Annotated in this window: 52 protein-coding genes (1 of these 52 running past the window's edge); 30 read left to right on the top strand and 22 right to left on the bottom strand. The window is 41.6% G+C overall.

Going from position 1 to position 57,671, the window contains the following annotated elements; translation table 11 throughout:
* From ACFSQ3_RS13475 to ACFSQ3_RS13440, 8 genes are all read right to left on the bottom strand, one after another.
* Window positions 1–214 carry the 5' end (the start) of a DUF6427 family protein gene (locus ACFSQ3_RS13475; RefSeq protein ID WP_380870089.1) on the bottom strand. It extends 770 nt beyond the left edge of the window, so only the first 214 of its 984 coding nucleotides appear in the window; it begins with the start codon at window positions 212–214; the stop codon falls past the left edge of the window.
* A 12-nt stretch (window positions 215–226) separates the two neighbouring features.
* On the bottom strand, window positions 227–418 hold the full coding sequence (locus tag ACFSQ3_RS13470; RefSeq protein WP_380870088.1) for a CcmD family protein: 192 nt from the start codon (window positions 416–418) through the stop codon (window positions 227–229).
* Between the two features lie 30 nt (window positions 419–448).
* Window positions 449–1,114 (bottom strand): cytochrome c biogenesis protein CcsA, encoded by a 666-nt coding sequence (gene ccsA / locus ACFSQ3_RS13465; protein ID WP_380870087.1) that lies wholly within the window; start codon window positions 1,112–1,114, stop codon window positions 449–451.
* Between the two features lie 23 nt (window positions 1,115–1,137).
* Window positions 1,138–1,797 (bottom strand): heme exporter protein CcmB, encoded by a 660-nt coding sequence (locus ACFSQ3_RS13460; protein WP_380870086.1) that lies wholly within the window; start codon window positions 1,795–1,797, stop codon window positions 1,138–1,140.
* 61 nt (window positions 1,798–1,858) lie between these two features.
* Window positions 1,859–2,233, bottom strand: coding sequence for a YtxH domain-containing protein (locus ACFSQ3_RS13455; RefSeq protein ID WP_380870085.1), 375 nt, complete (start codon window positions 2,231–2,233; stop codon window positions 1,859–1,861).
* A 98-nt stretch (window positions 2,234–2,331) separates the two neighbouring features.
* A complete protein-coding gene (locus ACFSQ3_RS13450; RefSeq protein ID WP_380870084.1) occupies window positions 2,332–4,167 on the bottom strand; it encodes an ABC transporter ATP-binding protein in 1,836 nt (611 codons plus the stop codon).
* A 75-nt stretch (window positions 4,168–4,242) separates the two neighbouring features.
* A complete protein-coding gene (locus ACFSQ3_RS13445; protein WP_380870083.1) occupies window positions 4,243–4,803 on the bottom strand; it encodes a hypothetical protein in 561 nt (186 codons plus the stop codon).
* Between the two features lie 31 nt (window positions 4,804–4,834).
* Window positions 4,835–5,623, bottom strand: a complete 789-nt coding sequence (locus ACFSQ3_RS13440; RefSeq protein WP_380870179.1) for an SAM hydrolase/SAM-dependent halogenase family protein — start codon at window positions 5,621–5,623, stop codon at window positions 4,835–4,837.
* A gap of 254 nt (window positions 5,624–5,877) precedes the next feature.
* Between ACFSQ3_RS13440 and ACFSQ3_RS13435 the strand changes: the two genes are divergently transcribed.
* From ACFSQ3_RS13435 to ACFSQ3_RS13385, 11 genes are all read left to right on the top strand, one after another.
* Window positions 5,878–6,861, top strand: a complete 984-nt coding sequence (locus tag ACFSQ3_RS13435; protein WP_380870082.1) for a PhoH family protein — start codon at window positions 5,878–5,880, stop codon at window positions 6,859–6,861.
* Window positions 6,862–6,948: 87 nt separating this feature from the next.
* Entirely contained in the window at window positions 6,949–7,899 is a 951-nt protein-coding gene (locus tag ACFSQ3_RS13430) for a phosphoribosylaminoimidazolesuccinocarboxamide synthase (RefSeq protein WP_380870178.1), read from the top strand.
* Window positions 7,900–7,912: 13 nt separating this feature from the next.
* Window positions 7,913–8,290, top strand: coding sequence for an STAS domain-containing protein (locus ACFSQ3_RS13425; RefSeq protein ID WP_380870081.1), 378 nt, complete (start codon window positions 7,913–7,915; stop codon window positions 8,288–8,290).
* Window positions 8,290–9,210 (top strand): ribonuclease Z, encoded by a 921-nt coding sequence (locus ACFSQ3_RS13420; RefSeq protein ID WP_380870080.1) that lies wholly within the window; start codon window positions 8,290–8,292, stop codon window positions 9,208–9,210. The genes ACFSQ3_RS13425 and ACFSQ3_RS13420 overlap by 1 nt, the downstream gene beginning before the upstream one ends.
* An 85-nt stretch (window positions 9,211–9,295) precedes the next feature.
* A complete protein-coding gene (hisC, locus tag ACFSQ3_RS13415; RefSeq protein WP_380870079.1) occupies window positions 9,296–10,348 on the top strand; it encodes a histidinol-phosphate transaminase in 1,053 nt (350 codons plus the stop codon).
* A 6-nt stretch (window positions 10,349–10,354) separates the two neighbouring features.
* Window positions 10,355–11,494: a bifunctional histidinol-phosphatase/imidazoleglycerol-phosphate dehydratase HisB gene (hisB, locus tag ACFSQ3_RS13410; RefSeq protein WP_380870078.1), complete on the top strand. Its 1,140-nt coding sequence runs from the start codon at window positions 10,355–10,357 to the stop codon at window positions 11,492–11,494.
* Between the two features lie 24 nt (window positions 11,495–11,518).
* Entirely contained in the window at window positions 11,519–12,109 is a 591-nt protein-coding gene (hisH, locus tag ACFSQ3_RS13405; protein ID WP_380870077.1) for an imidazole glycerol phosphate synthase subunit HisH, read from the top strand.
* 78 nt (window positions 12,110–12,187) lie between these two features.
* On the top strand, window positions 12,188–12,940 hold the full coding sequence (locus ACFSQ3_RS13400) for a 1-(5-phosphoribosyl)-5-[(5-phosphoribosylamino)methylideneamino]imidazole-4-carboxamide isomerase (protein ID WP_380870076.1): 753 nt from the start codon (window positions 12,188–12,190) through the stop codon (window positions 12,938–12,940).
* Window positions 12,941–12,948: 8 nt separating this feature from the next.
* A complete protein-coding gene (hisF, locus tag ACFSQ3_RS13395; protein WP_380870075.1) occupies window positions 12,949–13,704 on the top strand; it encodes an imidazole glycerol phosphate synthase subunit HisF in 756 nt (251 codons plus the stop codon).
* 20 nt (window positions 13,705–13,724) lie between these two features.
* On the top strand, window positions 13,725–14,315 hold the full coding sequence (gene hisIE, locus ACFSQ3_RS13390; protein WP_380870074.1) for a bifunctional phosphoribosyl-AMP cyclohydrolase/phosphoribosyl-ATP diphosphatase HisIE: 591 nt from the start codon (window positions 13,725–13,727) through the stop codon (window positions 14,313–14,315).
* A 66-nt stretch (window positions 14,316–14,381) separates the two neighbouring features.
* Window positions 14,382–15,275, top strand: coding sequence for a WD40 repeat domain-containing protein (locus ACFSQ3_RS13385; protein ID WP_380870073.1), 894 nt, complete (start codon window positions 14,382–14,384; stop codon window positions 15,273–15,275).
* On the opposite strand, the gene ACFSQ3_RS13380 is transcribed toward ACFSQ3_RS13385, so the two are convergent.
* The 4 genes from ACFSQ3_RS13380 to dacB all read right to left on the bottom strand — a co-directional run bounded on the left by ACFSQ3_RS13380 (window position 15,272) and on the right by dacB (window position 20,137).
* Window positions 15,272–15,757 (bottom strand): GAF domain-containing protein, encoded by a 486-nt coding sequence (locus ACFSQ3_RS13380; protein WP_380870072.1) that lies wholly within the window; start codon window positions 15,755–15,757, stop codon window positions 15,272–15,274. The genes ACFSQ3_RS13385 and ACFSQ3_RS13380 overlap by 4 nt on opposite strands.
* A 12-nt stretch (window positions 15,758–15,769) precedes the next feature.
* Window positions 15,770–16,354 (bottom strand): Holliday junction branch migration protein RuvA, encoded by a 585-nt coding sequence (gene ruvA / locus ACFSQ3_RS13375; RefSeq protein ID WP_380870071.1) that lies wholly within the window; start codon window positions 16,352–16,354, stop codon window positions 15,770–15,772.
* A 17-nt stretch (window positions 16,355–16,371) separates the two neighbouring features.
* Complete coding sequence (locus tag ACFSQ3_RS13370) at window positions 16,372–18,654, bottom strand: NADP-dependent malic enzyme (RefSeq protein ID WP_380870070.1); 2,283 nt, start codon at window positions 18,652–18,654, stop codon at window positions 16,372–16,374.
* 70 nt (window positions 18,655–18,724) lie between these two features.
* The gene (gene dacB / locus ACFSQ3_RS13365; RefSeq protein ID WP_380870069.1) at window positions 18,725–20,137 is read right to left on the bottom strand and encodes a D-alanyl-D-alanine carboxypeptidase/D-alanyl-D-alanine endopeptidase; all 1,413 of its coding nucleotides are present in this window, start codon (window positions 20,135–20,137) and stop codon (window positions 18,725–18,727) included.
* 153 nt (window positions 20,138–20,290) lie between these two features.
* Between dacB and ACFSQ3_RS13360 the strand changes: the two genes are divergently transcribed.
* Window positions 20,291–21,409 carry a hypothetical protein gene (locus ACFSQ3_RS13360; RefSeq protein ID WP_380870068.1) on the top strand — a complete coding sequence of 373 codons (1,119 nt, stop codon included), beginning with the start codon at window positions 20,291–20,293 and terminating at the stop codon, window positions 21,407–21,409.
* Between the two features lie 68 nt (window positions 21,410–21,477).
* On the opposite strand, the gene ACFSQ3_RS13355 is transcribed toward ACFSQ3_RS13360, so the two are convergent.
* Window positions 21,478–23,253 carry an aminopeptidase P family protein gene (locus ACFSQ3_RS13355; RefSeq protein WP_380870067.1) on the bottom strand — a complete coding sequence of 592 codons (1,776 nt, stop codon included), beginning with the start codon at window positions 23,251–23,253 and terminating at the stop codon, window positions 21,478–21,480.
* Between the two features lie 32 nt (window positions 23,254–23,285).
* Window positions 23,286–24,344, bottom strand: a complete 1,059-nt coding sequence (locus ACFSQ3_RS13350; RefSeq protein ID WP_380870066.1) for an Mrp/NBP35 family ATP-binding protein — start codon at window positions 24,342–24,344, stop codon at window positions 23,286–23,288.
* A 120-nt stretch (window positions 24,345–24,464) separates the two neighbouring features.
* Here ACFSQ3_RS13350 and ACFSQ3_RS13345 point away from each other — a divergent pair, with 120 nt between their 5' ends.
* Entirely contained in the window at window positions 24,465–26,528 is a 2,064-nt protein-coding gene (locus ACFSQ3_RS13345) for a transglycosylase domain-containing protein (RefSeq protein ID WP_380870065.1), read from the top strand.
* Window positions 26,529–26,537: 9 nt separating this feature from the next.
* A complete protein-coding gene (gene hpt, locus ACFSQ3_RS13340) occupies window positions 26,538–27,083 on the top strand; it encodes a hypoxanthine phosphoribosyltransferase (protein ID WP_380870064.1) in 546 nt (181 codons plus the stop codon).
* A gap of 39 nt (window positions 27,084–27,122) precedes the next feature.
* Here hpt and ACFSQ3_RS13335 read toward each other — a convergent pair whose 3' ends face one another.
* Window positions 27,123–27,689: a DNA-3-methyladenine glycosylase I gene (locus tag ACFSQ3_RS13335; RefSeq protein ID WP_380870063.1), complete on the bottom strand. Its 567-nt coding sequence runs from the start codon at window positions 27,687–27,689 to the stop codon at window positions 27,123–27,125.
* A gap of 71 nt (window positions 27,690–27,760) precedes the next feature.
* Between ACFSQ3_RS13335 and ACFSQ3_RS13330 the strand changes: the two genes are divergently transcribed.
* The 4 genes from ACFSQ3_RS13330 to ACFSQ3_RS13315 all read left to right on the top strand — a co-directional run bounded on the left by ACFSQ3_RS13330 (window position 27,761) and on the right by ACFSQ3_RS13315 (window position 30,865).
* The gene (locus ACFSQ3_RS13330) at window positions 27,761–28,738 is read left to right on the top strand and encodes a DUF4271 domain-containing protein (protein ID WP_380870062.1); all 978 of its coding nucleotides are present in this window, start codon (window positions 27,761–27,763) and stop codon (window positions 28,736–28,738) included.
* A 14-nt stretch (window positions 28,739–28,752) separates the two neighbouring features.
* On the top strand, window positions 28,753–29,520 hold the full coding sequence (locus tag ACFSQ3_RS13325) for a uroporphyrinogen-III synthase (RefSeq protein WP_380870061.1): 768 nt from the start codon (window positions 28,753–28,755) through the stop codon (window positions 29,518–29,520).
* A 207-nt stretch (window positions 29,521–29,727) separates the two neighbouring features.
* Window positions 29,728–30,600, top strand: coding sequence for a cupin-like domain-containing protein (locus ACFSQ3_RS13320; protein WP_380870060.1), 873 nt, complete (start codon window positions 29,728–29,730; stop codon window positions 30,598–30,600).
* A gap of 67 nt (window positions 30,601–30,667) precedes the next feature.
* The gene (locus ACFSQ3_RS13315) at window positions 30,668–30,865 is read left to right on the top strand and encodes a hypothetical protein (protein ID WP_380870059.1); all 198 of its coding nucleotides are present in this window, start codon (window positions 30,668–30,670) and stop codon (window positions 30,863–30,865) included.
* A 3-nt stretch (window positions 30,866–30,868) separates the two neighbouring features.
* On the opposite strand, the gene ACFSQ3_RS13310 is transcribed toward ACFSQ3_RS13315, so the two are convergent.
* Both ACFSQ3_RS13310 and ACFSQ3_RS13305 read right to left on the bottom strand, forming a co-directional pair.
* Window positions 30,869–33,796: a PD-(D/E)XK nuclease family protein gene (locus ACFSQ3_RS13310; protein ID WP_380870058.1), complete on the bottom strand. Its 2,928-nt coding sequence runs from the start codon at window positions 33,794–33,796 to the stop codon at window positions 30,869–30,871.
* Between the two features lie 30 nt (window positions 33,797–33,826).
* A complete protein-coding gene (locus ACFSQ3_RS13305; RefSeq protein ID WP_380870057.1) occupies window positions 33,827–37,192 on the bottom strand; it encodes a UvrD-helicase domain-containing protein in 3,366 nt (1,121 codons plus the stop codon).
* Window positions 37,193–37,302: 110 nt separating this feature from the next.
* On the opposite strand from ACFSQ3_RS13305, the gene ACFSQ3_RS13300 reads away from it, so the two are divergent.
* Both ACFSQ3_RS13300 and ACFSQ3_RS13295 read left to right on the top strand, forming a co-directional pair.
* Entirely contained in the window at window positions 37,303–37,836 is a 534-nt protein-coding gene (locus ACFSQ3_RS13300) for a 30S ribosomal protein S16 (protein WP_380870056.1), read from the top strand.
* Window positions 37,837–37,958: 122 nt separating this feature from the next.
* Window positions 37,959–38,762, top strand: coding sequence for a DUF3575 domain-containing protein (locus ACFSQ3_RS13295; RefSeq protein WP_380870055.1), 804 nt, complete (start codon window positions 37,959–37,961; stop codon window positions 38,760–38,762).
* A 27-nt stretch (window positions 38,763–38,789) separates the two neighbouring features.
* On the opposite strand, the gene ACFSQ3_RS13290 is transcribed toward ACFSQ3_RS13295, so the two are convergent.
* A complete protein-coding gene (locus tag ACFSQ3_RS13290) occupies window positions 38,790–39,707 on the bottom strand; it encodes a hypothetical protein (RefSeq protein ID WP_380870054.1) in 918 nt (305 codons plus the stop codon).
* A 234-nt stretch (window positions 39,708–39,941) separates the two neighbouring features.
* On the opposite strand from ACFSQ3_RS13290, the gene ACFSQ3_RS13285 reads away from it, so the two are divergent.
* From ACFSQ3_RS13285 to pnp, 8 genes are all read left to right on the top strand, one after another.
* Window positions 39,942–40,469, top strand: a complete 528-nt coding sequence (locus tag ACFSQ3_RS13285; RefSeq protein ID WP_380870053.1) for a hypothetical protein — start codon at window positions 39,942–39,944, stop codon at window positions 40,467–40,469.
* A gap of 124 nt (window positions 40,470–40,593) precedes the next feature.
* The gene (gene rimM / locus ACFSQ3_RS13280) at window positions 40,594–41,121 is read left to right on the top strand and encodes a ribosome maturation factor RimM (RefSeq protein WP_380870052.1); all 528 of its coding nucleotides are present in this window, start codon (window positions 40,594–40,596) and stop codon (window positions 41,119–41,121) included.
* A 264-nt stretch (window positions 41,122–41,385) separates the two neighbouring features.
* Window positions 41,386–42,525 carry an ROK family protein gene (locus ACFSQ3_RS13275; protein WP_380870051.1) on the top strand — a complete coding sequence of 380 codons (1,140 nt, stop codon included), beginning with the start codon at window positions 41,386–41,388 and terminating at the stop codon, window positions 42,523–42,525.
* Between the two features lie 41 nt (window positions 42,526–42,566).
* Entirely contained in the window at window positions 42,567–45,686 is a 3,120-nt protein-coding gene (locus ACFSQ3_RS13270) for a SusC/RagA family TonB-linked outer membrane protein (protein ID WP_380870050.1), read from the top strand.
* Window positions 45,687–45,705: 19 nt separating this feature from the next.
* A complete protein-coding gene (locus ACFSQ3_RS13265; protein ID WP_380870049.1) occupies window positions 45,706–47,625 on the top strand; it encodes a SusD/RagB family nutrient-binding outer membrane lipoprotein in 1,920 nt (639 codons plus the stop codon).
* 79 nt (window positions 47,626–47,704) lie between these two features.
* On the top strand, window positions 47,705–48,916 hold the full coding sequence (locus tag ACFSQ3_RS13260) for an acyltransferase family protein (protein ID WP_380870048.1): 1,212 nt from the start codon (window positions 47,705–47,707) through the stop codon (window positions 48,914–48,916).
* A 109-nt stretch (window positions 48,917–49,025) separates the two neighbouring features.
* Window positions 49,026–49,304, top strand: a complete 279-nt coding sequence (gene rpsO / locus ACFSQ3_RS13255; RefSeq protein ID WP_380870047.1) for a 30S ribosomal protein S15 — start codon at window positions 49,026–49,028, stop codon at window positions 49,302–49,304.
* Window positions 49,305–49,475: 171 nt separating this feature from the next.
* On the top strand, window positions 49,476–51,641 hold the full coding sequence (gene pnp / locus ACFSQ3_RS13250; protein ID WP_380870046.1) for a polyribonucleotide nucleotidyltransferase: 2,166 nt from the start codon (window positions 49,476–49,478) through the stop codon (window positions 51,639–51,641).
* 83 nt (window positions 51,642–51,724) lie between these two features.
* Here pnp and ACFSQ3_RS13245 read toward each other — a convergent pair whose 3' ends face one another.
* From ACFSQ3_RS13245 to ACFSQ3_RS13235, 3 genes are all read right to left on the bottom strand, one after another.
* Window positions 51,725–52,192, bottom strand: coding sequence for a hypothetical protein (locus ACFSQ3_RS13245; protein WP_380870045.1), 468 nt, complete (start codon window positions 52,190–52,192; stop codon window positions 51,725–51,727).
* A 147-nt stretch (window positions 52,193–52,339) separates the two neighbouring features.
* Window positions 52,340–52,660: a DUF493 family protein gene (locus ACFSQ3_RS13240; protein WP_380870044.1), complete on the bottom strand. Its 321-nt coding sequence runs from the start codon at window positions 52,658–52,660 to the stop codon at window positions 52,340–52,342.
* 49 nt (window positions 52,661–52,709) lie between these two features.
* Window positions 52,710–54,959, bottom strand: a complete 2,250-nt coding sequence (locus ACFSQ3_RS13235) for a GH92 family glycosyl hydrolase (protein ID WP_380870043.1) — start codon at window positions 54,957–54,959, stop codon at window positions 52,710–52,712.
* Between the two features lie 148 nt (window positions 54,960–55,107).
* Here ACFSQ3_RS13235 and ACFSQ3_RS13230 point away from each other — a divergent pair, with 148 nt between their 5' ends.
* The gene (locus ACFSQ3_RS13230; RefSeq protein ID WP_380870042.1) at window positions 55,108–56,109 is read left to right on the top strand and encodes a LacI family DNA-binding transcriptional regulator; all 1,002 of its coding nucleotides are present in this window, start codon (window positions 55,108–55,110) and stop codon (window positions 56,107–56,109) included.
* A gap of 25 nt (window positions 56,110–56,134) precedes the next feature.
* Here ACFSQ3_RS13230 and ACFSQ3_RS13225 read toward each other — a convergent pair whose 3' ends face one another.
* On the bottom strand, window positions 56,135–57,295 hold the full coding sequence (locus ACFSQ3_RS13225; protein WP_380870041.1) for a methionine aminotransferase: 1,161 nt from the start codon (window positions 57,293–57,295) through the stop codon (window positions 56,135–56,137).
* 81 nt (window positions 57,296–57,376) lie between these two features.
* On the opposite strand from ACFSQ3_RS13225, the gene ACFSQ3_RS13220 reads away from it, so the two are divergent.
* A complete protein-coding gene (locus ACFSQ3_RS13220) occupies window positions 57,377–57,553 on the top strand; it encodes a hypothetical protein (RefSeq protein ID WP_380870040.1) in 177 nt (58 codons plus the stop codon).
* The last annotated feature ends 118 nt before the right edge of the window (window positions 57,554–57,671 follow it).

Below are 57,671 nucleotides of genomic sequence, written 5' to 3'. Positions count from 1 at the left end.
ATAAGGTAAGTGCCAATGTGATGAGTACATTAGCGTAGGGTGGCAGGCGATCGCCAATTTTGAAGTCGATCAAATTGTTTAACGCGGGCTCAAAAAGTACGGGCGCCAACGCGTCAGGTAAGTGAATAAAAACGCCTAAGCAAAGTAAAAGTCCGACAATCGATACTAGAAGGATATTAAGCGCAGAGAGGTTTCTATGCTGTCGGATGATCATTCGCTGGTAGGTTTACTTTTTTCTTTCTAGTTTTTTTACTCGACTATCTATGCTGAATAAATAGGCTGCAACACCCAAAAAGATTACGAGCATTACTGCGATTACCACATAGATTTTACCTTCGGAGCGTAGTCCGGTAGCCATTTCTACTGATTGAGCCGACGCTTGAAAAACAACCGCCAACAAACTTATTATCGTTATCAAATGTTTTTTCATCTTAATCTTCTTTGCGCATTATAACGTCACGTCATTTTCATCGGCCACCAAACGGATACGATATCGTAAAGTTCCGATCCAGGTAGCTATTAATATCCATCCGATAACAGCGGTGTAAAACACAGGACGCATATTATTGTCCATGTCTAAACTGCCAATCGTAGAATTCCCGCCACTCCCAGGATGTAAGGAGTCCGTCATTTTAGGTAAAATGTAGATCAACACAATCATGACAGGAAATGCGAAAATATTATAAATAGCGGAAATTTTTGCGCGTTTTTGCTCTTCTTCTAACGCATTTCGCAATACTAGATAAGCCAAGTACATTAAAGTTGCGATAGCTGATCCGTTTAATTTTGGATCGTTAGGCCATGGATCTCCCCAGGTTATATTCGCCCAAAGCATTCCTGTAAGCAGGCCTAATCCGCAAAAAAGAATCCCTGTATTTACGGCTTCCACGGCAATCAAATCGTGTTTTCTGTCCGATGATCCTAGATATTTCACGCTATAGACAACGGAAATGAGGTACATCATGATCATTGCGAACCACATTGGTACGTGAAAGTAAACGTTGCGAATGGTTTCATTCAAAATCGGTAATTCGGGAACAGGACCTAATAACCCGGCAACGATGGAACTCGCTACCATCACTACTCCCAAAATTTTCCACCAATTGTTTCTCATATCGTTTTAAAGATACCCTTGTTTTAATCCCGCCAAAGGTACGGAAATAACAATAAAGATATGGCAATCGTAATCACATTAATTGCAATCAGCACAAGCAGTTCGTTGGTGCTCATTGCGCGTTCCAAACCTAACATGGATTGTCTGGACAGCTTGATCAACACGATCAATAGCGGAATGATTACCGGAAAACTTAAGATCGACATGATCGTGCTGTTGTTTCCGGTTTTAGCACTTATTGCGGAAACCATGGTGAAAACGGAGGAGAAACTTAGCGCACCAAGTAACACTGCCGTGAAGTAAAGTATTAAATCTTCGATGGGATTTTTGAAAATGGTACTATATGCCACGAAAGCAACCAAAGATATCGCAATCATCAGTAATGCGTGGTAGAGTATTTTGGACAAAACCAACGCTTTAGGATTGACCAAGTGGTAATAGTATAGGAAGCGATGTTGTGTTTCTTGCGCGAAACCGCGTGTAATTGCCGTAATTGATGCAAACAACAAAATAATCCAAAACAAGGCATTCCAAACGACGGAATCCACCGAGTTGAATGCTTGATAGCAAACAAATACGGTGGATACCACATATAGTAAGATGCTGTTGAGTGCAGATTTGGATCTCCACTCTAATTTCATCTCCTTAGCAACTAAAATGCGTACTTGTTTCCACAAATCCATACCATGCAAAGATAATAAGGAATGCGTAGCTGCACGCTACTTATTGCTCAAAATGTTCTGCTTACGCTTTATTAATTTCAGATTTTGCTTTAGAAGCATATTCTGCAGAAATATCTTTTGCGGATCCCGCTGCTTCCGAAGCTTTTTCAGCCCATTCGTTTGCTTTGATCGCTGCTTTATCGATTACGCTTTTACTCGCGTCTTTTGCCTTACTTCTTAATTCATCTAAATCTTGTTTAGCCGATTTAGCAAACTCTTTTGCGCGCTTAGCTTCTTTTTTCGATAAACTTTTAACGGAGTTGGTCAGATCTTTTAAACTTTTGTTTGCACAATCCAATTGTTTCTTTCCGTCCTCAGTAGCGAATAAATAATAAGCCGCTGTTCCTGCTGCTAATCCCAATAATGCGAAGGCTACTATTCCGTTTTTACTTTTCATGCTTTCTATCTTTTAATAGTCAAAAATTCTGTTGTTCGATGTAAATTTCTAACAACAATCGGTTCAAAAGGTTTGAAGAAAAGTAAAATTAACGAATTTTAACCTACTAGCGTGTCTAAAGACTGTAGCGAGTATAAGTGATGATACAATCCAGTCCCTTTTGCCATCAACTCCTGATGATTGCCCGAATCGGTAACGTATCCATTTTCAACAACTAGAATGGTGTCTGCGTCGCGTACAGTCGATAAACGATGGGCGATGATGATCGAAGTCCGATCGCGCATTAATTCTTCAAGCGCAAGTTGTACTAATCGTTCAGATTCAGAATCTAAAGAAGAGGTCGCTTCATCAAGTATCAAAATTGAAGGATCTTTCAATAAAGCGCGTGCTATAGCAATCCGCTGGCGCTGTCCACCCGACAATTTCACGCCGCGTTCGCCAACAAGCGTTTGGTAGCCTTCCGGAAAGCTCATGATAAAATCATGTGCGTTTGCACGTTTCGCAGCCGACATGATGTGGTCGAGATCCGAGCCAAGTTTACCATAACCAATATTTTCAGCGATCGTTCCCCCAAAAAGCAACACATCTTGTGGAACGATTGCTACTTGATTGCGGATATCCGTCAGATCGTAGTTTTTCGCTGGCAAACCATCGTAAGAGATTTTTCCCGCGCTTGGTTCATAAAACTGAAGGATTAAAGAAGCAATGGTGGATTTCCCAGTGCCGCTCGGCCCGACAATTGCCAATTTTTGTCCGGCGCTAATCTGAAATGAAATGTCTTTTAATGTCTGAATATCAGGGCGCGTTGGATAAGAAAACATAACATGATCAAAACTTACATCGCCACGAATACGTTTCGTAATCGTTTTATTATGTTCAGAAATTTCTAATTTTTCTTGCTTTTCGCGCAAGATTTCCAAAACCCGTTCGCTGGAACCAATAGCGCGTTGCACGTTGGCATACAGCTCAGGGAAACTGCCCATGGATCCGGCAACAAACATGGAGTAAAGGATGTACGTGGTTAATCCGCCAACTGTGATTTCGCCACTGGCAACCAAAGTCGCTCCATACCAAATTACCACAATTACTGCCCCGAACACGCAGAAGATAATAAACGATGCGAAGATGCCACGAAATGTGGCGCCTCGAACTGCCAAGCGTACTACATCACGTAATTTGCATGCATAGCGCGTGGTTTCGTAAAATTCGTTCACAAACGCTTTCACGTTAGAAATTCCCATCAATGTTTCTTGCACAACCGCATTGGAATCGGCCAGTTTATCTTGTGTTTCCTTCGAGATTTTACGAATAAAACGACCGAAGATCAATCCCGTTAAAACGATAACCGGCAGAATCGCCAAATTCATCAACGCCAACTTCGGTGATACAAAAATCAACAAAGCAACACCGAAAGCCAAACTGATGCTTTGGCGAAGAAGCTCGGCCAAAGTGGTGGTCATGGTGTCTTGAACTTGGGAAAGATCAGAAGAAATTCGGCTATTTAACTCGCCTACACGACGATTTGCGAAGAAATCCATCGGTAAAGAAACCAATTTGTTGAACACATCTTGCCGAATGGTAGCCAACGCTTTTTCGGCAACTTCAACAAATAAACGAATGCGGAAAAAGGAAATAATGGATTGGAACAGTAAAATCGACATCGAGATAAAGCCGATCTGTAAAATGCTTGCCGGCAACCAATCGTATGTTTGTTTGCCTTGCGCGGCATCGATCATCGCACCCAGCAATGCCGGGAATGTCAACATGGTTAAGCTCGATAAAATGAGGAAAATCATTCCCCAAATAAACTTGAACCGATAAGGATAGATGTATTTAAAGATCTCATATCCTTTCTTCAGTACGTCTAAATTCAATTTCGGCTTCGGTAAATCATCCCCACAAGTATCGCCGCTATTCAATCGTTGTCTCGCCATGTCACTGTACTCTTCCCGTTTTTATGGAATGCACAAAGATAATTATTACGCTAGCGCTAACCTATCAGAGTTTCGTCAATTTTTAGGTTGCTGTTTTCTAAGGTAAAAAACATAAGAAGCCAATCCAATGATTAGCAGAAAACATAGGTAAAGCCAAATGTCACTTTGATGTTCACCTTCGTCTAAGTTGTTGATTTGTGTACGGAGTTTGTCGTTTTCGGTTTGCAATTTGGTAATCGTGCGCATATATGCCGACGATTGTGTGTCGTATTCACTCGCTAATTTTTGGAAATGTTCTTTCTCAAAATCCTTCAGACTGAGTAGTTTCTGTGTTTCTAGAAAGATGTGGTTATCATTAATCACTACTGATTTCAGAATATCGATCGATTGTTGCATATCACGCTTCGTTTTGAAAATGCCGAACACGCCAGATTTCTTTAATACGGATTGATCAAATTCTCCGAACTTCTGTTTTCGTTGTTCCAGCAAATTATTGACTTTCGCACGTTGGGTTTCGTAGGACAATGAATCTACGGTGCTTTTTATTTGCGCATAAGCTGGAATTGACCCAAGGCAGAAAATACAGAACAAAACGGCGCCGAATAGTCGATATGATCGATTGCAGATTATTTTCATGACAGAAAAATTTAAGATAAAACGGAAGTGTTTAGAATTTGTTGGCGAATTCTACGAGAATACTTTCATCTTGGTGTAAGCCAAGCAGGTTGCTGGCGTGTCCCTTATTAATCGCGATTTCCAGGAAATTACTGATTCCAAATAGACAAAGCTTTTCGCCTTCGGAAACTTCATTATAATGCCAACTTAAGTGATTAATGGTTTCATTGCGTTTGAAGCGCAGGATAAAACCTCTTCCAGCTTGTACGCGATTGAACAAATCCTTGCTGATGTTGCTTATCACATTTCCGAAAGAATCGATGTAGGTAACATGGCCTTTAATGGTGTCGGCAGTGTACACAGGTTGCAAAGTTCCTTTTAATACAGGTGTGTCAATTACCAATCCGATTTCCTGTAGACTACCTCCGCTGGCGATATGACAAGCCGCTTTCGTCAGGATATCCGCAAGCGGGAAGTGTAAATACCGCAAATCCTGCATGATGTTGATTTCAATGACTTCATCAGCTGGCTCATCAGCCAAAATAATTCCGAAAATCCCATTATCCGGTCCTACAAAATAATGACCCCGGAATTTCATAGCAATATATCGAGAACCTTCTTGAAAAACGGTGTCAATCCCGATTAGGTGTACTGTTCCAGGCGGGAAATAGCGATATGCATTATTGATAACAAATGCAGCGTGTTGAATATTGAACGACGGGATTTCGTGGGTAATGTCAACAAGGCGCACATCCGGCAATAGGGATATGATGCTGCCTTTGAGTGCAGCTTGGTAAAAATCCTGATGTCCTAAATCTGTTGTTAAAGTAATTACGCCCATATGCAAAGCCTGAAATGGATGATTCAGCCGTTTTCCGCTTTTGGTAGATGGAGCTGCCCTCACTCATAACATGAGCTCCGATCTAAGCTACAAAAGTAACAAAATCTGCCACCATGCACAGTGCAGTCTGCTAATATCTTTGCACACCCTTTGTTAATAAAAATAAAAGATCATTCACGTACAAAGTAAACGGAAGAATGTTATTTTAGTAAACAGAAGTGTAAGCAGTTTGCAAACCGTAACAAAGGATAAATTTGAGTGAGCTAATAATTCGTCTAGATGATGTCAATCTAGTAACCTTGTGGGGAGCCCACAACGAAAATTATGAATTTTTGAAGAAGGTGTTTCCTAAGTTGCGTTTAATCGCGCGCGGTGACGAGCTGAAGGTTTTGGGAGAAGAGAAAGAACAGTTGCTATTTAATAAAACTTTCGAGAAAGTTTTATTGCATGTGCAGCGATTACAAAACTTGTCGGCTTTGGATTTGGAAAGCATCGTGAGCGATGTGGTTCCTGCGCCGGTAGTGAATTCAGCAGCGAAGGAAGTCGCGGCGATTGCCGATCCGACTATGGCACGCGGAGAACCCATCGTGTATGGTCCGAACGGAATTATCGTGCGAGCGCGTACGCCAAACCAGCGTAAGATGGTGGATAGTATCAGCAAGAGCGATATTCTTTTTGCGATTGGTCCTGCCGGAACAGGAAAAACGTATACTGCTGTAGCGTTGGCGGTGCGTGCTTTGCGTAACAAAGAAATAAAACGTATTATCTTGACGCGCCCAGCGGTGGAGGCAGGAGAGAATTTGGGTTTCCTTCCAGGGGATCTTAAAGAAAAAGTAGATCCGTATTTGCGCCCTTTGTACGATGCATTGGATGATATGATTCCAGTCGAAAAGCTAAAAGGGTATTTGGAAAATCGCACGATTGAAGTGGCGCCGCTGGCGTTTATGCGCGGTCGAACGTTGGACAATTGTTTTGTAATTCTTGATGAAGCACAGAATGCGACCGATATGCAGTTAAAAATGTTTTTAACGCGGATGGGGCCGACAGCGAAGTTTATTGTAACAGGCGATTTAACGCAAATCGATCTACCGAAAAAATCACAATCCGGCTTGGCTACCGCCGTCAATATTTTAGATAACATTGAAGGAATCGATATTGTACATTTGACGGGATCGGATGTGGTTCGACATAAGTTGGTAAAACGTATTTTGGAAGCTTACGGCGATATCAAAGCGTAATTTTTACGCGTTTTGCCGCAAACTTTCGTATTTTAGTCCTTTCGATCGCGAGTTCCGTTTGAAGCGGAAATCTAAACCGCTATGTCAATGAATGCTTTAAAAGAAACAAACTTTAATTTCCAAAATCAAACGGCATTTTACCGAGGTAAAGTGCGTGATGTGTATACCATCAACAACGAATATTTAGTCATGGTGGCATCCGATCGCATTTCTGCGTTCGATGTCGTTTTGCCACGACCAATTCCTCATAAAGGACAAGTGCTCAACCAAATCGCAGCCAAATTTTTGGCGGCTACAAAAGATATTCTGCCAAATTGGGTCGTAAGCACACCGGATCCAAGCGTTACCATCGGTCATAGCTGTGAGCCGTTTAAGGTAGAAATGGTTATCCGCGGATACTTATCTGGTCATGCGTGGCGTACGTATCGCGATGGTGGCCGAGTATTGTGTGGAGAAATTTTGGCGGATGGTTTACGTGAAAACGATAAACTTCCCGAGCCAATCATCACACCAACGACGAAGGCGGCGGTCGGCCATGATGAAGATATTTCCCGCGCTGATATTTTGGCAAAAGGAATTGTGAGTGAAGAAGATTATGTGCAGTTAGAAGCTTATACCAAAGCATTGTTTCAACGTGGAACTGAAATCGCTCGCGAGCGCGGTTTAATCTTGGTGGATACCAAATACGAATTTGGGAAAAAAGACGGTCAGATTTATTTGATCGATGAAATCCATACACCGGATTCATCTCGCTATTTTTATGCGGAAGGCTACGAAGAGCGCCAAGCTGCGGGCGAAGCCCAAAAGCAACTGTCGAAAGAATTTGTTCGTCAATGGTTAATTGAAAATGGCTTTCAGGGTAAAGATGGACAACAGATTCCGGAAATGACTGATGAGGTCGTTGCTTCAATTTCGGAGCGTTACATTGAACTTTATGAACATATTACAGGCGAATCGTTCGTTTATCCGGAAGCGGGCGAAGTAAACGATCGCGTACAAAAAAATGTAGATCAAGCATTGGCAGAAATTCTGTCTTAAGAAAGGATAAGCTATGAAATTCACAGTAGAGAAGGGCGAACGTTTTGTGGTTATTGAACCACATGTTACGTGTTTAGATGGTGAGGTTGCTGATAAATTGAAAGGCGAATTCATGTTGCTAAACACGGGCGGCCAACGCAATATTGTATTAGATATTAATCAGGTTCGTTCCGCGGACGAAGACGGTCTTCGCGCTGGTTTGCTAGCGAGACGTTTATGCAAATCCGTAGGCGGATTGTTTATTTTGGTAAACGTACATGAAGATGTTTTTAGCTATTTGAAAACCGTCCGTTTGGAATCTTATTTCAAAATGGCGGACGATGTGGAAGGTGCTAAGGACATGATTTTTGGTAACGAGCTTCGCTTAGATTTGCGTGGCGAAGAGGAATAATGAAGTTTTCGGTTCTCATATTAGGAAATAGCTCTGCTACGCCCATATACGAAAGGCATCCAACTGCTCAAGTGGTCAACCACAATGAGCAGTTGTTTCTGATCGATTGTGGTGAAGGTACGCAGATGCAACTTTCGCGCTATGGGATCAAAAGCAATCGGATTAACCATATTTTTATCAGCCATTTGCATGGCGATCACTATTTAGGCTTAGTCGGATTGATATCTTCTATGCATCTTGTTGGGCGCAAAACAGATCTGCATATTTACGGCCCGGCAGCTTTGCAGGAAATATTGGCGGTAAATTTCAAATATTCGGAAACTGAGCTTCGCTACAACCTTGTTTTCCATCCGACGAATCCGGAAGAATCTGAAGTGATTTTTGAAGGAAACTGCATTAGCGTACGAACTTTCCCACTTCGCCATCGAATAGCTTGCACTGGCTTTCGTTTTCAAGAATTGCCACGTCCAGCGAAGTTAAATATGGAGAAGGTGCAGCAATTGCAAATCCCCGGCCCGCTGTTAAATGGTATTAAATGGGGATTGGACTTTACCGATTTATCGGGAAATGTGCATCGTTCCGACGAGTTGACTTCGCCTGCACCTAAATCCAGAAGCTACGCATATTGCTCAGATACCGTGCGTATTCCAGACTATTTGCCTTTTATTCAAGGTGCAGATTTGCTTTACCACGAATCAACTTTCTTGCATGAAATGAGCGATCGGGCCGTTGAAACATTTCATACGACAGCCTTAGAAGCAGGCGAAATTGCAGCAGAATCCTCCGTTGGCAAACTACTTTTAGGGCATTATTCGGCGCGCTACAAAACCAAGGAGCTTGTTTTGTTGCAAGACGAAGCGCGCACCGCATTTTCAAATGCCCATTTGTCCGTAGAAGGGCATTGGTACGACGTCGATTAATTAGGAGGTCAAAAAAAATTTCTTTCATTTCGTGATATTTTCCTGATATTTACGAAATCACAATTATTCCATCTTTTCGTTAAAAATGTCATTCAATTTAGACCTCCTTTTGAGGGAAAACATAAAAAATCTGCAAGCATACTCTTCCGCAAGAGATGAGTTTGACGGGGAAGCTTCGGTGATGCTAGATGCCAATGAGAACGCATACGGATCACCAATCAGCCAATCATTCAACCGCTATCCTGATCCTTTGCAACATGCTGTAAAACAAAAGTTGTCAAAGATAAAAGGCATTGCTCCAGAACATATTTTCTTGGGAAATGGTTCGGATGAAGCTATTGATTTGCTGTTTCGTGCTTTTTGTCAGCCGGGTTTGGATAATGTGATTTTGCTGCCACCAACATACGGTATGTATGAGGTTTCTGCAAACATCAATGATGTTGCAGTGCGGAAAGTGAACTTAACGCCGGATTATCAATTAGATATCGAAGCCATCGCGGCAGCCGTCGATGGTAACACGAAAATGATTTTTATCTGTTCTCCGAATAATCCGACCGGAAACAGTATTCGTCGTCAGGATATTGAAACCGTTTTGGTGAATTTCGATGGATTGGTCGTTTTGGATGAAGCTTATATCAATTACGCAAAGCAAACATCTTTTTTGGCTGATCTTAAAGAGTTTCCAAATTTAGTGGTCTTGCAAACCTTGTCGAAAGCTTGGGGATTGGCGGCGTTGCGATTGGGAATGGCATTTGCGCATCCCAATATCATTCGTGTGTTTAACAAAATAAAACCACCTTACAATATCAATCAGGCTACACAAAACTTCGCTTTGGAAGCGTTGGAAAATGTAGAAGTAGTCAACGAATGGATTCGAGAATCTGTAGCAGAGCGGACCTTGCTTGTGGAACGTTTACAAGACATTCCGCAGATTGAACACATCACGCCCTCGGACGCTAACTTTGTGCTCGTTCGTTTGGAGCGCGCTCGTGAATTATATAAATATCTTGTTCAGCAAGGCATAATCGTTCGCGATCGTTCGACGGTCACTTTATGTGAAGGCGCTTTGCGTATGACGATCGGTACGCCGAAAGAAAATCAAATTTTACTGACAAAAATCAAAGAATTCTATACTTAAACCTTTATGGCAAATGTAGCGAAGCGCGTACTATTTATAGATCGCGACGGAACTCTAATTTTAGAACCCGAAGACGAACAAATCGATTCGTTTTCGAAGTTGAAGTTTTATCCCGGGGCCTTACAATATCTACCGAAGATTGCGAAAGAGCTGGATTTCGAGTTGGTTTTGGTAACTAATCAAGACGGATTGGGAACGGATTCTCATCCGGAAGAACATTTTTGGCCGGTACATCAATTCGTGATGAATACGTTTGCTGGCGAGGGCGTATCTTTTGCTCGCGAACATATTGACCGCACGTTTCCACATGAAAATGCGGAAACGCGTAAACCGGGCGTAGGCCTGTTGCAGGAATATTTCCACGCTGAAAACTATAACCTTCCGGAATCATTCGTAATTGGCGATCGCGTAAACGATGTGAAGTTAGCGCAGAATTTAGGTGCCAAGGCAATCTGGCTTCGCGAAAACGATACATTGGGTAAAGCGGAAAATGTGATCATCGATGCCGAAACGGTGGCACTGGAAACAACGGATTGGAAACGCATTTATGAGTTTTTAAAACTGGGAAGTCGTAAAGGCGATCACCACCGTAAAACCAACGAAACCGATATATTCATTGAAATTAATTTGGATGGCAGCGGCAAAGCTGATATCGATACCGGATTACCATTTTTCGATCACATGTTGGATCAGATTGCTCGCCATGGTGCGATGGATTTGACCGTTCGTGCGAAAGGCGATTTACATATTGACGAACACCATACCATCGAAGATACCGGAATCGCGCTGGGTGAAATTTTTGCGAAAGTGCTTGGCGATAAGCGCGGTATTGAACGCTACGCGTTTACGTTGCCTATGGATGACTGCTTAGCGCAGGTAGCCATCGATTTTGGTGGTCGTGCTTGGATTGTTTGGGATGCGGAGTTCAAACGTGAAAAAATTGGCGATATGCCAACAGAAATGTTTTTCCATTTCTTCAAGTCGTTCAGCGATGCATCGAGAACGAACTTGAACATAAAAGCTGAGGGCGATAATGAGCATCACAAGATTGAGGCAATCTTCAAGGCATTTGCCAAATCGATTAAGAAAGCTGTTCGACGTGATGTAGATAATATGCAACTGCCAAGTACGAAAGGCTTGTTGTAAGATTTTATAATTAGCAATAAATAGATGATAGGCATTGTAAACTACGGAGCTGGGAATATATTTTCGCTCACGGCCGCTTTAGTACGATGTAATTTATCGTACGGCATGATCAACGAACCATCGGATTTCGAGAAATACGATCGGATCATCATTCCTGGAGTTGGCCATGCTGGCGCGGCGATGCAAAAGTTGCAAGATTCTGGATTAGCTTCTGCTATTCTGGAGCAAACAAAGCCTGTTTTGGGGATTTGTGTTGGCATGCAATTAATGACGAGCTTTTCGGAGGAAGGATCGGCGGATTTGCTGAACGTTTTTCCAATGAAAACCTTGCACTTTCAGCACCACATCGAAGAAAAAGTGCCGCATATGGGATGGAATAGCATCCGACGTATTGGGGAATGCCCGTTGTTCGACGGTATCGCCGATGGATCGTATTTTTACTTTGTACATTCCTTTTTCATTGAGTACAACGAACAATTTACAGCTGCGGCGACGCTTTACGGAATCGATTATTCGGCAGGAATACATCGAGATAATTTCTATGGCGTGCAGTTCCATCCGGAAAAATCCGGCACCGTGGGCGAACAATTGTTGACCAATTTTGCTAAGCTATAAGCATTCATGCTTACACTATAATTTATTATTCACTATTTTTGAAGGATACTTCATTATTAACTTTTGATTGATACGACTATGTATATAATACCAGCCATCGATGTTTTAGATAAAAAAGTGGTTCGCTTACGCGAAGGGAATTACGAAGACGTTACGCATTACGAAATCTCTTTGGAAGAACAGATCGAGAAATATCATGCGAACGGTACCGAAATCGTGCATATCATTGATTTGAATGGTGCAAAAGGTGATTTTTCGAATCAAGAATACCTTTTTGAGGTGTTAAGAAAGACGGAGATGAAAGTGCAGTACGGCGGTGGCGTTAGAAGCATTGAAAAGGTAAAAGAGCTGGTGGATGCAGGCGTACATCGTGTAATCGTAGGTACACAAGCGATTACCAACCCAAGTTTTTTGGAGGAATTGAGCGTATTGAATGAAGGTCGTGTAAAATATGCGGATCACATTGTTATTGCAATCGACGTGTTGGATGAGGTTATTAAGTATTCGGGTTGGTTGGAAAGCTCGCCAATTAAATTGATTGAATATATTGATAAATGTTTGGCGTTGGGATTCTATCGTTTCCTATGTACGGACATTAGCAAAGATGGAAAATTGGGCGGAGCAGGCGTAGAATTGTATCAACGTTTGTTGGATCATTCTCCAATCATCAAGCTGATCGCTTCCGGCGGTATTAGCTCAATGGAAGATATTCAAGCATTGCAAGATTTGAAAAATGTGGAATCCGTAGTTGTGGGTAAAGCCATATACGAAAACCGTATTTCCATTGAAGATATCAAAGATTGGAATCTAAAGGAATTGATTAAGTTTTAAGCTTAAGCATGTTAGCAAAACGAATTATTCCATGTCTGGATGTTAAAGATGGGCGCACTGTAAAAGGTGTCAACTTCGTCGATTTGCAAGATGCGGGCGATCCGGTGGAATTGGCGTGGCAATATTCGCAACAAGGTGCTGACGAATTGGTGTTTTTGGACATCACAGCAACGCACGAAGGGCGGAAGACGACCATTGAATTGGTAAAATCTGTTGCGCGACAAGTTAATATTCCATTCACCATCGGTGGAGGAATTAATGAACTCAAAGATGCGGACGCGCTTTTGGCTGCCGGTGCGGATAAGATTTCGATCAATTCTGCTGCAGTAAGAAATCCATCGTTAATCGATGAACTGGCTCGTTCATTTGGTAGCCAATTCGTGGTTATCGCAGTCGATACTCGATTCGTGGAAGATCGTAATTTAGTGCATTTGCGCGGCGGTCGCGAACAAACGGACGTCATTACGGAAGAATGGATTAAGGAAGCAGAAAGTCGGGGAGCAGGAGAAATCTTGCTGACATCGATGGATCACGACGGCACGAAGAATGGATTCGACAAAGGATTACTAAAACGTATTAACGATGCGGTTCGTATTCCGCTGATTGCTTCCGGCGGTGCTGGAAACAAGCAACATTTCGTGGACGTATTTCAGGAAACGGGTGTGGACGCGGCTTTGGCAGCTTCTGTTTTCCATTACGGCGAGATATTGATTCCAGATTTAAAAGAAACATTACAACAAAACCACATTGTGGTAAGATCATAATATTAGTAGGATATCGGGTTATGTATAAGGTAGATTTTTCAAAAGGTGATGGTTTAGTGCCTGTTATTGTGCAGGACGGACAAACTTTGGAAGTGTTGATGTTGGGCTACATGAACGAGGAAGCTTGGGAGAAAACGCAACGCGAACGTCGTGTTACGTTTTTTTCTAGAAGCAAATCGCGCCTTTGGACAAAAGGAGAAGAAAGCGGACATTACTTAGAAGTACAGGATATTCATGTAGATTGTGATCAAGATACGATATTAATTAAGGCAACTCCGCTCGGGCCAACTTGTCATACCGGCAGTCGCAGTTGTTTCAATACCAAGCAGAATCAAAATTTCATTTTCGAGTTGGAGCGTGTTATTCAACAACGAATCGATATTCCGGTGGAAGGATCTTACGTCAATTCGCTACGCCAAAAAGGCTTAAATAAAATTGCGCAGAAAGTCGGTGAGGAAGCAGTTGAAACAGTGATTGCGGCTTTAGCGGAAACCGAGCAAGATTTTATCAACGAATCATCGGATTTGGTTTTCCACTTATTGGTCTTGTTGAAAGAAAAAGGTTTGGGCTTACGCGAAATTGCTGCAAACCTAGCTTCCCGTCATCAGTAAGTCCAATTTTAGGATAGCGCTAGCAGATTCTTTCCATCTTTACAGCGAAGCCTTATCTTTGTGCTTATGCTGAACGTTACGTTATCACAAACCCTTCGCGGGCATCAGAATCCTATTTTCACCTTAGCCAAAGGCGGAAACAATACGTTGTTTTCGGCGGGAAACGACAAAGGTGTTGTCGAATGGGATTTAGATACGATGCAATTCAAACGTGTTTTATGTTCCGTTAATCATTCGGTATATATTCTTTATCGTTTGCCGGACACGGATTTGCTAGCCATTGGTTTGCGCTCGGGTGAGATTATGATTGTGGATTATATTGCGCAGAAGCTCGTTGCGAAGATGAAAACCGAATCTGGCGCTGTATTTTCTTTGTTGGCTTTAAAAGAGAAATCTGAACTGATCGCTATCGGTGAGGAGGGTGTTGCTTATGTGTATGATATGAGCAACTTTCAGCAACTGTACCGATTCCGCGTTTCTTCGGATACGGTGCGCACGATTGCCACGAATGCTGCTGAGTCAGCCGTTTATTTTGGCGATAAATCCGGTATGATTTATAAGTACAACGGTGCGGATTATCAACCGTTGCAGAAAGCCTTAATCCATAGCATGCCGGTGACGAGTTTGTTGGTGCGCGATAAGCAGCTTTATTCTGGAGGCCGTGATGCGAAGTTATATACATTGTCCACCGAAGATTTGAAAGTGGAACACGAGCTTACTCCGCATATGTTCACCGTTTATGGCATTGTTTCGAATGCTGATCAAAGTCAAATTGCTACCGCAAGCCGGGATAAAACATGGAAAATTTGGGATCCTGAAAGTTTAAGTTTGCTGAAAAACGTAGGGATTGACCGAGGTTATGATAGCCATAGCTTATCCATCAATACCATTCTCTGGGATCAGCAAACGATTTTTACTGCTGGCGACGATAAGTCGGTTAAAGTTTGGAATATAGATTAAATCGCGGAAGCTTTCAGCAAAATCTCGATAGCCTGTTGCAAATATTTGTCATCGATCTCATCAAAACTATTCAAATCGGCGCTATCTACATCCAATACGCCAAGGCATTGATTTTCGTAGGTTAATGGCAATACAATTTCCGATTTTGATAAGGAACTGCAGGCAATATGTCCGGGAAATGCATCGACGTCTGGAACAATAAGAGTTTTGTTTTCTGCCCAAGCCGTACCGCAGACGCCACGATTGTGCGCGATTCTAGTACAAGCTACTGGACCTTGAAATGGGCCCAATACCAATTCATTTTCTTTGACTAAGTAGAAGCCAACCCAAAAGAAGTTAAACTGCTCTTTCAGCGCAGCAGCAAGATTAGCCATATTGGCTACAAAATCGCTTTCATAATCTATCAGCGCTTTAATCTGTGGGATCAATGCCTGATATTGCTCTTCTTTCGTGCCGTTGGATCGTACTAAATCTTCTGCCATAAAATCGACTACCTATAACTTTTTCAATGCCGCTTTGATCAATCCTTCCACGGTAAGATCCTCTGCCGACAACAAAACCTGTTGAATCACCTTTTCCACCTGTTGTTTCGAGAAACCGAGCATGATTAATGCCGAAGATGCTTCCTCGTGCGTAGATAGGCTTGGCGCTTGTTCCATCAACAAGGCGTTCGGACCTTCTTTCTTTAGCTTATCCTGCAACTCCAGAATAACGCGTTGCGCTGTCTTTGGACCAATTCCTTTTATTCGTTGAATAACCGCAACCTGGCCTTGCACAATGGCATTTTGGATTTCTTCCGGTGTGATGGATGACAACATCATCCGTCCGGTGTTCGGACCAATGCCGGAAACGGAAATCAAATGATTGAATAGATGGCGCTCGCTTTCCGTTGCAAAACCATACATCGTTTGAGAATCCTCCCGAACTTGAAAAGAAATGAAAATTTTGCATCGCTCCACTTCCTTAATTTGACTATAAGTGGTTAAGGAAATGTGGACATGATAACCCACGCCACCCACGTCGATAATGACGTGGGTAGGGGATTTAAGTACCAATTGTCCGTCGAGGTATTCGTACATATATTTTTGCTTTTCGCTTACGCTTGTTTATCGTTCGCTTGCGCGTCGACAACCGCAATTTTTACCATGTTAACAATCTCACGCACCGAACTATCCAATTGCAATACGTGGATTGGTTTGTTCATACCCAATAAGATTGGACCAACTGCTTCCGCTTCGCCAACTTCTTGCAACAATTTGTATGCAATGTTGCCGGATTCCAAATTCGGGAAGATCAGGGTGTTTGCTGCTTCGCCATTCAACTTGCTGAAAGGGAAGTTCGCGTTTAACATATCTTTGTTCAATGCAAAATTCGCTTGAACATCCCCATCAACGATCATATCCGGTTCCTTTTCGTGCAACAATTTCACCGCTTCGCGGACTTTGTTAGCAACCTTTCCGTCGGTTGAACCGAAGTTTGAGTAAGATAGCATCGCAATGCGAGGCGTAATGTTGAAACGTTCTTTTACCGCTTTATTAACCAGTACCGTGATTTCAGCTAACTGCTCTGCAGTAGGGTCTTCGTTCATCGTGGTATCCGCCAGGAAGATTGGTCCTTTTTTCGTCAACATCATGTACATGCCGGCAACGCGACTTCCTGATTTTGCTCCGATCACTTGCAAAGCAGGACGAATAGTGGACGGATAAGTGCGCGTTAATCCGGAGATTAGCGTATCCGCATGACCAAATTCCACCATGGATGCAGCATAATAATTACGATTACTGCGCATTAATTTCTCTGCTTCCAAGCGACTGATTCCGCGACGCTGACGTTTCGTGAACAAATGATCCACATATTGCTTAAACGTATCGCTTTTTACTTGCTTACTCGGATCAACGATTTGAACACCTTCTAATTCAAATGCATATTCCTCAATAATGTGACGAATGCGTTCTTCGTCGCCCAAAAGAATCGGATGCGCAATGCCTTCTTCTTTGACAATTTGTGCAGCACGCAAGGTTTTATAATTATCCGCTTCCGCGAAAACTACGCGTTTAGGATTGTTTTGAGCGCGTGCGGAAAGCGTGCGCATAATGCCATCATCTTTTCCTAAGCGCTTGCGCAATTCCGTTTTATATTCGTCCCAGTTTTCGATGGTTTTGCGAGCAACACCAGATTCAATGGCTGCCTTTGCTACCGCTACCGAAACTTCAGTAATCAAACGCGGATCGGTTGGTTTTGGAATCACATATTCTTCACCGAAACGTAAGTTGTTGGTATTATATGCTTGGTTTACTTCCTCCGGAACAGGTTCTTTCGCCAATCTTGCAATCGCGTGTACCGCAGCGATTTTCATTTCCTCGTTGATGGATGTTGCACGAACATCTAATGCACCGCGGAAAATATATGGGAAACCTAAAACGTTATTCACTTGATTCGGGAAATCAGAACGTCCCGTTCCCATAATCATATCGTTTCTAGTTGCACAAGCCAATTCGTAAGCAATTTCCGGATTTGGATTTGCCATGGCCAAAACAATCGGTTTCGGAGCCATGCTTAATAGCATTTCCGGCGTTAGCACATCTGCTGCAGAAAGACCAATGAACACATCACTATCCTTTACCGCATCTGCCAAAGTATGCAAATCGCGATCGGTTGCCCATTCTGCCTTCGTCGCATCTAGGTTCTCACGATCGCTGCGGATAACACCTTTGCTATCCAACATTACAATGTTTTCTTTCTTCGCACCAACGGCAATGTACATAGCAGTACAAGAAATAGCAGCAGCACCAGCACCATTAACCACGATTTTTACTTGGCTAATGTCTTTTTGAAGCAATTCACAGGCATTGATCAACGCAGCTCCCGAAATAATCGCTGTTCCGTGCTGATCATCGTGCATAACGGGAATATTCATCTCCGCTTTCAAACGACGCTCAATTTCAAAACATTCCGGCGCTTTAATATCTTCTAAATTGATACCTCCGAAAGTCGGCTCTAAAGCTTTAACGATTTTCACAAATTCGTCAACATTCTTAGTATCCAGTTCAATGTCGAACACGTCGATATCCGCAAAGATTTTAAACAATAAACCTTTACCTTCCATTACCGGTTTTCCGGCTTGAGCACCAATATCGCCCAATCCAAGTACCGCAGTACCATTGGAAATTACTGCTACTAAATTCCCTTTTGCGGTGTATTTGTATGCATCTTCTGGGTTTTCGGCAATTGCCAAACATGGCTCCGCAACACCCGGTGAATAGGCTAATGATAAATCTCGTTGTGAACTATGTGGTTTGGTAGGGACGACTGCGATCTTGCCGGGGCGGCCAGACGAGTGATAACGTAAGGCGTCCTTTTTTCTGTTTACACTGCTCATTGAATTATTTTTTGAAGTATAAGTTTATGTATGTGGTTACAAATCTATTATTATTCCATGACTAGAAAAATTATTGTTTCAACACGTTCAATAATTTGAACATCCGTTGACGCATTGCCGAAGTACTACCTTTGTAGTTATTGACAAACAAGGTAAAGGTAAGTTGCTGTCCGTCGCGCGTTGTTTGGTAGCCGCTGTATGCTAAGACGCCGCCAATCGTTCCACTTTTCATTTTCATATTGTTGATCGAGGGCAGGCTTTCAAAGAAATCTTTATACCAGCTTCGGTTGGTTGCATACTGCATAATGCGATTCATTGCAGATGCGGTCACCCGATTTTCAGGCGACAGCCCACTACCATCTAGCGTGCCTAAATCGGAAACCGGAATGTTCAACGTTTGTTTCCAATAACCTTTAGCATAGTCTGCGCTCTCCGCCGTTGTTCGCAACGATTTCTTAATGTTTCCAATCGTTTTTAATAATGCTTCGCCATAAAGGTTGATGCTTTTGTGATTGAACCAATGGATGATTTGGGGAAGTTTAGGCGATTGATGTTCGGTAATGAGTTGTGTTGGCTGATCGCGATAATTTTGTAATTGGAATGCGGATGCTGCCGACCCATGAACGGCAATGCCTTCTTGTTCGAGATTCGCTTTTAGATCGTGCGCCAACTGAAAAGCAGGATCGGGAATGGACACTTCGATGGTTTTCTTCAAATCTTTACCAAAAGTTCCTTTCAATAAGATGGAAGTGGCGTATGGAGAGGAAAATCCGTAAACGCGATCGCCAGATCCCGGACTTCCGGTTGTTACTTCATTCTTGATGCTCAGGTAGGAAACATCATCCGTCCATTTTGAAATATGGGTTCGACTTCCCACTGCGCCCGGCGCGAATGTGATACCGGCTTTGTTTTCTTTCCAATTTAATCCCGAAACACCTGCTCCGTAATAATTGCCAATATCCGCGGTCGGCCATCCTGTTGGCACCTGATTCCCGTCGAATAGACGATCATCGCCGATAATTCTTCCGTCAATCTGTTTGATGCCTAGTTTTTTCATAGCGAAAGTCCAATGGTCAAGGATGTTTTGCGCTTTCATTGCATCATAGCGATCGCTACCCAATGTTGGATCACCAGAACCGCGCACGATAATATCACCACGCAAAATGCCATTTTGATCAATTTTTCCGCTGTATGAGAGCGTTGTTGTATAGCTAAAATCTGAACCGAGAAGATCGAATGCGGTGATGCTCGTAATTACTTTCAGCGTGGAGGCGGTTGCCATACCGCTATTGGTTTGATGCGCAAAAATTGTTTCTCCGGTTTTACTGTTGGTCACAAAAAACGCAGCTTGATTATTCGATAGGTTGGCTTCTCGCTGGAATTGACTGAACGCTTTCTGTATGTTGCTGGGAAGCGTTTGCGCGAAAGATGATGCGGAAACAAAAAGGAAAATGAATATAAATGCAATGCGAAAATATGCCATACCACAAATATCGTGATATGAGGTGAGGTTGCTGGTATTAAATTACCTTTCTTTTGACGGATGGTAACCGATAAGTAATTGCTTGGTATATTTACATTTTTATAGGATAATTTATATCTTAGAAAATCTAACTATCTCTATTATTTTATACTTATGAATTCTTTGTTTTATTCGAGGCACTCTTTGTTCATTGTCCTATTGTTGTTTGTATTAAGTTCGTGCTCGAAAGATGCTCCGCTGGAACAAGAAGTCGAGCGAACGAATACTTGGACGGTAGACGAGCGTTTTCAATATCATTTTAAAAGTCAGTTGTATGCTACTAAAATCGGTAATAAGCTGGCGATGATCGGTCCATACGGTTACACCAACCTGAAGTCTGATAGCTCCATGTCTCAAGGTTCAGAGATTAGTCGATACGCTTTGTACTTTACTCCATCTATAAATGTCAAGTTGCCAATAAGCGAACGTTATTTTGTAGGTGCAAATATGAAGGACGATAAAGTACTTTTTGTAAATTCAGATTACCCTGTAAGTACAGGACTAAGCTTTAGCCTTGATATGCGGACTATAGATCCAACGTTTCAAGAGCTGTTATTTGTGCATAGTCATTTTGGAGAATCCATGGCGATCAATGATAAAAATCAAACATTGATGGCATATCGGTCGGCTGACGAAAACAATTATCCGATTATGAAATTGCTTTTGGTTGATGTTGATGCTGGAGATGAAGAGCCAAGCAATTTTAGTTGGATGAAAATAAATAATAGCAAGGTAATCGATCTTGATAGAGAATCTCATTATGGAATGGATATGATCACTACAACAGGGGATAATTTCTTGGTTTCATCTCATTCAAAAACACTTCACGTGAGTTCGGACGGTGTTTATAAAGAAGTGTTGGATAAAGCACTTGTGCGAACTTTTTCAGATAAAGATATACTATACGGATTTGGAAGAAATGGAGATTTTTATCAGTCTTCGGATCGTGGTAATAGTTGGCGGAAGGCGTATGATGTTGAACGCCTTCTTAGTGACGTAACCTTTTCTCATGTCGGAGACCAATTGGTGGGTTACCGATACGGTCAGATTTGGAAATTTGACTTTAACGAGTCTGGATATGAAGCAGAAGAGTTGGTAAATGATGGATTAGTTGGCAATTTAATTACCTCATTAAATGAATTTGATGGTAAGATTTATATCACAACATTGTCTGGGGTGTACCATAAACCAATTGAACAATTTTTCGAGGTAAAGCCGAACGAGGAGAAGTAAATCGCTTTAAAAGGGATATAAACTAAAACAAAAAGACCGCAAGATTTTGTCTTGCGGTCTTTCTGTTTTTAAATCGCTTGCGTTTTGCCTTTTAGCCATTCTTGCTCTTCTGCATCAAGCAATGGAGCAAGTTGGTTGTAAGTCCAAGCGTTGTAGTTGTTCAACCAGTCGATATGCTTCGCATCTAGCAACGATTTGTTCACCAAATCGGTATCGATGTAGCAAACGGTCAAGGTTTCAAAATCCATGAAATCGCCGAACTCATTGTGCGAAAGCATTCTGCTCAACACCAAGTTCTCGATGCGGATTCCGTACGCGCCTTCCCGATACAATCCCGGTTCGATAGAAGAAATCATGCCTTCTTCCACGGCAATATCCACGTTCGACGGATTGAAAGTATGCGGACCTTCGTGTACATTCAAGAAGAAGCCAACACCGTGTCCGGTTCCATGTCCGTAATTGCGCAAAGTTTCCCAAATTGGTTTACGAGTGATTGCATCAATCTGATAACCGCGGGTGCCATGCGGGAAAATCGCTAAAGATCCGTCAATCATGCCTTTCAACACAATCGTGTAATCCTCTTTCTCTTCCGCCGTAATGTTACCCAAAGAAACGACGCGCGTGATATCCGTTGTACCTGACGTATATTGACCACCGGAATCCACCAATAATAAACCATCAGCTTCTAGCTTCGCATCACTTTTTGTTGTTGCTTTATAATGTGGCAATGCGCCGTGTTCTTTATAACCAGCGATGGTGTCAAATGATATGTCTACAAATCCAGGTTGTGCCGCGCGAAAAGATTGCAGCTGATCAGCAATGCTCATCTCGGTAAGTTCACCGGATTGCACATTTTCTTCCAACCACTTGAAAAAGCGTGTCAAAGCAACGCCGTCTTTCAGCATAGTTTCACGTGAAAGATTGACTTCAGTTGGATTTTTGACTGCTTTCAGGAATGTAGATGGATTCGTTTGCTCGATGATGTTGATGTCGGAAGGAATGCTTTCGTACACCGAGTAGCATGTGCGTTTTGGATCGATCAATAATTGCTCCACGCGCAAGCCAGCGATATATTGGTGTACATTTTCGTACGCCTCGATCGTAACATGTGCATTCGTTAATTCGGATTGATCCGCAGCGCTTAATTTTTTGCTATCAATAAACAAGGTTGTTTTCTCTTGCTCAATAACCAAAAATCCAAGAACAACCGGATTGCAGGGTACATCATTTCCACGGATATTCAGCGTCCATGCCAAATCGTCTAACGAAGAAATAATATGCGCTTGCGTACGCGCTTTCTGCATATCGCGGCGAATAGCAGCAATTTTGCTGATTGTATCTTGCCCCGTTGTATCAGGGTGAATCAAATATGCCGTTGCGGTTGGAAGTGCAGGGCGGTTTTCCCAGATCGCATCCAAAAGATCGACCGATCCATTGATTTGTATACCAATTGGTTCTAATTCTGATTGGATTGTTTTCGCTAAAAGCAAGGACGTTAAGTTGCCATCGAATGCAACGGTACTTCCTTTTTCAAACTTTTCACCTAACCATTCTACAAATTCGGCTTTCCCTTGCGATTTTAGTTTTACCAACTCAAATCCGGTGTTTTCCAATTGGTCTTTCCCTTGAACAAAATAACGTGCATCTGTCCAAAGTCCAGCGAAATCTTGTGTGATAACCAATGTTCCTGCCGACCCAGTAAATCCGGATGTCCAAGCGATTGCTTTAAAACGATCTGGTAAATACTCACTGATGTGCGGATCCGAAGAAGGAATAATATAAGCATCTATATGTTGCGCAGTCATCGCTGCACGAATAGCGGCTAATTTTTGAATATGCTCCATATAAGTTGTTGTTTTTGTGTTTGAAAATGAGATTAAGCGTTTGCAAGAATGGATAATTCTTGTGCTACGCGGCCAGCAATGTGCTGATAAGCTTCCGCGACAGGTTCGCTTTCGTCCAATAGAATCGGAAAGCCGTTATCTCCGGCATCAGCCACCGCTTTTACTAAAGGAATTTCTCCTAAAAACGGTACATTGTTTTCTGTAGCTAAACGTTTTCCACCATCTTTTCCAAAGATGTAGTACTGCTTGTCGGGAAGTTCGGCAGGCGTGAAGTACGCCATGTTTTCTACGACTCCAAGAACAGGCACGTTAATGCCTTCCATGCGGTACATTGCCATTCCTTTAATGGCATCTGCAAGCGCAACATGTTGCGGCGTAGTAACAATAACAGCTCCCGAAATAGGATAGGTTTGCGAAACGGTAATGTGAATATCGCCTGTTCCGGGCGGCATATCCACCACCAAATAATCGATTTCACCCCAATCCGCATCATTGAACAACTGCTTGATTGCTGATGTTGCCATCGGTCCGCGCCAAGGAATAGGCTGGTTGGGATCCGTGAAGAAACCGATGCTCAATAATTTTAAGCCAAAACGTTCCAACGGCAAAATTTTCGTTTGTCCGTCTGCGGTTTTCGTTGATTCCGGTTTTGCACCTTCTAAGCCAAACATAATCGGCAAAGAAGGGCCATAAATATCCGCATCCAACAAACCGGTACGTGCGCCTTGCTTACTTAGTGCCAACGCTAAGTTCGCGGCAACCGTTGATTTTCCAACTCCACCTTTCCCGGAGGAGACTAAAATGATATTTTTGATGCCTTTCAGTTGATTGTTGTCGGCAGCGACCACGCGGGAAGTCATGTTGATGTCGACTTCCACTTCTTTGGAAACAAAAAAACTAATCGCATTGCGACACGCGTGTTCGATATGATCTTTGAGCGGACAAGCGGGCGTCGTCAGCACCACATCAAAACGTATTTTATTGGGTAGAATTTCTATATTTTGAATCATGCGTAACGTCACCAAATCTTTTTTCAGATCAGGTTCTTCGACGTGACTAAGCGCATGTAGGATTTGTTCTTGCGTAATCATTATCTTTCGTTGGAAACACAAAGCTAAATAATGCCTTGCACACTCTTGTCATTTAGATGTTTTTAATGTTTTTTGTCTATTTTTAACCCGTATTTTACCACACACTGTTGTTATAGCCGGATGATGTTCGCACAGAAAATTCATATTACACCACGTCAAAAGAAAGTCGCGATTATTACCATCGCTTCGCTCATTGTTTTGCTCGCGGTCGGATTTATCTATTATTTTTCGGTGCGACAAGGTTTGCTGGATCGTGCGATCGCTAAAGCGCAAAAGCAACTGAAGGATGATTATGCGCTAAACCTTTCCATGCACAGTTATGGTTTCGCTGGATTGACCACCGTTCAGATGGATGGCGTGCAGGTCGTGCCGGATTCCGGCGAACGATTACTCAATGCCAAACAGATGCGTGTTTCGTTAGCATTTTGGCCATTGCTTAGAAAACAGATTCTCTTGGATGAACTAGGACTGGATCAAACGGCGCTTACCTTGGTGAAAGATGGCGATCAATCAAATTATGATTTCTTGTTCAAGAAAAAAGATTCGTCGAGCTCGGAAACGAAGCAAAAGCGTACTTTATCGCAAACCATCGATCGGCTGATCGGGCAAGCCTTTGATAAAATTCCAGAAAATTTGGAACTGAATGATGTGCGGGTAACTTATCAAGATAGTTCTGGCACGCAAGGAATTCGTATTCCCGAAGGGAAAATGCGCGGAGGGAAATATGATGTGGATGTTTTTCTGAATGAGCTCATGGATAAATGGAATTTGAAGGGCGAAATTGATAAAGATGATGAATCGTTTCGAGTAACCGTAGCTTCGGAAACACCAAATATGGAAGTTCCTTTTTTACGTAGTCGTTTAGGTTTAGCGGTAACCTTTGAAGAAGTAACGTTTGATCTTAAAGAAATTAAAAGGCACGGAGCAAACCAAATGAAATTGCTTGGTAAGTGGGAAGTGAAAGATTTGCAGGTTTTTCACCGTCGACTTTCCGAAAAGCCTGTTCTTATTCCAAATGCATCGGCTGAAGGTGGATTTATTGTTGATGAGAATGCCATTGAACTGGCGGAAGGCTCCGAAATTCGTGTGAAAGATTTTATTGTAAAACCGCAGTTCAAATATCGCCATCGCCCGACGCCGTTTTTAGAACTTTCCGTACATACCGGGAAATTTGAGGCGCAGGATTTCTTTGACGCAATTCCCGATCAGCTTTTTGAAAATTTAAAAGGTTTGGAAGTAAAAGGGGAGATCGCTTATCAGCTGGATTTTGCGGTGGATTTCGATAATCCGGATTCATTGCTTTTCCGTTCGCAAATGGACGATCGCGCTTTGAAGATTGTGAAATGGGGACAAGCGAATATTGCGGCGTTAAACCAACCATTTGTGCATGAGATTTATGAAGACACCGCCAAACTGCGCGATATCGTGGTTGGTCCAAACAATCCGAACTTCCGAACGTTGGGTAACATTGCGCCAATTTTGCAGCGAACCGTATTGAATACGGAAGATCCCTTTTTCTACGATCACCATGGTTTTGAAGAAGAAGCTTTCAAGTTGTCGATCGTTAAAAATATAGAAGAACGAGGATTCAAACGTGGCGCAAGCACAATTTCCATGCAGCTGATCAAAAATTTGTATTTGAATCGTAATAAAACGATGATGCGCAAGTTCGAAGAGATTCTGTTGGTTTGGTTGATGGAGCGTTCACAAGCGGTGAGCAAGGATCGGCTCTTTGAGATATACCTCAACATCATTGAATGGGGAAAGAATATTTATGGAATCGCCGAAGCTTCCAATTATTATTTTGGGAAAACGCCGGATAAATTGGATCTAGGCGAAAGCTTGTTTTTATCTAGCATTATACCTCGGCCAAAAACTGGGTTGGCCTCATTTGATTATACCGGACATCTGAAACCGTGGGTGCGCAGGCATTTCAATACATACGGCTATATTCTGAATAAGCTAAATCAGCTAAACGACGTGGCCGTGCCCGAAGCATACGGATTTTATGGCGTTACTTTACAGCCTAATCTGCGTCCGCCTCGCCCATACGGTGTGGTAGATTCGGTGCCATCTTCCGATGATTTGCATGATTTGATTGAGGATATTGACGTGGAAGAACAACAACACCAGCGTTTGTTAGAACGGCTTTTCGGAGGGCAGGATTCTACCCGCAACAACTAGCGAGCAACTATGGATAATAAGATTACAATCGACGATATGGATTTCGAATTGCTTATTGATAATGAGCAAATTCAAAAAAGTACGCGATTGATTGGGATAGATATCAATGTGAAATACCAAGACAAGCTGCCTGTTTTTGTAGGCGTTTTGAATGGCTCTTTTATGTTTATGGCAGATTTGTTGAAGCAAATCACCATTCCTTGCGAAATGTCGTTTATGAAACTTTCATTCTATCACGGTACTGAACAACAAAATGTAAAGGAGTTGATTGGTCTAGAGATGGATTTGCGGGATCGACATATTATCATCGTGGAAGATATTGTGGATACTGGAAATAGTTTGAAGCACACAATCGAAGCGCTGGAAAAGCTTCATGTGCAATCCATCGCGGTATGCACGTTATTGATCAAACCCGATTGCATGGAGCATGATTTCGATAATATCCTGTACACCGGATTTGAAATCGAGAAAGAATTCGTAGTTGGTTATGGCTTAGATTACAACGGCCTTTGCAGAAATCTTATGCACATTTACAAACATGTGCCGAAAGATTAACTTTCGTTAAGCCTTCGGCAAATATTTTAAGATTTCCGCTTAGCGAAACGAACAGCTGGTCACATGGTCATTGACCATGCCCACAGCCTGCATGTACGCGTAACAGATTGTAGTTCCGAAAAACTTTACACCACGTTTCTTTAAATCCTTCGCAATGGCATCCGAAATTGGCGTTGCAGCTGGAACTTCGCTTAGCGATGTGAAATGATTGATGATCGGCTCGTTATTCGGCATAAACGAATACAAGTATTTGTAGAAGCTACCATATTCCTTTTGAATCGCTAAGAAAATTTGCGCATTGGTAATCGTGCTGCGCACTTTTAATCGATTGCGAATAATGCCCGCATCTTTCAAGATTTCTTCGACATCTTCATCGGTAAACTTTACAATTTTTTCCGGATCAAACCCGGCGAATAATCGGCGGTAATTTTCTCTTTTTCGTAAAATCGTGATCCAGCTTAATCCAGCTTGCGCCGATTCCAAAACCAAAAATTCGAATAGAACACGATCGTCTGTAACAACCTGTCCCCATTCTTCATCGTGGTAATCCTGGTATAATTTGTCGTTGCCGCACCATCCGCAGCGGGTGATTGTTGATGTTTCCATTGGTTTTGTGAAAATACGAGTTTTCCGCTGATATTGCCAATTCCCGATATACTCGTTACTTTTACAACTTTATGCAAGCAAAAGTATTTTGGATTTTTATGTGGTCGGCATTGTCGATGTTGATGTCGACGAAGCAATCCTTCGCACAAGATTTGTATCGTGCGCAATCTTCCGCCCAATTGGAAATGATCCGATTACAAGACAGTCTTCGCGAAGTGTATGTGCAGGATTCCATTCGCCATCGCTTTGCGACCGATTATAGTGCGCTGATTTATGATAATCCTTACCGAGAAAACTTTTTAGCTGATCGTTTTCGCGATTTGCCTAACCAAGTTCCGGATAAATGGTTGGTTTGGGAAGAACATCTTCGCGATGCGGTTTCTATAGATACAGTGGCGGGAATTGAGCGCCCGCATCGTCCGGTTTGGGTGTTGATCACAGCATTGGTATTGTTGCTTTGTGTCGGATTGATTCGATTTGCTTTTCCGGCCGAGTTCCACATCATCATTGACGCGTATTATCGAGAGCGTTTGCTGCAGCAGATCAGTAAAGAAGATAGCATGGCTACCTCTTGGCCATATGTGTTCCTTTACGCGGTATTCAGTTTGGCGTTGGGTTTATTTATTGTCGTGTACATGTCGGGTTTCCGAGATGTCGGCTTTCTGACATTTGCTAATTATTTGAAAGCTTCAGGATTAATCGCTGTTCTCTTTATTCTGAAAATTCTTTTAGTACGTTTTATTTCTATTGTTTTCGGTTTGGAAAGATTGGTTAGGGAATATATTACGGTGGTTTATCTGGTATATTTTAACAGTATGTTATTTTTACTACCGTTCTTATTATTTATTATTCTGTCCCCAGCTTCATACTTTAATATAATATTAATTCTGTTCATCATATCTATCTCTATTATGTTCATTTATAGAGTCTTTCGAACGGTGTTAAATATTTTTGGTCAGACTCAATTTTCTATATCTTATTTAATTATTTATCTTTGCACCTTGGAAATTGCTCCGATCCTATTGCTGATTAGAGCTTTAGGCCATTAAATAATTCCATACTTATGCAGATTGATGTAGAAAGAGCAAAGAAAGTCAAGAGTATTCTTGTGACTTTGCCAAGACCTGAAAATGAAAAATCTCCTTATTTCGCGTTGGCGGAAAAATATAATTTGAAGTTAGATTTTCGTGCTTTTATACATGTAGAAGGTGTTTTGGGAAAAGATGTGCGGAAAGATAAAATCGATTTTGCAGATTATACCGCAGTAATTTTTACCAGTAAAAATGCTGTAGATCATTTCTTTAGAGTATGCGAAGAAATGCGATTCGAAGTTTCCGCCGATATGAAGTATTTCTGTATCACAGAGGCAATTGCACTGTATCTTCAAAAGTACATACAATATAGAAAACGTAAGATTTTCTTCGGAAAACAAACTGCGAAAGATTTGGAAGATGTACTTAAAAAGCATAATAATGAAAAGTTTCTTTTCCCTTGCTCGGATGTAGCTAACGAAGAAACGCAAAATTGGTTGCAAGAAAACGGATACGATTCTACGCCGGTAGTTCTCTTCAGAACGGTTATTAGCGATTTGAGTGATTTGAAAGATGTTTTTTACGACGTGATCGTATTTTTTAGTCCATCCAGCGTACAGTCGTTGTTTGAGAACTTTTCGGATTTCGTACAAAATAATACACGTATCGCTGCATTTGGCGCAACTACGCAACAAGCCTTGTTAGATCATAACTTGATTTTGGATATTCCGGCACCAACGCCTGAAGCACCAAGTATGACTATGGCGGTAGAGCAATACATCAAAGCAGTCAATAAATAATCGGTTAGGTATTTTAGCACCGCTGAACAATTTGAAAATAAACAAGAGGATGGCAGTTGTCATCCTTTTTTAATATAAGATCATTTTTGATCAAAGCTCCATTTTTATGAAATGATTCTTATCACTTATGCAATTCAATTGTTTTTGGGTTGACTTTTGTAGGGATTATTTTTTTATGTTTGTAATTGTTCTAAACTAAGTAAGCTTGTGAAACTAAAACCAGTCGAAAGCATCTCAGGAATATCCTCAGCGGATTTTGTGAGGGATTACTTGAATAAAGGTCAGCCTGTGCTGATCAAAGATTTTGTACGTAAAGACAGCCCATGCTGGACGAAATGGAATTATGACTATTTCAAAGAGATCGCTGGCGCTGAAAAAATAAATGTGTACGGGCGTGAGGAAGAAGGGCAGCAACATGCTGCCAGTCCGCCCATTGGTCAAATGACCTTTGGTGAATATCTAGATCTCATCCGTAAAGGCCCAACCGAATTGAGACTTTTTCTATTCAATTTAATGAAAATACGTCCTGAATTAAAGAAGGATGTTCTTTTTAACGATGTGACAGGAGGGAAGGTTTTGCAGTGGTTGCCTTACATGTTTTTTGGAGGAGAAGGTTCTGCAACGCGGAATCATTTCGATATCGACATGTCGCATGTATTCATTTCTCAATTCCAAGGAGCTAAGCGCATTTGGGTGTTCCCGAACAACCAATCGGATTTGATGTATAAATTGCCGTATAATTTCCACAGTATTGTCAACCTGAAAACCGGAGATCCGGAGGAATATCCGGGGTTGAAATTATTGGATGGTTACGAAGCTGTCATTAATCCAGGTGATACGTTGTATATGCCAGCAGGATGGTGGCATTACATTCAGTACGAAACCGAAGGTTATTCTATATCTGTACGCGCTTTGCCAAATTCATTGATCGAAAAAATTAAGGGCGCAAGAAATCTTTTCGTAACACGTCATTTCGATGATGCAATGCGCAAGATTTTCAAAGATAAATGGTACAACTACAAAATGGAAGTAGCCAAATGGCGCGCAAATCGAGCCATCAAAAAGAAAGTAAAAAGTTAAATAAAAAAGAGGGCACTGCCCTCTTTTTTATTTGCTATCTTGTAATGTTTTAACCAATTACTAGCCAATGTTCAATAAATTAATGCGATTTTCCGCATATATCCTTTTAGGATTATTAATCTTCATGATCGTGTTTATTTGGCATTTAGAAGATCCGAGATTCACCTCATGGGAAAGACCAATTCAGACCATGATATCTTTGTTTATGGTGCTATCTGTGGTGAATAAATCGGTGAATAGAAAAGGAAGCAAAAGTGATACTTAGCCATTATTCCTGCTCATCATCCGTATTTTCTGAGATACTATTTCTGTAAAAGAGCGTATATGGATCGCTCGGATAAACGTGCATATCCGGTTTGTGGCGGAACGGAATGCTTGGATCAAATATTTCTTCCAAGGTGCGACGGAGGAATGTAATAAATTCGGATTTCTGTTCGCGCAGATAATCGCCTTCTAACAAACCTTCATTTTTGCTGTAAAATAAAGTGCCATCCTCGCGCATTCGACGAGCCACATACAAATGAGGTTCGAGTTCTTTTCGCCCTGTTTTTTCTTCAAAAACGTATGCATAAAATAGGGTTTGAACGAGTGCTTTGTGCAAATCATTCGTTCCATTTAGGGCGAACATTGTTTCCGCAGTTTCTTCGTCGTCCTTGTTTCTCGCCTTTTTAAATTCTACTTTATCGGCTCCAGTTTTGTAATCGACAATACGCGTTTTGATCTCGTCATCGTGCGTCACTACTTCATCCACACGGTCAATGATTCCATAAATTTTTATGTATTCCGTTTTGCCTTGCACCGTTATTGGAAAATCTAGGTAATAATCTTCGCTATTCTCTAACTCAATAATTCGGAACATCTTGTAATGTTCCATATCGTGTTCGACGTAAACTTTGATGTACGCCGATGCGATCTGCAACATGATGCGTTGAAGGCTGTTCAGTTCGTTGGCATTTTTATATTCCGTGTGATATTGCCGACCAATTTCCTGTACTACCATCGCTTCAATCTTTGGAATATTCTCGCCCAAAACTTTCGTGGAAGTGAATGTTTCCAAATGGTGGAAAGGGGTAAATATGCGTTCCATCACTTCGTGAATAATGGTTCCCAAATTGTTGATCTCGAATTCTTGAGAAACGGAAGGCGGTTCTTTTATGCCGGCAATGTGTCTCAAGAAGAATTGCAACGGTGACTGTAAATAGGTGGTCAGTCCGGTCGCGGATATGTGGCTGGATCGATCTCGGAGGTAGGAATTGTATAAGGTATCCCAAACTTTTCCTGTTTTTTCGATCACCAATTCCGGCTCTTTGTCGACAAATGAAATGGCCTGCTGCTGCGTGCGATGTACAAATTGGAACTGACTTTCGAATGCCAATTGTTTGATAAAACGACTTTCTTCTCCCGAGCTGCTTTCATTCACGACGCTATTATAAAACAGATGGATGGATTCGCTATGTTGAAAATGACGATAGAAAATATATGCGGACAACGCGTCTTGGTTCGCCAATATCGGCAATCCGTATGCACGTCGTAGATTATCTGGCAGAAACGTTGCGGAGTTGGATGTTTTTGGCAAAATTCCTTCGTTCGCGCCGAGGATATAAACGTGGTCGAAATTTAAACTCCGGCTTTCTAGCAAACCCATGATTTGAATCCCTTTCAATGGATCGCCCTCGATGGCTGCTGAAATAGGAGCAAGCGCTTTGCGAATTAACCCAATTTGAAAAGGAATGTTTAATGGTCCGATTTGATCCATTCCCAGAAGTAATTGCTGTAAAACGCGACGCGTTTCGAATAGCAAAGTTTGATCAATCTGTGGAAGAATACCTTCGCCAGAGGAGGTTTGTTGTAAAGCTTCCAAAAGTGCCATCATATTCGGAATTAGCGCTGCCGAATTCGCGGTCGGTTGAAAGAATGTTGGAACGGTGGAACTGCTAATAGACAAGATATCCAATCGAACTTCGAAAAGCTGTTTATCGACCACATCTTTCTGAATGCTTTCGCGCTGTTCTTGTGCTAAGCGAACCATCGGATGGCTGAGAAAACTTTCAATCATCGGATAGGGAAGCTTTTCCTTTTTCCGCCAGGAAACTTCTTCCTGCACATGTAACCACAAATCCAGCAAGCCGAACAATGGAGATTGAAGCAAAGGAAATCCGGTCGTGATATTTATCTGCAAGGCAGGCAAACTCTGCAACAGCGGAACTAATAAACTTTCGTCGGCTAAAAGAATGGCGGAAGTTTTCCCTTCGTGTTCATTTTCCAGCAGTAAATCGTGCACCAGTTTTGCCTGAGCGACCTTTCCTAAGGATGCGTAAACGTGCACTTGATCGGTTCGGTTGCCAATCAAATTGGGCGTTTCGCCCAACGCATTAACTAATCCGGTTTGAAATATGTTTCTCCGAATGAATAGCCCCGCTTCCTGCATATTGTCGTCCAAGTAATAGCTGTCCGCATCGAAATAAAATAGTGCTTTCCCTTCATCTTGCCAGCGTTTAAATAAAGTCGCTTCCGCTCGATTTAGTGCGTTGAACCCAACAAATATGACCTGTTTGTAAGCAGAAACGATATCAGAAGAATGCTTGTCGTTTTCCGCAAGATCGCGATACAGCATTGCGTAATTAGTAAGGTTTTCATTCGCCAAGCGCTCTTTGAAACGTCGATAAAGTTGCGGTAAGCGCTTCCATAGTTTTAAAAATCGTTGTTGCACGCCCGTGTGTCCCGACATGGAGAACGATTGCCAAAATTGGCGAATATACGCTTGTTGCTCCGCGGTAAGATGTTGAAATTCGAGGTCGATTTTCGTGGTGTCGTACAATTCGGTATAAATCTGATCGACGGCAACCAGTTCGTAATCCAACTGACTAAAATCGCTTAGAATGATCTCTGCAATAGGATAGAATTCTTCCGGACTTTCCGGCTCACCACCTTCTTGCTTCACCATTTCATTGTGCAATTCGTATAAATAGAAAAATTGCCTCAACGCAGATGCTTCACCGCGCGTTGTCGCTTGCTTGACGAATTCTTGGATGGTAAAAAATTGTGGCGACCAAATGGCCTGCTTATACACTTCCGAAAGATGTTTCTTGAGGTAGGTAATCGGACGTTTGTTGTTGAAAACGATGGCGATTTCCGACAAATCTTGTCCGAACCGCTGTTTGATATCTTCTGCTACTAAATGTAGGAATGCTTGCATGTTTGAGTGGTAAGAGAGAACGGAGTTTGATTAAATCACTTCTTGTAAATCGTTGGATTTCGCGTAATACAAATAACCTTTTACTTGTTTATAGCCAAGATTACGGAGCGCTTGCATGTATTTGTCGACCTGCGTTTTATGCCCGACGTAATCGCCTTGCGTAAATTTGAAATCTAACACAATCGTTTCCTTTTCGCTTGTGAAAACCTTGTCCGGACGAATCGTTTCGCCATCTTTCGTGATGATGCTCGATTCGTTCCAGATTTTGTAGGTGCCGTTCAGCCATTGATTAATACTCGGATGTTGCCAAACTTGCTGAATATGTCGGCGAATTTCCGGAACATCTTCCTTCGCTAAAACACCTTGCTCAATGTAGTCCAAAATTTGTTTTTCGATATCGGATTCGTTCGAAACCTCCGACAAGATTTCGTGCGCGATAATGCCGTATTGCGCCGCTTTTTCTACCAACGGTAAATCTGCCAGCGTTCGCCGATTCGATTTGCTCCAAGCTTGATCGAGTTCTTTCGAGATCGGATATTGTAGGATGGAAATGCTATTTCTAGTTTCAATATCTGATGTTGGCGTTTTAGGTGTTACGCGGGATGCAATCTCGCTTACATGATGTTCGGTGTCGTCTATTGGAAATGGACTATTCGTGCTATCAAGCGATTGGAAGATGACGTCGCTAATGTAATCATTCTTGATTTCGATGCCGTTCACTTCTCCGCTTTTCTTGTCTTTTGTTTCTTTAAAGAATGGCGCCGTGATATAAAGATGTTTGATAGCGCGCGTGGTCGCCACGTAGCATGTATTTAGCGCATCCATGTAGTTGAACAACATTTCTTCGAAATATTGTTTGTAAAAGAGCGATTGTCCTAATGTTGATGTATACTTAAGTGGGATTTTTCCCAATGCTTCAAAAGGAGTTTCGTTTGTATCAACCCAAAAAACGCCCATCTTCATACCGTCCAAATTCCATGCGGCAAAAGGTAACATCACTACTTCGTATGCCAATCCTTTGGATTTATGTACGGTTGTTACTTCGATGGCATTGATTTTTCCGCCGGAAGGCAATACTGCTCGGTTTCCATCCTCTTCCCAATAGGTCAAGAATTCGTGAATCCCGCGTTCACCCGCCGCTGCAAATCCGGCAACCAAATCCTTAAAAGCGAGTAAGTAAGGTATGTGCGGATTGTTTGCTGTTGTAAATCCATAGATTTCGATCAGCTTTTCAATCAACTGCACCAAAGGCAATTGCGACCAATATTCCCAATGTTCAATCAGCGCTGCCGGAAGAATTTCACTCAACGCTTTCACGTCGTTTTTCCTAAACAATAGCCAATTATCTTGGTCGAAAGTTTGGTGGTTTTGCAGCACTTGATACAGATAAGCCATGTTTGCTTTATGCACGGTATGTTTTGCCGATTGGTACACCAGCGCTTTTAAAGTTTCGATAAATAACTGGATCGCATCGTTCGTCACTAAACTCAATGCGTCGCCGGAAATTACTTCGAAGGCGAGCTGATTTTCTTGCTTATAGATCATCAGCGATTGAATAACTTGTTGTGCTTCCCGATTAGTTCTTACTAGAATTCCGATTTCATTAGCTTGATATTTTCCGGAGGAAATCCACGTACCAATTTGTGCGCATAAACGCTGCAACGATTCTTCAATCACTTGGTTTTTTCGATATCTGCCATCAGCCACCGGGATGTAACAAATATCCAATTCGCCTTGCGGCAAATTCGTGTCCATCTTGCTCTGTGGTACCTGCTGCGTGCTATTTGCGTACGCCCGAATCAACATTTGATCGTTGCCCGACTCGCGCCACCAACGTAGATCAGCATCATTCAACGTTTGTTGCACCGTTTCGTTGAGCACTTGTTGCAAGTGCTGGGGCAGCGTAGCATATAAATGATTGTTGAAACGGATAATATTCGGCAAACTTCGGTAATTGACTTCCAGAGTTTCGTTCGCAATAAACTGCGGCTGTTCTGTTTCGGATAAATGGAAAGCGGAGCCAATCTGCTGCTCTACTTGTTGCAAAAGGATGCGCCAGTCGCCATTTCGCCAGCGATAAATACTTTGTTTGACGTCGCCAACAATAAGATGTTCGCTTAATTTTCTTTCTGCGTTTCCGAGTGCGTTAATGAGCAACGGACTATAATTCTTCCATTGCGTCCGAGAGGTATCTTGAAATTCATCAAACAAGAAATAGCGGAAGCGATTGCCAATCTTCTCCCAAATAAAGGTTGGATCATTATGGTCATCCAAGCCCAGTTTGCTCAACAATAATTGAGAATCGGAGATGAGTTGCGCACTGTTTTCTTTTCGCCATCGAGCCAAAAGATCACTCATTTCTTTGAGCAATCGCAAGATATATAAATTGGCCTGTACCGATTGATAGGCAATAAACGTTGGGAAGAGATTTTGGAGATCGACGAATGTTTGCAATATCGGAGCAAATTGCGCGATCAAATCATGTCGAACTTCCTTACCTTCGGTAAATGCACCCTCGTCCTCAATCAGCTTCGTAAATCGATCCAACGTCTTTTGCAAATCGCTTGTCGATAACTTGCTGACATTTGCATCAATTTTGTTGGCAGATAATAAAGCATTTCTAGACTTCCCTTTGAATTCTTCAGCTTGCACGTTAAGCGAAATATATTGTTGCCTAAATGCTTTGATCGCTTCGCTTACTGCTTCTGTAAAACCTTTGGTCATGGTTTCGCTTTCGCGATTCAACACATGGAATACCTGCTGAGCTTCTTGTGCATGTAGATTTGCGTCAAATTCTTGGAAGTTTTCCGAGAAAATCAACCCTGCCAAGGACATCAACTGATGCCGATAATTCCAATTCTCGTTATTAGCGATTTTCTTTTCGGCGTATTCGATTATCCAATCCAATAGATCCGGCCGATTGTCCAATAACTGATTGAGCATCACGGTAAGGTCGGCTTTTACCTTATTGATGTTCATTTCGATTTTGTATGCTGCATCCAAATGTAGCTCGTAAGTGAAACTACGAATTACCTTTTGGGAGAATCCGTCTATGGTGCTCACCGTGAAATGGCTGTAATCATGCAGTATTTTTCGATAAACGCGATTTGCTTTTTCTTGAATAGCCGCTTCTGTCCAATCTGGCGATTGCGTCAATAGGATCTGCCGAAAATCGTTAATTCTGCGATCCTGATTTCCGCGCGCCAATCCTTCCAAAACGGAGAGGATACGCTCCTTCATTTCCGCTGTAGCTTTGTTGGTGAATGTCACCGCCAGAATTTCGCGGTAACTATTTTCATTGTGCAACAGCAAGGTAAGGTAGTGAACAGTAAGGCTAAAGGTTTTTCCCGAACCGGCGGAAGCTTTCAGAATCTTTAATGGAGCGACGGTCTTCATAGCGTGAAGGTAATAATTTCATTTTGTCTTTACCAATCAAATAGTTACCTTTGCGTCCCCTCTTGCATGTAGCACGGGGGATATGTTGAATACATAAAAATTTAGAAAAAATGGCAACTAAAATCAGATTGCAAAGACACGGTAAAAAAGGAAAACCTTTTTACTATGTAGTAGTGGCGGATTCTCGTGCTCCACGTGATGGTAAATTTATCGAGCGCATCGGTTCTTACAACCCAAACACAAACCCAGCGACTATCGTTTTGGACTTTGAAAAATCTTTGGATTGGGTGAACAAAGGTGCTCAGCCAACTGACACTGCTCGTGCTATTCTTTCTTACAAAGGTGTTTTGTACAAAAAACACTTGCAAGGTGGTGTGAAAAAAGGTGCTTTTGACGAGGCTAAAGCGGAAGAATTATTCGCTACTTGGTCTGAAGGAAAAGAATCTCGTATCGAAGGCAAGAAAACTGGATTAGCATCTTCGAAAGAAGAAGTTAAGAATGCTGCCTTAGCCGCTGAAGCGAAGAAAAAAGAAGAAAAAGCAGCAGCTATCGCTGCTAAAAATGCGCCTGTAGCGGAAGAAGCTCCTGCTGAAGAAGTAGAAGCAACTGAGAACGCTGAAAACACAGAAGAAACAGAAGGATAATTTTTGTTTTCCAAGTATTTGAAAAGCCAATCCAGGAATGGGTTGGCTTTTTCTTTATAAAAGAAAATTTTGGTTTTATATTTGTTCTTTCGATACTCAGTGGACACTAACTACTATATGATATGAATCGCTTACTTTCCATCTTTTTTATTTCATTTTTGACGGTAATTTTTATGGTCGCTCCAGCTAGTGTGTCTGCTCAAAGACGTGAAGTGGTAGAACAACCTAATTTAATAAAACTAAATGCTTTGTCGTTGTTTGCAGGAAAATTTGGTGTAGAATATGAACGTTTGATTACTGAAAGGATTTCCGTGGGTGCTGAGTTGGGTTGGCGTCCAAATAGTCGGATCCCTTTTCGTTCAGCTATAAAGGGCTTTGCGAATGATGGAGATTTTACAGATATGATAGATGGTTTTAAAAGCTCTAGTTTTTCATTTACACCGGAGGTTCGTTTTTACACCTCTAAGCGCGGCCCATTCCGCGGTTTTTACGTGGCGCCTTATGTTCGATATGCGAGTTTCGGCGCAACAGCTCCTTATGATTTGGATATCAATTTCAATTATATGGGGCAACTCGTTTACGAGCGCTATGAAACCATTCCGCTAACAGGCCGCGTTCGTTCATTTACAGGAGGGGCTTCCATAGGTGCAAACTTTAAATTGGCTGAGAAATGGTATTTAGATTGGCGAATTATTGGCCCTAGTTTTGGTAGTGGGCGTGGTAGCGTAGCTGGAAATGTTGCACTTAATGAACAAGAGCAGCAAGCTATTCGCGAGGACTTAGCAGAGTTGCAACAGGATTTGAGAGATTTCCCATTGTCTATAAAAACGGATTATACGGTAGATGGTAATGGTATCAAGGTAGATGTGCAACGTAGCAAATGGGCTGCCGTGCGTGCGGGATTGTCCATTGCTTATCGGTTTTAGCATCATTATAGGTAATTCTTATGTCGTCTAATTTCTGAGTAAGGTCGAGCTAATTGGGACAGTTTGTTTCCAAGTTCCTGTTATTTCGAATTGATTTCCTGCTTCTTCGTTTTGAATAGTAAATACATAATGGCTAGTCCGTTCAACATATTTTACCTCGCCATTTAAAGTTATTGTTTCATTTGGGTTTACCTGTGTTTCGATCACCGCTCCCCGCTGATACGGTGTGTTGCTTGTGCCATTTCTATAACTAACACGTCCAGTCCATACAATGGTGCCGTCAATAATTAAATCCTCCATCATAAGCGTAGAATCTCTTTCCGACATCCAAAGAAACGCTCCATAATCTTCGCTTTTGAATATAGAGGAATGCTGAACGTCCCAGAAGACATTTCTATCGCTAAATTTTTGCGGGATTGAGGTGTAATTAGAAAATGTTTGAGGTTTACATTGATGACTACTGACATAAATTCTTCGAAGACTATCAATTTCCGAAATCTTTTTATCGATAATCTTATAGCTTTTTCCACGATGTTGCGTGATGCGCATTTCCTCTTCCTTGCCATTAGCTTTCAATCCAATGACTAGAATACGAGGCACGTTTTCGAAGTTTTCTTTTAAATCGATAAATAAACTGTCTCCGTGACTTGATTTTGCCATTCGGAACCAGCCGTTCTTTGCGACAACGGTATCGGTATTAATAACACGAAACTCTGCATCGGAAATGTCCTTTAAGATAAGCGATTCGTTTTCCAACTTCACGTAGTCCACCGTCCAATCAGATGGTGCTTGTATTTTAATATTACCGGAAATGCCGCCATGCCTGGTCATGTCTTTAAATTGGTCTTCCAATAATGAAGTTGGTGCTGTTCGCTCTTTTTGGCATGATGTGATCGTAACAAGAGCTACTAGGGCGAGTAAGAAAAAGGATAGATTTGACTTCATGGACGATAAATGGATAGTGTGATAATTAGCAAGGTAGTGAATTTTGTTGATTAATGGATTGCTCAGAATGTATGCTAAGAGGATAAGATTCTGAAGTCTGCTAATTGATGAATCAATAGTTTAAATTTATGTCGAAGATCTCACAAATTTCGGACGGTGGCTTGATGATTTATGATGGAAAGTCGTTATATTCAAATATATTATTTTTAATAAGTAAAATTATACTATCAGCCAATGTCAAAACTATTTCTAATAATTTGTTTAAGCTTTTGGGGAATCCAAGACGATGCGAATAAACAAATTTATTCTGCTGTTTTAAATCAGTATACCGGATCGCAGTTGATTGTGTTGAAGGGATCGACATCAGCTTGGTCTATAAATGATTATAATTTCGACTATTTAAAGACACAGTTGGTGGAGCTAGAAAGAGAAACTTTTGACGCATTTATAACCGCAAACAAAAACAGTGTTTCCATAAATCGCTGGATTACTTTTGATGAGAGAGTCGCTTCTATAGATTCTGTTGCTGTATCTAAAATGTTCAGTGAAGGGGGCGGATGGGGTCAGTTCTATGAGGAGTACAAAGGAGCCAATGGAATGTTGACGTTTTCGAAGATCGGGTTTAATAAGGACGAAACTCAAGCATTAATATACTTTGAAAAAGTTTCGGACTATAAAGCTGGGGTAGGTAAGGTGATGCTTTTCCGAAAATCGAAGAACTCTTGGAAGTCCGTGAAATCGACTGAGGTTTGGATCTCTTAACGAGCAACGGATTTATTTAAAGAAATGTTTTTCGAATCGCTATGATGGAATATTGCAAGGATAGTTTTTCCAGATTTCGAAACCAACCAACGTTAATTAAATCTAACTTCCGTACTTTTGCGACATGAATATCGAGGAGTCATTTTATATTGGATACATTTCTAAAACGCGTGGACTAAAAGGCGAACTGCAGTTCTTTTTTGAATTTGAGGATTATAAAGAGCTGGATTTGGATGTCATCTTTGTGGAAATCAATAAAAAGTTGGTTCCTTATTTTGTTGATCAGATCAAGTTGCAGAATAATAGTACTGCATACGTGCATTTAGAGGATGTGGATCACATCGATAAAGCGCAGGTCTTGATTCGTAAAAAAGTGTATCTATCGAATGATAAAAAGCCGGTTCGTGATCCGGATGATTTTCGTTATTCTGATTTAGTAGGCTTCGAAGTGGTTGATGCGGTGGATGGTAACTTGGGTTTGGTAACCGCCGTGCAGGAGTTGCCACAGCAATTCATCGCCACAGTAGATATGGAAGGAAAGGAATTGATGTTTCCATTAACAGATCAACTTATTGCTAATATCAATACAGAAGATAAAATACTCGACGTGACGCTTCCCGAAGGCTTGGTCGAATTGTATAAAGAAATGTAGTCTCTAAAATCCTCAGCAATCGTTGAGGATTTTTTTGCGATGTGTGTTATCAAACTATCTTACTTGATTGATTTGTCGTTTTCGATCGGAAGTGAACCTCTAGATTTTTCAATTTTCCCGTTAACGGTATTGAAACTTTTTAAAAAATTTAAATAGTTGCTTTGAATATTCATTTTTATCAATAGATTTGTTACAACCTATTATTAGAGAATTACGAACTGTTGCTAAGAATTTAATTTAGTGAACCAAACCAAGATCTCAATTATGAAAGCCCTTTGCTTTCGTTCCTTACAATCTGTGAGCGAGATCGCTATGAGCATCGATCGAAGCATTCCTAGCACTACAAAATTGATCAATGAGTTGGCTGCTGAAGGACTTGCAGAATCTGTAGGTTTAGGACCTTCTACGGGCGGAAGACCTGCTTTGAGGTACAGCTTAAATCTTCAGAAATTACCTTTAATCCTTTCTATAGCGATTGATCAGTATTACTGTAGCGCTGCTTTGCTAAATTTTGATCATAGCTATTTTAGTGACATTCGAACCATCAGAAATCCGTTAAATGAGAATGATGCGTATGTCAATTTGCTGTCGCTCATTCGAGAGGTGCTTGCTTTAGTTGACAATCGGAAAGTTTTCGCTATCGGCGTTTCATCGCCAGGATTTGTACACGTTGAGCAAGGAATCAATATGTCCTACGACGAAGCCAACCCATTTCATCATATAAAAAGAAATCTAGAAGCAGAATTTGGCGTACAAACTATTCTTGAGAATGACTCCGCGACAATCGCAATCGCCGAAAAGTATTTCGGCAGCTATCAAATATCAAAGGATGTCATGGTGGTCAATCTCAACTGGGGTGTTGGATTGGGAATGATCATCAACGGAAAGCTCTTTCGTGGCCATAGTGGCTTTGCCGGCGAGTTCAGCCACATTCCTTTATCGGATAGAAATACGCTTTGTTCTTGTGGCAAGCGTGGATGCTTGGAAGCGGAAGCATCACTTTTATCAGCGATTAATTATGCGACAGATGCAATTAAGCGTGGAGAAAACTCCGCACTGCAAGAATGCATGGAAACTCGAGGCTATATTACGGGCGAATCACTAATCGATGCATCGAAAAGGAAGGATTCGTTAGCATTATCGGCGATCGATCACATCGCGTACGGCTTAGGAAAGGGATTAGCTACATTAATCCACCTTATCAACCCAGAGCATATTATTTTGAGTGGGCGCGGCGCACTACTCGATGAAATTATTACTAAACCAATAGAATCAAGCTTACAAAAATATACCATTGAGCGGTTACGCATGCAAACGCAATTTTCTGTTTCGGAAGTAGAAAATCCACAGATTTTGGGCGGAGCATGCCTTGCGATTGAACATGCAGATTATGCATTTTTATAATAATTAGAAGAGAATTAACTACACCAAAAACAATAATTGACATGAGTAAATTTTACATCACATGCTGCAATGTGTTGTTGATGCTGATAATCAGCGTTTCAACCGCTTTTGCACAGCAAACTGTTACTGGGAGGGTGACAGACGCAAATGGGCCTTTGGCTGGCGTGACGGTAAGTGTATCGGGCACATCGCTGCAAGCGCAGACGGATGCCAATGGATCTTACGGCATTCAGGCGGCAAATGGTGCAACACTTCGTTTTGCACGTTTGGGCTATGCTAGCAGAGAAGTTCTTGTGACTTCCAATAAGCAAGACGTTTTGCTAAGCGAGGATACTGGCGATATCGGCGAGGTAGTGGTGACTGCCTTGGGTATCAAACGAGAGAAAAAATCGCTAGGATATGCAGTTCAAGAAATTAAAGGTTCCGAATTAGCGGATACACGCGAGGCAAACTTAGCCAATGCGCTTTCTGGAAAGGCGGCCGGTCTACAAGTGGCGCGTTCGAGTAATGGAGCTGGTAGTTCTGCCAAAATTATCCTTCGAGGATTTAGCTCATTAACTGGCGATAACCAGCCATTAATCGTCGTAGATGGTGTTCCAATGAATAACTTCACAGGAACGACAGAAAATGGTTATTTCGGAGCTGGGCTTGACATGGGAAATGGTTTGGGGGATATTAGCTCGGATGACATTGAAAGCATGTCGGTATTGAAGGGGCCTACAGCGGCGGCGCTTTATGGTACGCGTGCAGGTAATGGTGCAATTTTAATCACCACCAAATCTGGTCGTACAAAAGCCGGTCTAGGTATTACGGCATCATCCAACATGGGGATTGAAACCATTTTCATGCAACCAAAATTCCAAAACATATTTGGACAAGGCGAAGCTGGTGCTTTTAACCCAAATGTTGCCACGAGTTGGGGACCTCGTATCGAGGGACAAACAGTTACAAAGTGGAATGGTGAACAAGAAACATTAGCAGCTAGAGATAACCTAGGTGCTTTCTTGCAGAATGGAACGACGCAAAACCATAACATCGCTTTGCAGCAGCAATATGGGAATACTAGCGTCTACACGTCGATAAATCGATTAGATAACACGAGCATTTTACCAACTAACCGCTTCACACGTACTAATTTAACGACCCGTATGGGAACCAAGTTCGGTGCAGATGATCGTTGGTCGACAGATGTCAAAGTACAGTACAGTAACACGAAAGGGGTCAACAGACCAATCAATGGCCGCGACTGGAGTAACGTTTACGCTTTACAAATGATGCCTAGAACATTGGATATCCGAGATTTTGAAGAAAGTGTAAATGAATTTGGTCAGATGCTTTGGTATCGAGGCGGCGCGGTAGATTTTAACCCGTATTGGAAATTGAACAATGAACGCAATGAAGATCAACGTGATCGCTTTTTGTTAAACGGAGCGTTAGGATATCAATTTACAGATTGGTTAAAGGGTGAGTTAAGAGCAGGGGCGGATATGTACACCAATAGCACACAATCACGCACACGTGCTGGCGGACCTCAGTCTGTTAATGGTAGTTTCAGTAATGGAAAAAACACATTCAAAGAGACCAATTATCAAGCGTTATTTATCGCTCAAAAAGATAATATTTTTGGAAAATTTGGTGGGAATGCTACTTTAGGTGGTAACTTGATGCATCAAACGTCAGATGGATTGGGTGTCAATGTAGGCGAATTACAAATTCCAAATTTGTTCTCTCCAAGTAATTCTGTAGGTGCTCCAAGTATCTCACCTTTATTTTCTGAAAGAAAAATCAATTCGGTTTTTGGATCGGTTGGAATTAACTACGACTCATTTGTATTCTTAGAGTCGACATTCAGAAATGACTGGACGTCTACTTTGCATCCTGATAATAGATCATTTTTCTATCCTTCAGTAACATTATCGTACGTACTAAGTGAAAATATAGAAAAAGCGGGTGGTTCATTGCCTTCTTGGCTTAGCTACACAAAGTTCCGTGCCGCTTATTCTCAAGTAGGTAATGATATGGGACCTTATCAGCTTTACAATACCTACGGTATTGGGGCGGATCCTAATGGTAACGTAACAAACAACCCACTTCCTGTATTCTACGACCAAACGGTACGTAGCGAATCTATTCGCAATTTGGAATTTGGTGGAGAAGTTCGTTTATTCGATAACAAATTGACTCTAGATTTATCGTGGTACAAGTCCAATGCCCTTCACCAACTCATCGACTTACCTTTAGATCCTTCGAGCGGGTTTAGGGCTCGTAGAATCAACGGTGGAGATATCCAAAACAAAGGTTTTGAGCTTGTTGTCAATGCAAATTTAATTGCTCGCGAAAGCTCATTCCGCTGGGATGCAACCGTAAACTTAAGCCGAAATGAGAATACCGTTAACGATGTCGCTGCTCGTTTCGAAGTTGATCAATATCCTATTGGTGGATACGATAACCTTCAATTTAATGCGCAAGGTCGTGGAGGAGGTTTCGGAGAAATCTGGGGATATAAATATCGTCGAGTAGACGATCCAAATAGTCAATACAACGGTCAGCTTTTATTAACTGCGCAAGGTCTTCCTCAGCAAGCAGAGTCACTTTCTTTCCTTGGACAGCAGCAGGCGCGCGAAATGGCTAGTTTAATCAATAACTTTTCATATAAAAATTTCGGTTTATCGTTTCAAATCGATGCACGTTTTGGCGGAATGATGTATTTGGGCACACTTCGCGGCATGCATAGCTCCGGAACGGGAGAAAGTACGGTCATTGACGGCGCACGAGAATCATTTGTGGTTCCTGGTGTAATCGGGTCTAATGGCAACTACACACAGAATGAAATTTCGGTAACTCCTCAGCAATACTTCAACGCGATTTCTACAGCAACTAATTTGGGTATTCACGAGGAGTACATGAGAGATGCTACGAATGTTCGTCTTCGTAATGTGCAAGTGAGTTATAACTTCCCTAAAACGATGCTTGGTAAAACATCTGTCTTCCAAAATGCACGTATTTTTGCTTCATGCAACAATGTTTGGATGATCCATAGCAAAACGGAAGGTATTGATCCAGAATCTACATTTGCAACTGGATCCAATGCTATTGGATTTGAGAACGGAGCTCCTCCGACGATGCGTTCATTTATTTTCGGTGTGGCCTTAGGTTTTTAACAATTAAAGCGTATTTACTATGAAATTGATTATAAAAAAAGGAATGATATCTGCGCTAGCTACATTAGCGTTGTTTTCATCCTGCAAAGATTTTGAAGCAATGAATATCGACCCGAATGGAGCTAATTCAGAGCAAGTACAGGTAGAATATTTCATTAATGGCTCCATAGTAGGAGCCCAACAAAACCCACATATTGCTGAACGGGTATTTGTCCTTTACTGGAAAACGGCAGGTCGCCAGCAATTAGGAGGTGGAATTTCGGTTGGAGCATATAACGATGGTTGGTCGTCCGACTATTTCGGAAGAGATTACATGTCTGGATGGTTAGCAGGTGCCAATAGTGCTATAACCGTAGCTAACGAAAAAATGGCTGCCGGAACTGGTACTTCCTATACGAACAATATGTTACAAGTGGCAAGAATTTGGCGTGCGTATTTGATGAGCGAATTAAGTGATACCTTCGGACCGATCCCTTTGGATGGTTGGCAGGGTGAGAATCCGAATTATTCTAGCGTGGAGGATGTGTATAATTATTTGTTGACAGAGCTTAGAGAATCAGGCGAAGCGCTCGATCTTTCCGTGACAGTGCCTACCGATACACGTCGATTCGATCCTGCTTATGGTTTCGATTTTGCGAAATGGCAGAAATATGCTAATTCCATGCGTATGCGGCTAGCGATGCGCATGTCGGAGGTAGATCCAGCAAAAGCTCGTAGCGAATTTGAAGCAGCGGTTTCTAAACCGCATATCACCACGGCAGATGAGCAATTTAAAGTAGCGGAATTGGGAACGGCTTGGAGCCCGTTAGCAGGTGTCATGACAAGGACTTGGAATGCATTCATACTTAGCTCTACCTTAAATAATTTATACTTAGGGCTTGGCGGCATTAATACGTCGACTTCTCTAGGGGCATCTTATGCAAGCTATATCAAGCCAGAAAATTACATCGGTATTCACTACCCAAATCACTTTGCAACGATGACTAATGATCCTTCTGCAGGATATTGGTTAGATGGTTTGCCAAGTGTAATTGACCCACGCGCTTACGCTAGTTTCGCTCTTCCTGGCGATTTTAGTAGCTCGCAATTTAATTTTTATCCAGATGAGGCTACTGCTCGTGGTACGAAACGTAATTTGATGAGCAACGATGGTACAACCGTGTATAAAGAGATCGATGCAGCGTTCACTTGGAATGCTTTTGCTCCCGGAGATTGGGCGGCTAAAGGGTCTAGAAATCAGGTGAGATCTTGGCCAGGAACGATGCCTCGTTTGGCGAACAAATTCAGAAATGGGACTAATGATCGCATATTTTTTGCTGAATGGGAGTCAAGCTTCTTAATTGCGGAAGCGGCAGTTCGTGGATGGACAGTGCCAGTTGCGGCACAAGCAGCATACGAAGCAGGAGTAAGATCCAACTTTGCCTATTGGAATTTATCAGCTCATGCTGACGCGTACTTATCAAGCACTAGTTACAATCGTGTTGGAACTTCAGTAAGTTGGGCTCACACCACGGAACCAGGTAACACGCACGCTATGCAATATGTAAATGGTGAAACAGGAGTCGCAGGTACGGTGCAAATTCGATATCCTTCGAATACATTGTACAAAGACGGCGCTGTACGCAATGATTTGTTAACCAAGATTATTACTCAAAAGTATATTGCGCAAAATCCATATCTTCCTTTGGAAACTTGGAGTGACCACCGTCGTTTAGGCTTGCCTTTCTTTGAAAATCCAGCTGTGGAACAACCTATCGTTACTATGCCAGATCTGAACGCAAGTAATTACATGACTAGTAGTGTCAAGTTCTTTCCGCAGCGTGTAAATTATCCTTCGACGTTAATCAACAACAACAGAAGAGGGTATGTACAAGCCGTCGAAGCGCTTGGTGGACCAGATGCGGTACTCACCCCGCTATGGTGGGCCAAAAAGCAATAAGGTTAAACATCTTGAAATCCCCGGCAATCGCTGGGGATTTTTTTTATATTAGGGCACTGGCCATTACGATTATTCTTTCATGCAACAACGTTACTATTCTTTAGATATCTTTCGCGGTGCCACGGTGGCGCTTATGATCTTGGTAAATAATCCCGGCTCATGGTCGCATATGTTTGCTCCGTTGCAACATGCTGCTTGGCACGGTTGTACGCCGACAGATTTAGTATTTCCGTTTTTTCTTTTTGCCGTCGGAAACGCGATGGCTTTTGTGATGCCACGTTTGCAGGAAGCCGGCGCTGCGGTGTTTTGGAAGAAAGTGTTGAAGCGGGCGGTGCTCATCTTTTTGATTGGCTTAGGTCTGAGTTGGTTTCCTTTTGTGGTTTGGTCAGAAAACGGATTGGTATTTAAGGAATGGGTAAATAGTGCGAAACCGGAAACAGGCGTTCGAATTTTCGGTGTATTGCAGCGCATTGCGATAGCTTATCTAGGTGCATCGATTCTTGCCTATTATCTGAGACCGAAACCATTAATCTTCGTTTCTACGGTTTTATTGTTTGGATATTGGGCGCTATGTGCGCTATTAGGGCAGGGTGATCCATACTCTTTAGAAGGTTGGTTTGGAACGGATGTCGATAAGGCCTTGGTTGGCATGGCGCATATGTATAAAGGAGAAGGTGTTGCATTCGATCCAGAAGGTATTGCCAGCACATTGCCGGCAATTATTCAGGTGGTATTTGGCTATTTGACGGGTTTATTTATCCGTAATCACGGAGCTGTTTCATGGTTATGGAAGCGCGTGCCCGAATCCAAGGAATTGCCCTTCAAGCTGATTTCTGGATTGATGGTCACTGGATTTATTTTGCTTGTTTTAGGTTGGATATGGTCATTGGGCTTCCCGATCAACAAAAAAATATGGACAAGCTCCTATGTGTTGTACACAACTGCATTAGCGATCATGACTTTGGCAACGGTGATCTGGTTTACAGATCTGCAACACGTTCGTAACGGGCTCACTCGCTTCTTTGACGTTTTTGGTAAGAACCCTCTGTTCATCTTTGTACTGAGCGGTGTGTTACCGCGTATATCCGGACTCATTCGCATTCCGCGAGGTTTCAACGAAGATGGATATACCGACTACACAACGCCATTAGCCTGGTTCTACAAAAACATTTGTGCTCTTTTGCCCGGACCTCCAGAACTAGGTTCGTTCTTTTATTCGTTGTGCTTTTTAGGTTTGATGTGGGGGATTTGTTTCTTATTGGATCGAAAGAAAATCTACATTAAAGTGTAAGTCATTCTCCGTAAGGAAGAACACGTGAATAAGTTTTGATAGTTATCACTGAAATCCATATCTTTGCACGCAATTAATAAAATTATTTACGCTTTAATATTATTCAAGAATGTATTTAAGTAAAGAGTACAAAGAAGAAATCTTCGCTGAGTTCGGAGGTGGAGCAACAAACACAGGTTCTGCAGAAGGACAAGTTGCATTATTTACTAAAAGAATCGCTCACTTAACTGAGCATTTGAAAAAAAACAGAAAAGATTTCAATACACAACGTTCTCTACAAATGTTAGTAGGTAAACGTCGTTCATTGTTAGCTTATTTGCACAAAAAAGATATCAATAGATATCGTGCGATCATCAAAGGCTTAGGCTTACGTGAGATCATCAAATAAGTTTTAGTAAAAACAAAACAAAAGCCATTCGAATTTTCGAATGGCTTTTTCATTTTTAGGGTGCCCCAAAATCAGTAACATACCGATTTTTAGTGTACATTTGTGGCGAAATAAAAGTTTTAAAATTGTCGGTATGTCGCCATGATGAAAACATACCATAATGATCACAAAATGAGTTATAACGAAATCAAAACAACCATCGATATGGGCAATGGTGCTCAGATCGAACTTTCTACTGGAAAGTTGGCAAAACAAGCTGACGGTTCAGTAGTGTTGAAACAAGGAGATACCATGCTGTTGGCAACAGTGGTATCAGCCAAAGAGGCTAAACCAGGCGTGGATTTTCTTCCACTTTCTGTAGATTATCAAGAAAAATATGCAGCTACCGGACGTATTCCAGGTGGTTTTTTACGTAGAGAAGCAAGATTATCAGACTACGAAGTGTTGATTTCTCGTATCGTGGATCGCGCATTGCGTCCATTATTCCCAGAAGATTACCACGCAGATACGCAAGTGATGATCTCATTGATCTCTTCAGATAAAGAAGTGATGCCAGATGCGTTGGCAGGTTTAGCGGCTTCTGCAGCTTTAGCAGTTTCCGATATTCCATTCAACGGTCCTATCTCTGAAGTTCGCGTAGCGAAAATTGATGGCCAATTGGTAATCAATCCAGTTCGTTCCGATTTAGAAAAAGCAACATTGGAATTTATCGTAGCGGGTTCTGCACAAGATATCGTGATGGTAGAAGGTGAAGCGCACGAGATTTCTGAAGCAGAAATGGTGGAAGCAATTGCTTTTGCACATGATGCAATCAAAAAACAAGTTGCGGCAGTTGTTGCCTTGGCAGAGCAAGTGGGCAAAACGGAAAAACGTACATACAGCCACGAGCCAACCAATCCAGAATTGCGCGAAGCAATTTTCGCAGCAACTTATGATCAAGTTTACGCAGTAGCAAAATCAGGTTCTTCTAAACACGATCGTTCGGAGCAGTTCTCGGCTATCGGCGGAGCTTTCTTCGAAACTTTAGGAGAAGAAATCGATGCAGATACCGCATTCTTGGCAAAAAAATATTTCCACGACGTACAGTACGATGCGGTACGTAACTTGTTGTTAGATGAAGGTATTCGTTTGGATGGTCGTAACTCAAGAACAGTTCGCCCGATCTGGACAGAAGTAGATTATTTGCCAGCTGCACACGGTTCAGCAGTTTTCACACGTGGTGAAACTCAATCTCTAACTTCGGTTACTTTAGGAAGTAAAGATGATGAGCAGATGATCGATGGAGCGTTCATCAATGGATACAACAAATTCATCTTGCACTATAACTTCCCAGCATTTTCTACTGGCGAAGTCAGACCAAATAGAGGTCCAGGTCGTCGTGAAGTGGGTCACGGTGCGTTAGCAATGCGTTCATTGAAACAAGTTCTTCCGGCGCAAGACGAAAATCCGTACACTATTCGCGTCGTTTCTGATATCTTGGAATCTAACGGTTCTTCTTCCATGGCTACCGTTTGTGCGGGTACATTGGCCTTGATGGATGCGGGTGTTAAAATCAAAGCGCCAGTTTCAGGTATCGCAATGGGATTGATCAGCGATGAGAAAACAGGAAAATATGCAATCCTTTCGGATATCTTAGGTGATGAGGATCACTTGGGAGATATGGACTTTAAAGTGACTGGTACAGCAAAAGGTATTGTTGGTTGTCAGATGGATTTGAAGATCAATGGTTTGAAATGGGAGGTATTGACGCAAGCTTTGGATCAAGCGAAAGAAGCACGTTTACACATCTTAGGTGAGATGAACAAAACGTTGACTGCTCCTCGTGAAGATTACAAATCGCATGCTCCTCGTTTGGTTTCTATTACGATCGATAAAGAATTTATCGGTGCGGTGATTGGGCCAGGTGGTAAAATCATTCAAGAAATGCAACGCGAAACTGGTGCAACTATTTCTATTGAAGAAGTGGATAACAAAGGTATCGTTCAAGTTTTCGCAGATAATAAAGAAGCGGTTGATGCAGCATTAGCACGTATCAAAGCGATTGCTGCTAAACCAGAAGTCGGTGCAGTTTACGAAGGGAAAGTGAAATCTATCATGGCTTTCGGTGCTTTCGTAGAAATTATGCCGGGTAAAGACGGTTTATTGCACATCTCTGAAATCGACTGGAAACGTCTAGAAAATATGGACGGCGTATTCACTGAAGGTGAAATCGTGAAGGTTAAATTATTGGATGTGGATAAACAAGGTAAGTTGAAGCTTTCTCGCAAAGCACTTCTTCCTCGTCCTCCGCGCGAAGATAAAAAACCAGCAGATGCGCCAAACACTCCAGCAGAGTAATAGGTTAATCTTAGCTTAAAATAGTAAATGCTCGCCGATCGGCGAGCATTTTTTGTTTCTGTGGAATTTATAAACAGAAATAATTATTTAATGTACTTTAAAATTCTCTCTTCAAAAGTTTTGATTTCACGTTCGTTAGCAAACCAGTTAAAATCTCGGTTCATTAATCGCATTGTACCATCTTTTCTATTTATAAAACTTATCAAAACTATGTCCGTGCAGTTTTTACAATCGACCGATTGTCTGATGAGAACCTTAACGTCTTCATTTCTATCTGCATAGTAGAAATGAATTCGTTCTTTATCTGGTTTTATATTGGAATGGGAGTTTGTGAAAGTTAACTTGGCAGTATCTCTAAAGAGTTTGGGATTTGCTTGATGCAATTTAGTTAACTTCGATTTAACATCATCTATAGGTCGTTGTATTGTCCATTCCTCACCAAATGGATGACTGCCCGCAAAGCTACCAACTCTTCTTCTGCCAAGTTCGTATAAACCTGCAATAGCCAATATGCTAAGCATAATAGCTATGGCTTTTTTGTAGTGTTTCATGCCTTCAATCTCATGTTGTCAAGAAAAATGGATTACTTGCTTAAGATAGCTATTGTAATTGAAAAGTAGTTGAGGTAAAAGCGTTACAAGTAAACAAATAAGGCTCGCCGATTGGCGAGCCTTATTTGTTTAATAGCTTTCAATTTTCTAAAGCATAATAACGGATTCGATCCGCGAAACGGCTTTGTAGTAATTGACGACCTCGTCGGCGTTGTTCACAAAAGTTTCTACGGTAATCGATTTATACTTTCCTCCGCTAGATTCTTTAAAAGAAAACTTGGAGCTGGTATGGGTAAAGATCTTTTCAATTTCCGGTTCTTTGTTCAGGTCACTTTTTACAATAAATTTGAACTTATAAACGGTTGGAAATTGTTCTACGTCAATCAATTTCTCTTTAAAGTTTTGATAGAAATCTTTGTCTTTCCCATCTTCCATATCTTGGATATTGATGTTGCTAAAATCTGCCATAATAATCTTTCCTCAAGGGTTTCAATAACAAGTATAGCTTTCTTTTAGCTTAGTTGCCAAACTTTTTGTTTGGTTTAGCACTCATTTCCAATTCCAATTTACCTCCGCTAGTCAATTCCTCGTGCGTGATGTGCGCGCGGTTCAACGCTTTACCATTCAATTTTGCGGATTTGATATAGATGTTTTTATCGCTTTGGTTTTTTGCATCGATCGTGAAGCTTTTGCCGTTCGGCAAGTTGATTGTCGCTTGTTTCATGCGTGGAGAACCCAAAACGTATTCGCCGCTCATCGGATTTGCCGGATACAATCCCATCGAAGAAAATACATACCAAGCGCTCATTTGTCCGGCGTCATCATTTCCACACAGGCCATTTGGAGCAGTCGTATAATTTTGAATCATGGCTTCGTGAACTAATTTTGCGGTTTTCCAGTGTGCGCCAGCCATCGCAAATAGATAAGGAACGTGGTGGTTAGGCTCGTTACCTTGCGCGTATTGACCGATTAAACCAGAAATATCTGGCGAAGCATTATCCAATTCTTCCGGCAGGTTAATAAATTCATCCAGACGATCAATAAATGCTTGTTTTCCTCCCAATAATCCCATCAATCCTTCTACATCATGCGGAACTAACCATAAATATTGCCAACCATTTCCTTCACAATAATCGTTTTTTCTGTGTTCGGCCATAAATGGATCGAATGGTCGACGGAAATCTCCGTTTGCCCATCTTCCCACAAAGAAGCGCTCATCTTTATCGAAATAGATTTCATATAACTTCGATCGTTTCTTAAAATATTCCGCATCCTCGGTTTTACCTAACTTTTCCGCGATACGATAAACACCATAATCGGCAATAGCATATTCTAATCCCCAAGCAACAGATTCATTGTCCATGCTATCGATAGGAATGAAGCTCAATTCACGAACAAATTTCAAACCATAATCATCGCCCATTGCTGTCGTTTTTACCGCTTCCCAAAGCAATTCATGATCTTTCTCATCGACCAAACCTTTTAAGAACGCGTCGGCGATAACCGGAATAGCTGGCAACCCGACCATCGTATTTGTTTCATTTGCCCAAAGGTGCCAAACGGGTAACTTCCCTTGTTGTTGGTAAATCGACAACATTGTTTTTACAAAGTCGGAGGTACGTTTCGGTTTCTCCAAGATGGTCATCAACGGGTGAAGCGCGCGATAGGTATCCCATAAGGAGAAAATCGTGTAGTTCACGAAATCCGCATTTCGATAAACTTGCTTATCGGTTCCCATATAATCGCCGTTGTGATCATCAAAAATTGTTGGTGCGAAATAGGAGTGATACAACGCTGTATAGAATATCTTTTTAAGTTCTTCGCTGCTATCGTACTCGATTTTACCCAAAGTGCTGTTCCATTTTTCCGTTGCGGATGCAGTTGCTTTTTCGAAATTCCAGTCAGCAATTTCTTTCTCGATATTGTTGAGCGCGTTTTCTGTGCTTACTGGAGAGATTCCAACTTTCAATTCGATTTTGTTGTCTTTCGCAGCATCGAAAAATAGCGCTGCTTTAATAGCTAAACCGCGATAAGCGTGATAGCCGGTTTTTGGTAAATCGCCGTCAAAATATTTGACATCCTTGATGGGTTTTGAAGTTTTGATAGCAAAATATACTTTCTGATCGGACGCCCAGCCGGATGAAAAGCGATATCCAACGAATGTGGTCTCATCAACTTGTTTTAAATACGTATCTGTTGCCTTATCCCAATTCATGCGGAAACCCAAATCAACTAGAATGTGAGCATTATCGGTGTTTTCGTAGATATACTGGTGATATCCAACGCGCTCCGAGGCGGTCAGATTCGCTTTTATTTTATAATCGTCTAAGAACACGCTATAGAATCCGGCTTTCGCAACCTCATTTTCTTTCTTGAAATGCGATCCGTATCCAGTTTCCATTTTGTCGAATTCTGCTGGCTTCAGCTTCAACGCTCCAGTTGCAGGAACGATCATGATGTCATTTAAATCACCGATTCCTGTTCCACTTAAATGCGTATGTGTAAACCCTAGTATGTCTAAACTCTTAAAATTGTATCCGCTGCACCAATCCCAACCATTGAATTGATCCCATGTTTGTGCAATTTGTGTTGGTCCTAACTGGACACCTCCGAATGGGACGTTCGCGCCAACAAATACGTGGCCATGTTCGGCTGATCCGATAAATGGGTCGACAAAATCTGTCGGCTTTTGTTGCGCCTGCGCGGTAGTTATGGCTGCGGCAGCAACTAAAATAAATCTAGTTTGCTTAATTAATTTTCTTAACATCTGTGTTTAGGAATATTGAACCGTAAATCTACAAAATTTATATTGACCAGTATTAAAACCTTTTAGCAAAATTTAAATGTAAATTATAAGTGCATCTGCTAAAAATTTTGCTAAAAAAATGATATTTTAGAAAAAAACCTGAATAAAAATGAAAAAACGAATCCTAATTAGTGATATAGCTAAAACGCTTGGTGTTTCTGTGACCACAATTTCCTTTATATTGAATGGTAAAGCCAAAGAGAAACGCATCAGTGATGCTCTGACTAATCGCGTGTTGGAATATGTCAAGAAGGTAGGATACAAACCTAATCAATTAGCGCAAAGTTTGCGCACAGGGCAAACGAAAATCCTCGGCTTATTGGTAGAAGATATATCAAACCTATTCTTTGCGAACATTGCCAAGCATATCGAAGAGTTTGCTTATGCCAGCGGCTATCACTTATTATATTGTAGTATGGGCAATGATCCGGTAAAGGCAAGAGAATTGATTCAATTGTTTTATGATAGGCAGGTGGATGGATTTATTATCACGCCGACTGAAGGTTTGGAGGAAGTAGTTGGTCAATTGTTGAAGAACAATGTCCCTGTCGTTCTTTTCGATAGGTATCTTCCTCAGGTTGATACCAATTATGTGATTTCTGATAATTTTACAGGAGCATTTAAAGCAACCAAACATTTACTGGAAAATCCGGATAACAAGCGAATCGGATTTGTGTCTTTATATTCCGATCAAACCCAGATGCGCGATCGAATGGATGGTTATATGAAGGCTTTGGATCAATATCAACGACAAGCTTATATTAAGAAGATCCAAATCGATGAACAGGAAGATGTCGCGATTGCCCAAATTTTCGAATTTATTGAAGATAATAAGTTGGATGCAGTATTATTTGCGACAAATTATCTAGCTATTACCGGATTGAAAGTACATAAAAAGTATGGGAAGTTGCCTGCAATGATCGCATTTGACGATCATACCATCTTTAAATTGCACGAACCGGCTATTTCTGTTGTTTCACAGAAAATAGAAGTGATAGCAGAAGAACTGGTAAAAGTACTACTACGTCAAATCAGAAATCCGCAAGCAGAAGCGAAACACGTTGTTGTGCCATGTGATTTGAAAGTACGCGATTCTACGGTTGTCGCGTAGCTAAATGCTTTAAGTTTTCTTTTGATTATAGTTTGTTGAGAATTTTGATCGCTTTATTCAATGTGTCATCTTCTTTCGCGAAGCAAAGGCGCAACATCTTTTGTTCGGTGCGCTCATTGTAGAAGGGCGACAATGGAATAAGAGCAACGCCATGCTGTTCGATCAGTTCGAGTGCGAAATCCTTTTCCGATTTTTCGCTGATTAAGCTGTAGTCCAATAATAAGAAATACGTGCCTGCCGATGGTTGCATATTGAATCGCGAATGTTTCAATCCTTCAAGAACCAAATCTCGCTTCCGTTGCATGAACTGCGATAGCTTATTATAATAGCTGGCGTCGTCCAAGTAATTCGCAATAGCATGTTGCATCGGTGTGCTTACGCTGAATACATTTTGCTGATGCACTTTTCTAAATTCGGTTGTCAAATTTTGAGGAGCGACGACGTAGCCCATTTTCCAGCCCGTGCAGTGGAGCAATTTGCCAAAAGAAGCGATGACAAAACTTCGTTGCCGTAATTCCTCGAATAGTAATGCGGATTGATGCTTATGCTCATCGTATATCAGATGTTCGTAAACTTCGTCGCTCAAAACAAAAAGTTCATTTTCGGTGGCTATGCGCTGCAATTGAAATAGATCATCGGAAGATAGCGTTGTGCAGCTTGGATTTCCGGGGTTATTAATAATGATCAGCCGCGTTCTTTCCGTGATTAATTGCTCAACGGTGTTCCAGTCGATTTGAAAGCTGGGCGCATAAAGGCTTACCGGAACAACTTTTCCTCCGAACAACTCTACAGTCGGTCGATAGCAATCATAAGCAGGTTCGAAAATAATTACCTCATCGCCAGGTCGTATAATCGTGGCTATAGTGGTAAATATAGCTTGCGTCGCACCCGATGCGATGGTGATTTCGTTTTCGGAATTCACTTTCACATCATAAAAGCTCTGATATTTTTCGGTAATCCGCTGCCGCAAGGCTGGAAGACCGGGCATCGGAGCATATTGGTTAGCCCCATCATGCATGGCTTTGTTAACTAAATTGATCAATTTGGAATCAATTGCGTAGTCCGGAAATCCTTGAGATAAGTTTATTGCTTGGTGTTTTTGAGCCAAAGCACTCATTTCTGAAAAAATACTACCCCCTGTATTTGGCAATTTAGAAGTCCATTCGCGTTTCGCCTTTGATGTCATATTGTGCTGTTATTAATGCAATGCGAATATAAATGATTTTCTCTGTAAAAAAATCTCCTTGCTTTACAGCGCTTTAGCGCTTTGGTAACAGCAAAAAGCAAAAAAGGTTTTGGAGGAATGAAAAAGGTTTCTACCTTTGCACCACTCCGCAAGGGAGGAACGGTAGTGAAAAGTTGGAAAAAGGAAGTTTTTTGGGCTATAGGCTTAGAAAACGACTGGATTCAGAAGGGAAAGATCTTCAAAATTATTTTCAAATAAAATTTGCAAGATTAGAAAAGTTTCCTACCTTTGCAATCCCAACCGAGAGGAAGGGAAAACAAAATGAAAGGTTAAGCTCGCAAGAGTAAAACATAAGATGCCAAAGCGCGATGCGGCG

The organism is Sphingobacterium corticis (assembly GCF_042684745.1).
GTDB classification, from domain to species: Bacteria; Bacteroidota; Bacteroidia; order Sphingobacteriales; family Sphingobacteriaceae; genus Sphingobacterium; species Sphingobacterium corticis.
This window is presented reverse-complemented; position numbering and strand designations above follow the sequence as displayed.

Excerpts from the sequence above, each read along its gene's own strand:
- ccsA (WP_380870087.1), bottom strand. The coding sequence starts at position 1,114 with ATGAGAAACAATTGGTGGAAAATTTTGGGAGTAGTGATGGTAGCGAGT.
- ACFSQ3_RS13460 (WP_380870086.1), bottom strand. The coding sequence starts at position 1,797 with ATGGATTTGTGGAAACAAGTACGCATTTTAGTTGCTAAGGAGATGAAA.
- ACFSQ3_RS13455 (WP_380870085.1), bottom strand. The coding sequence starts at position 2,233 with ATGAAAAGTAAAAACGGAATAGTAGCCTTCGCATTATTGGGATTAGCA.
- ACFSQ3_RS13450 (WP_380870084.1), bottom strand. The coding sequence starts at position 4,167 with ATGGCGAGACAACGATTGAATAGCGGCGATACTTGTGGGGATGATTTA.
- ACFSQ3_RS13445 (WP_380870083.1), bottom strand. The coding sequence starts at position 4,803 with ATGAAAATAATCTGCAATCGATCATATCGACTATTCGGCGCCGTTTTG.
- ACFSQ3_RS13440 (WP_380870179.1), bottom strand. The coding sequence starts at position 5,623 with ATGGGCGTAATTACTTTAACAACAGATTTAGGACATCAGGATTTTTAC.
- ACFSQ3_RS13430 (WP_380870178.1), top strand. The coding sequence starts at position 6,949 with ATGAATGCTTTAAAAGAAACAAACTTTAATTTCCAAAATCAAACGGCA.
- ACFSQ3_RS13425 (WP_380870081.1), top strand. The coding sequence starts at position 7,913 with ATGAAATTCACAGTAGAGAAGGGCGAACGTTTTGTGGTTATTGAACCA.
- ACFSQ3_RS13420 (WP_380870080.1), top strand. The coding sequence starts at position 8,290 with ATGAAGTTTTCGGTTCTCATATTAGGAAATAGCTCTGCTACGCCCATA.
- hisC (WP_380870079.1), top strand. The coding sequence starts at position 9,296 with ATGTCATTCAATTTAGACCTCCTTTTGAGGGAAAACATAAAAAATCTG.
- hisB (WP_380870078.1), top strand. The coding sequence starts at position 10,355 with ATGGCAAATGTAGCGAAGCGCGTACTATTTATAGATCGCGACGGAACT.
- hisH (WP_380870077.1), top strand. The coding sequence starts at position 11,519 with ATGATAGGCATTGTAAACTACGGAGCTGGGAATATATTTTCGCTCACG.
- ACFSQ3_RS13400 (WP_380870076.1), top strand. The coding sequence starts at position 12,188 with ATGTATATAATACCAGCCATCGATGTTTTAGATAAAAAAGTGGTTCGC.
- hisF (WP_380870075.1), top strand. The coding sequence starts at position 12,949 with ATGTTAGCAAAACGAATTATTCCATGTCTGGATGTTAAAGATGGGCGC.
- hisIE (WP_380870074.1), top strand. The coding sequence starts at position 13,725 with ATGTATAAGGTAGATTTTTCAAAAGGTGATGGTTTAGTGCCTGTTATT.
- ACFSQ3_RS13385 (WP_380870073.1), top strand. The coding sequence starts at position 14,382 with ATGCTGAACGTTACGTTATCACAAACCCTTCGCGGGCATCAGAATCCT.
- ACFSQ3_RS13380 (WP_380870072.1), bottom strand. The coding sequence starts at position 15,757 with ATGGCAGAAGATTTAGTACGATCCAACGGCACGAAAGAAGAGCAATAT.
- ruvA (WP_380870071.1), bottom strand. The coding sequence starts at position 16,354 with ATGTACGAATACCTCGACGGACAATTGGTACTTAAATCCCCTACCCAC.
- ACFSQ3_RS13370 (WP_380870070.1), bottom strand. The coding sequence starts at position 18,654 with ATGAGCAGTGTAAACAGAAAAAAGGACGCCTTACGTTATCACTCGTCT.
- dacB (WP_380870069.1), bottom strand. The coding sequence starts at position 20,137 with ATGGCATATTTTCGCATTGCATTTATATTCATTTTCCTTTTTGTTTCC.
- ACFSQ3_RS13360 (WP_380870068.1), top strand. The coding sequence starts at position 20,291 with ATGAATTCTTTGTTTTATTCGAGGCACTCTTTGTTCATTGTCCTATTG.
- ACFSQ3_RS13355 (WP_380870067.1), bottom strand. The coding sequence starts at position 23,253 with ATGGAGCATATTCAAAAATTAGCCGCTATTCGTGCAGCGATGACTGCG.
- ACFSQ3_RS13350 (WP_380870066.1), bottom strand. The coding sequence starts at position 24,344 with ATGATTACGCAAGAACAAATCCTACATGCGCTTAGTCACGTCGAAGAA.
- ACFSQ3_RS13345 (WP_380870065.1), top strand. The coding sequence starts at position 24,465 with ATGATGTTCGCACAGAAAATTCATATTACACCACGTCAAAAGAAAGTC.
- hpt (WP_380870064.1), top strand. The coding sequence starts at position 26,538 with ATGGATAATAAGATTACAATCGACGATATGGATTTCGAATTGCTTATT.
- ACFSQ3_RS13335 (WP_380870063.1), bottom strand. The coding sequence starts at position 27,689 with ATGGAAACATCAACAATCACCCGCTGCGGATGGTGCGGCAACGACAAA.
- ACFSQ3_RS13330 (WP_380870062.1), top strand. The coding sequence starts at position 27,761 with ATGCAAGCAAAAGTATTTTGGATTTTTATGTGGTCGGCATTGTCGATG.
- ACFSQ3_RS13325 (WP_380870061.1), top strand. The coding sequence starts at position 28,753 with ATGCAGATTGATGTAGAAAGAGCAAAGAAAGTCAAGAGTATTCTTGTG.
- ACFSQ3_RS13315 (WP_380870059.1), top strand. The coding sequence starts at position 30,668 with ATGTTCAATAAATTAATGCGATTTTCCGCATATATCCTTTTAGGATTA.
- ACFSQ3_RS13310 (WP_380870058.1), bottom strand. The coding sequence starts at position 33,796 with ATGCAAGCATTCCTACATTTAGTAGCAGAAGATATCAAACAGCGGTTC.
- ACFSQ3_RS13305 (WP_380870057.1), bottom strand. The coding sequence starts at position 37,192 with ATGAAGACCGTCGCTCCATTAAAGATTCTGAAAGCTTCCGCCGGTTCG.
- ACFSQ3_RS13300 (WP_380870056.1), top strand. The coding sequence starts at position 37,303 with ATGGCAACTAAAATCAGATTGCAAAGACACGGTAAAAAAGGAAAACCT.
- ACFSQ3_RS13295 (WP_380870055.1), top strand. The coding sequence starts at position 37,959 with ATGAATCGCTTACTTTCCATCTTTTTTATTTCATTTTTGACGGTAATT.
- ACFSQ3_RS13290 (WP_380870054.1), bottom strand. The coding sequence starts at position 39,707 with ATGAAGTCAAATCTATCCTTTTTCTTACTCGCCCTAGTAGCTCTTGTT.
- ACFSQ3_RS13285 (WP_380870053.1), top strand. The coding sequence starts at position 39,942 with ATGTCAAAACTATTTCTAATAATTTGTTTAAGCTTTTGGGGAATCCAA.
- rimM (WP_380870052.1), top strand. The coding sequence starts at position 40,594 with ATGAATATCGAGGAGTCATTTTATATTGGATACATTTCTAAAACGCGT.
- ACFSQ3_RS13275 (WP_380870051.1), top strand. The coding sequence starts at position 41,386 with ATGAAAGCCCTTTGCTTTCGTTCCTTACAATCTGTGAGCGAGATCGCT.
- ACFSQ3_RS13270 (WP_380870050.1), top strand. The coding sequence starts at position 42,567 with ATGAGTAAATTTTACATCACATGCTGCAATGTGTTGTTGATGCTGATA.
- ACFSQ3_RS13265 (WP_380870049.1), top strand. The coding sequence starts at position 45,706 with ATGAAATTGATTATAAAAAAAGGAATGATATCTGCGCTAGCTACATTA.
- ACFSQ3_RS13260 (WP_380870048.1), top strand. The coding sequence starts at position 47,705 with ATGCAACAACGTTACTATTCTTTAGATATCTTTCGCGGTGCCACGGTG.
- rpsO (WP_380870047.1), top strand. The coding sequence starts at position 49,026 with ATGTATTTAAGTAAAGAGTACAAAGAAGAAATCTTCGCTGAGTTCGGA.
- pnp (WP_380870046.1), top strand. The coding sequence starts at position 49,476 with ATGAGTTATAACGAAATCAAAACAACCATCGATATGGGCAATGGTGCT.
- ACFSQ3_RS13245 (WP_380870045.1), bottom strand. The coding sequence starts at position 52,192 with ATGAAACACTACAAAAAAGCCATAGCTATTATGCTTAGCATATTGGCT.
- ACFSQ3_RS13240 (WP_380870044.1), bottom strand. The coding sequence starts at position 52,660 with ATGGCAGATTTTAGCAACATCAATATCCAAGATATGGAAGATGGGAAA.
- ACFSQ3_RS13235 (WP_380870043.1), bottom strand. The coding sequence starts at position 54,959 with ATGTTAAGAAAATTAATTAAGCAAACTAGATTTATTTTAGTTGCTGCC.
- ACFSQ3_RS13230 (WP_380870042.1), top strand. The coding sequence starts at position 55,108 with ATGAAAAAACGAATCCTAATTAGTGATATAGCTAAAACGCTTGGTGTT.
- ACFSQ3_RS13225 (WP_380870041.1), bottom strand. The coding sequence starts at position 57,295 with ATGACATCAAAGGCGAAACGCGAATGGACTTCTAAATTGCCAAATACA.